Genomic DNA, 45074 nt, shown 5'->3' with positions numbered 1-45074 from the left:
ATTTTTAATAACTCTAGAAAAACATTCATCAAAGTAATGTTTACAAGGAAACAGTTCTGTGTTATCATATTATTGTTTCCTGGGAAAATAAAATTTTATGGAGGTTTAATATGAAAATTGATTTAAGTTTTAAAGTAAAAAAAGTGATGATAGATACTATATTATCTTCAGTAAAGCAAGCATACCCGGACTTGGAAAAAGCAGGGCATATAGGAACGCACTTCGACGTTATGAATAAAGAATTTCTTATAGAAAATATTTTGACTAAAGGAAAGATATTTGACATAAGTCATATAAAAGCTCCAGAAGTGAAATTAAAGGATTTGGATTTAAGCAATATACAGCAAAATGACTTTGTAATGTTTTACTCAGGCATACTGCAAAAATGTGGATATGGAACTAAAGAATACTTTTCAACTTATATAGAACTATCAAATGAACTGATTGATTATTTAATCAGCAAAAAAGTAAGTTTTATAGGAGTGGACATGGCTGGGTTAAAAAAACCTGAAAACCATCCTAGTACGGATCAATATTGTGCAGATAGAGGAATATTCATTATTGAAAATTTAAACAGTCTGGATTTACTGTTGAAAAAAGCTAGTAATAATTCTTTTACAGTATATACCTTTCCTTTAAATATGAGTGGATTTTCTGGACTTCCCTGCCGTGTAATTGCAGAAGTATAGAAGAAAATACAGTTCAAAGCAATCAGCTTTATTCTGGTCAAAAAAGTGTTACATTGAACCTGCCGAAAAACAGTAGATGTAACGCTTCTTTAATAAAGTAAGAGACAAGTAATAAACTCATCTCTTCATAAAATACTTATATCCTTTTTAAAATATTACTTACATCCTATATTAATTGAGGTTAAATACATGTCCTTACTTGACTGACTAATTAAGTCTATAATCCTCGTGCATAAAGGATACCTCTTTTTATTGCCTCTGCTAATCCCTTCGGATTTTCCCAGGCCATGGAATGTCCTGCTGATTTTACAATTTCAATATTTATCATGTGTCTCTCCAATTCTATTTGTTCATCATCGTGCAAAGATTTTTCACCAAAAATGAATGTCCTTTTACATGGCAGTGAATATAATATTTCACGCCATGACGGCTCTGCTCCATCAACCGCCGACTTTGAAATCCTGCTGATCGCCGTGGAAGAACAAACTGATAATGCTGATGCCCACATAGAATTCACACTAGAATTTTCATTGACAACTTCATCAAATATTCCATTTACAAAATCTTCTTCTTTATAGGTTCCAAATTCATAACTTGATGAGCCACGTCTGCTTTTATCCAAATTAGCTTCACTGAGAACAATTGTTTCCATATTCTCTTTACATCTATCAGCGAGTTCAAGTGCGACGGCACCACCTAAGCTATGTGCAAAAATAATAAACCCATGAAGCTTTAGGTCTTGTACAAAATTACATAAATATTTCGCATGTTCCTCTATAGTATATAAATAATTGTCTGGTTTATCACTAAACCCACTGCCAAGTAAATCTATCAATATTCGCCTGTGATTTATTAAACAAGTTTGTGATGCTACTTCAGGATAATCAAATGATCCAGCACAACCCAGACCATGAATAAATAATATTGGCGTATCTTCACCAGGTAAGTCATGATACCTAATCTTGTTGTTCATGTTATCTACTATGTATTCTTTCATAAAGATTCCTCCGTTAAATATCAATTATTTAAAATTTTTTAAACAAATTTGAAGTTTATAATTTTCATTTTTATAGTGGATTTTAAATCATTTACTACATGATAACATAATATTACAAAAACTACCATTATAACTGCTTATTAAAGCAATAAAAAATAGTAGCTTCTACAGTCAAGTGGTCGCTACTATTTTTATTTAATAAACCTAGTTATATCAGTTGTCTAAGCAAACAAATCGTACATTATTTTGAAGTATCTATTTTTAAACCTGCTTATATCAACAAAACTATGTCATTATGATGAGAATTCTCCATAACTGATATAAGGGAAATACACAAATTACCATCCTCGTGTGTATTCTTCAAAACAATCCAAACAAAGTTTTTTCCCATCGCTTATTCTAATTTTATGTTCCGGAGCACCTTCTCCACATTTTTCACAAATAATCGTGTTAAATAGTCTTGCAGCTTTTGGAGCTTGAAACCTGGGTTTTTTAATATCAAATATTTCTTCTGCTGGTGACTCCAGGATATACCTTTCCCTTTCCTCCCTGCTCATTTCAGCTTTAGTTTGTTTTAAAACCACTCTCATACTGTCTCCGTTTTCTCTGTTGAAAAATGAAAAAGCCATTTTCCCGGTATCTCTGTACACCAGGTTGCCCTTTCCAAGAGTACACCCTGTTATAACTTGTACTGCATCAACGCCGCAGGCATCATTTTCAGTAACACATACTATTTCTTCATCAGATGAAAATTTCAGATCCATTTTTTCCATTGCCGCCTCACAAGCTTTAAATCCTATGGCAAGCCCCGGACAATCATGTCCATGAAATTGTATACATTTATTCCATAATTCTTTATTCATTTATAATTCCTCCTCTCAATTTCTATTTTACAGTTAAATGTTTACTCAACGGCTTCACATGAATGTTGCTCCTGTATTCTGTTTCTGTCCAGTTTATATTCTCTGCAATAAAAGCTTCCAGATTCAATGTGACACCTTCAAGCATAAATTCTTTAAATTTCTCATATCCCGCCCTGTCTATCAGATGTCCTCCATGAATATAAACAGGTTTCCCGCCAAGTACCCATTCTGAAAATTTGGGCCAATTTGCCATTATTGCCAGTACACTTTCTTCAGTAAGCCAATTTGCAAACATCTTTCCCATCCTGGGATACTGTTTTCCCGTCCTTCCGCCGAGAATTATCTTATAAAAATCTTTGTCCGGCCTGCGCCATGCACCCGTTGGGCATGCAATAACACATTCACCGCATCCCACACAGCAGCATGTATCCTTGTCTATTTTACCTTTGTCGTTAAGTGACAGCACCCTGGTTGCCGCTTTCTCACACTTTCTCATACAGGCACCGCAGCCAATACAGCGTTCCATGTCATAGATCGGCTTGGTACATCCGATTATGCCAAAATCCTGAAAATGTGCTTTTCCACAGTCATTAGGACAACCTGATACCGAGATCTTGATATGATAAGGATTCGGATAAATTATCTTCTCCAGCTTCTGTGCCAGTCTCTGTGTGTTTACATTTGCCTTGATACAATGAGCCTCACCAATACAGGCCATTATATTTCTGGGAGCAATATAAGGGTAACCGCTGTCAGTTTTCATATCAACACCACACATTTCCCGTTCTATGCTATCCAAATAAGGCTGTATATATTCATTTACTGCAGGAATATCCTCTGCCTTTATTCCAGGAGCATTTAAGGTCTGCCTCACTCCCAGGTGAAAAGAACCATTTCCCCAGGTCCTGCATACATGTTGTATAACATCCAGCCACCTAGCATCTATCAAAGCACCTGGTACCCTCAGTTGAAGCATGAATTCCCCAGCTACTTTGGATTGCCTGAAACAGTTATTCCTTAATTTTTTTATATTACAATCTTCCACCATAACCTTTCCCTCCTAATCCACCAGTTTTTTACCTGTTGTATAATTGAAAATAGGACCATCCAAACACACATATACTTCATCAATTCTACAGTGTCCACATTTTCCAATGGCACAGGACATTTTTCTCTCAAAGGACATCCAGATCTTATCCTCTGGAATCCCATCTTCCAGCAGCCTTTTCCCGACAAACTTCATCATAACAGGAGGACCTACCACAAGGCATTCATAATTTCCAGAAAAGCGCTTAAAAGGTATTTTCTCAATAAAATCAGTTACCATTCCTCTGTTCCAATCCCTATATTCTTCATCGTCCAGAGTATAGACAGTATGAAAATTTTTTGCTTTTTTCCATCTTTCCAATTCATCTGCAAATAGAATGCTCTGTGAGTTTTTAAATCCAAGAATCAGATAAATTTCTCTTGCATAATCAGCATTATCATATAGTGCATTGATTATACTTTTAACTGGTGAAATTCCAGTTCCGCCGGCTATAATCACAATATTTCTGTCTTTAAGTCTGTCTGCAGGCCAGCCATTGCCGTAGCATCCCCTGAGGAAAACATAATCTCCCTCTTTCAAATTGAAAAGTTCATCAGTTACTTTTCCGACTTTCCTGATAGTAAAATCAGCATAACCATCTCCAAAACCGCTTATGGAGATGGGAGCTTCTCCAAATTTAGGAATTGAAACCTGCATAAACTGACCATGCCGGATGGGTATATGGTTTTCTACACGAAAAGTCCACTCCATTTTCGTCTGTGGCAGTATTTCCAATATCTTATGTGCCTCTGGCCTAACTGGATTATTTGGCATTATCAATTCCCTCCTCCTGTTTTATCTCTTCTATTGCCCTGGATAGCTTGTTTAATGTTGCCGGATAGCTTATGAGTTCCGGACATCTGGCTGAACATCTTCCACATCCCACACACATGGGTCCTGTATTAAATCTGGCATTGTAGCCGTATACCTTGTGCAGAATTTTATAGCGGTATTTTTCAGAAGTTCTGTTCCTAAAGGAATGTCCGCCGGCTACCCTGTCAAATTCATCCAGCATGCAGGAAGAGCAGGTTCTCCTTCTCTCCCCCACCTGTGCATTTTGCAAATAAACTATATCCGTGGTTTCAAAACATGTACAGGTACTACAGGCCATCGTACAGGAACCGCAGGCAATACACCTGTCATCGAATTCATCCCACATGGAATGTTTTTTTAATTTGTTTGCCATATCAATATTTTCAATTATGGGGTAATCGACCTTCAGCTCATTTTCCTCTGGAAACTTGATCTTGTAATCAGATAATTGGCAATTTTCGAAGTATACGTCAAAATCTTCATCAAGCACTTCCACATAGGCATTCCTGCCAAAGGACACTGCTATAGAGTGCAAGTCCGTTATATTTGCACCTACACTGCAGCAAAAACAACCCTCAAATTGCTCTGTACATTCCATAAGTGCAAATTTTATCCTACCTCTTTTTCTCTTATAAAAATAATCTTCTGTATCACCATTTTTTAAATAAATCTGGTCCTGAATTTTTATTGAATTTATGTCACACGCCCTGCCAAACACCAAAATATCTTTTTTTTCTTTCATTTTACTTTCCCTGTATTCGTCTTCAGTAAAATAAAACAAAGTCTGCGTGATGGGAGTAAGGACTTCCTTCATAGGATAAGTGGAACGTTCCTTGTATTCTATCTCTTCGTATTTATGCACTGGCTTGTATAAAATGGAATCCTGTTTTGCATACCTCCCTCCTCCCTGAATTCGCACCGGAGCATAGATAATATATTTCTGTTCCAATTCAGCAAATAATTTATCCATGTCTTCAGCTTTAAGCCGATAGGTTTTTGGAGTTCTCATCTCAATTACATCCTTTCCGAATTTTTCATTTTCAAAATTTTATTCTGTAACAAATCACTTGATTCATATTATAAAACAGGTATTGGCCAATTCCCTATATAAAATTATATTCCTTGATATTTCTTTTGTAAAATGCTAAACTTATTATAATTTCATAGCTTTTTATCTATGTATTTTTCTAGAAAAGGAGGTAGAATACATGACAATACGCGATCTGGAAATTTTTGTTGCTGTAGCAGAGAAAGGTAAAATAGGAACAGCTGCAAAAAAGCTCTACATATCTCAGCCCACCGTCAGCCATGCTATCTCTCAAATTGAAGAGGAATACCACGTAAAATTATTTGAAAGGCTTTCCAGAAAATTATACATTACAGAAGTGGGAAAAGAATTTTTAAACTATGCAAGGCATATTCTTGCGAATTTTCATGAAATGGAACATTACCTGCATCATGCCTCTAAACAGATATGTATTCACATAGGAGCTTCACTTACTGTAGGAAGTTTTTTTCTAGGTAATATCATCTCCAAATTTGAAGAAAAAAACCCCAGAATTCGAATTCGTGTATATGTAGACAACTCTAAAAACATCATACAAAAGATAATTGATGGAACTTTAGACATAGCTATAATAGAAGGATTTGTAAATTCAAAAGACATTATAGCCACTGAAGTCTATCAAGATGAAATGGTACTTATCTGCGGTAAAAATCATCCCTTTGCTTCAAAGAAATCCATTCATCTGTCCGATTTAAAGGATAAGGACTGTGTACTGCGTGAGGAGGGTTCCGGCACAAGGGATTTTCTTATCAATCTAACAGAGGGCAGAGGCATACCCATCGTAAAAAAGTGGATATGCCACAGTTCTGACTCCATAATCAACGTAGTGGCAGCCGGGCAGGGCATATCCATGCTGTCCAAAAGCCTGCTGATTCACCAGGATAATGTAGTACAGATTCCAATTGAAGATTTTTCACTTTACAGAAGCTTTAAAATAATTTATCACAAGGATAAGTACATTTCCTCTGCTCTTAAAAAATTAATTGCAGCAGTAATAAAGCTGTTTAATTCTGCTTATAAAACACAAATTTAATTATCAGTTACCTGTGACAATTTCAATACTGTTAAAATAAATATAATTATAATTTATCATCTTTTCTGCATAATTTACACCATTTTCTGCAGAGATTAGCTTTTTTATTACAAATAACTTTATCCGAACCGCAGGAAGGGCAGCTATATTTGTCTTCTTCTTTTTTTATTTCATATACATTACCACAATTAAAACATTTAAATTTGCAGAACACAGGTCTGTAGTTTCCCCCACTTATCCTTATTGAATTTCCCTGTGTCAGGGCAACAGCTGTTTTTTCCCTTGCACTATCTATTATATTTTGAAAAGTTTGCCTGGACACATGCATTCTTTCAGCACATTCTTCTTGATTTAATTTTTCAATATCTTTAAGCCTCATTGCTTCAAGTTCTTCAACTTTTATTATTGTATCTTTTATCTCACATTTTTTTCTGCCTACTGGTACAAAGTAAGTATACTCCGGCAGCTTCTCTACACTTCTATATTTAACTGGCCTTGGCATTTTTTCCTCCCTGCATTTGCTGCATATTCTGGTTAAAACAATATTTACATCTTTTATATCAATATATTCAAATACTCACTTCACAAATTAAATTTAACTACTCATTGCAATTTCCTTCATGCTGATGTTCCGTACATATACTTCCAGCAGACTTTAATTCCCCGTTTACATACTTCTGTACTGCATCATCAGATAAGCCCTGCACACCTGTAAAAATTTTTATTTCATTGTCCCTAAATAATTGAACTGCAGTTTCTCCCATTCCTCCTGATATTATTACGTTTACGCCCTTTTCTTTTAGAAACACCGGTAAAAATCCCGGTTTATGTCCTGGATTCTCAACAAAGTTCTTTTTTAAAGATTTGTCTTCTCCTATTTCATAAATCATAAATCCACTGCAATGTCCAAAATGTCCACTTACCTGTTTTCCTTCACTTGCTACTGCAATTTTCACTTTCATTCCTCCCTTCATTTCGTTTATAATAGTATCGATCTAGTCAATACATTTTTTTAAAATATCATAAGCATATTCTATTATTTCATCACAAGATACACCTTTTTTCTTCAATTCCAGGCACTGAAATGTCCCATATTTTTCTTTTATTCTGTTCATTACCTCTTTAGTAACCTTCTTTGTTTCATTTGATTCTTTGCTGGTTTCTCTGCCCTTTACCGATCCTAAAGCCATCAATGCTCCAGTAACAGCTCCACAGGTAGTTCCAACAGTCATTCCTGAGCCAAAAGGGCTAGCCATAGAAACCGGAATATTCAGTTCCTTTTCTTCATTTATGGCCTTTACAATAGATTCTGCACAATTATATCCCTCTTTATGAAATTCCGATACTCTTTTCATTTTCTACCTCCTCCATATGTTATAAATAATATTAAACCTTAAGATATTAAAAGTCACCTTTCAAAATATGAAATCATCCCCCATTCTTATATTGGCATTTGCCAATATCATATTACTCCTATTTATGGTTATTGTCAAATGCCAATTAAAAATGTTATAATAAATATCAGCAGAACCTATAAGATTCGAAGATGTAAAGGAGCACAGACCATAATGAATAATTTCGATAAAATGAATACTTTAGAATTTGAAAAAAACTTCAGGAACTTAAAGAATCTCTTGAAATTGTACTCATCAATTTAGAGAGCCATAAAAAATATCCTTACTCCTACAATGGCTAAAGCAGCTGCAAGGCTTCTTATTATTGTTACTCCATGAATTTTTTTTGAAAGTCCGGCACCTAACTGTGCTCCAAACAGTACACCTATTGATAAAGCAGCAGTTTGAATTACACTGGATTGGAGCACCCCATCCACTACATGAACTACAGTTCCCGATAGTGACATTGCTGCCAGAACAAAATGTGATGTGGCAGTTGCAATATGAACGGGATAATTTAGTATGTTGATAAATATTGGGACATGTATTATTCCGCCTCCTATTCCTAAAAAGCTGGATATAAAACCCACAAAAACACTTAAAATAATTCCTACAATAGGATTATATGAAAATGTATGTTTTACTCCTTCAATATCCACTATTGTTCTTGTAACATATCCCTTTTTAACTACTATATTTTTTTCTATTGTTTCCTTTTTCGTCCTTATTATTAAGAATACTGACACAATAACTAATATCATACCAAATATTCCATTAAAAAGCCGTCTTGGTACATATAATGTTATAATTGCTCCTAATATTGACCCTGGAAGCGTTGCAACTGCAAATACTATACCGGATTTATAATCTATACGCTTCATCCTGGAATAAGCAAAGGAACCAGATAATGCATTGAAAAATACAACTGCCAAAGAAATACTCGTTATAGTATCTGGACTTTTGTCAGGATATAATAACAACAATATAGGTACAAGTATAAAACCTCCGCCAGCACCAATTAAGGTTCCAAATGCTCCAACCAGAAATCCCAGAGGAATTAACCATAAAAATTGTATCAACTTAAAAACCTTCTTTTCATCCATAATTATTAAAACTTACAGGCTCATCTGTAAATTGGAAATGATATTCCATATGAATTCATAGTTTTACGTCCTTATCCTATAATTTTAGTATTTCTTGTATAACCATTACTGCTGCCCCTACAGCCATGGATTTATTTCCAAAATAACCTCCCCGGTTAAATTCAATTTTTATGTCCTTATCAATATGACATTTTTTCAATGCCACTTCTGTACAAATTCTATAAAACAGAGGTGAGTATTTGATAAGCGGACCACTTAAAATTATCAATTGGGAATTAAATAATTTTATATAATTAGCTAAACCAGTTCCAAAATAAATTGCAGCGTCTACTATTACGTTCACTGCAATTTTATTTTTATCTTCTGCCAAATTACATACATCAATATAACCTATAGCTTCTAAATCCTCGTTTAGGTGTATCCTTCTTCCCTTCTTTATTTCAGATATGAACTTTTGCCTTATTTTTTCTATTGATGCATAACTTTCTACACAGCCGTAGTTACCACACCAGCACGGTTCTCCATCTATATCCACAATCATATGGCCTAAAGCATCTTCTGAATTATTTATTGTACGTATAAGTACACCAGAGGATATCACACCTGTTCTTATACCTACACCACAGTTGATATACGAAATATTGCTTTTATGTTTTCCAAAGCCAAAATAATATTCACCAATTACAGCTGTATTGGCACCATTATCAACAAATATAGGCACATCAATTTTTTCTTTTAACATATTTTTATAAGAATCTCTATTTTCAACTGTATCAAATACACCAATTCCAATTCCGATAATCATATATTTATCAATCTTTAATTTGGAAATCAAATTTTCTATATAATCAGGAATAGTTTCAACTAGATCATTTACGTTATAAAAACCTTTAAAGGTTTTTTCATGTACTATTTGAATTTTTAAATTTGTTACAACAACCTGAACATATGTCCTTGATATGTCCAACCCTATAATATAGAAATCATTTGGATTTACATCATATAAAATAGGCCTTCTTCCACCATTGGATTCACCAGTTGCAGTTTCAACAATAATTTTTTCATCAAGCAAAGATTTAATGCTGCGATTTAGTGTACTTAATTTCATTTTGGTCATATCTAATAGTTTTCCTTTAGTAATAGGACCATTTTTCTGTATAATATCGAGTAAATGTTTCTCTCTTTTATCCAGTAAATATACCTTGTTTACAGTATTTATCATCATTTTTCTCCCTAATTGCGTGTTTGCTTATATAATATACTCTTTCGTCCATTTTGGCAATAAGTTAGCAGTAATATTTTTTATTAAATACTTAGAATTACTGCATCTTCAATTTTAAAAGACGTATGGAAAATACAACGGTTGAGTTTAGTTTTATACATATGAAAATTTGAAAATGAGCACATGTTCATTATATAAAAACTAAATCCATGCTCATTTTTTGAATTGGTTGTTGAAAGGAATTGCCGAATTCTCGGCGCATATCATATCTGATCTTTTTTGAATCTAACTTTTTGACCTGAACTATATATTTTTACATTTTCGGCACCTGAAGCAATCCTAAAAGCAAGCTGCCGATCTTTAATTATAAATCCAGACAGATCTTCAATTCCGTAGTTGAAGAGCACAGGTGCCAGTGGAGTCCCGGGACCCACCACGGTAACACATTCAGCATCCTTCGATAATTCCAGCATTCTAGGCAGTGTTTTTTCCAAAATGCACAAATTAGATAAATACACATAATCACACTATTGAGCATTCAACTTTTCCCACATTTCAATACTGTTATTCTTCTCAATGCTCATGTTAAATCTAAACCCAACAACAGATTTAGGCTCAAATGTTACGATTTCTGGTAATAAATTTGCATAATTGCATCCGGTTATTTTGTCAAGCTGCATAGGGTGATGTTTTCCTATTAATACATCAACACCATTTTTTCTATATTCTGTAGGTGTAATACCATATCTCTTCTTAAAAGCTCTTGTAAAACTTTCAGCAGATTCGAAATACAGTGAAACCGCAATATCTAAAATTCTCCTATTACTATATATAAGGTCATATGCTGCTTGAGTCAATCTCCGGCTTCTGATATAGCTGCCAATAGTTTCTCCCATCACAGCTTGAAAATAACGGTGAAAATGATAATACGAATAGGAAACTGCATCGGCAACTGATTCTACAGTCAAAGGCTCATACAAATTCGTTTCAATGAATATAACTGCTCTACCAATGATTTGCTTATCTTTCAATACAGCCTCCCCCTTTTTAATAGGTAATATTGTAAAAATCTTTTCCCGCCTTTTCATAAGGAAGATTTACCATAATTTCTTGCTCTTGTAATTTTTGTACCATAAAAGTTTTCCAATCGTTGGCTTGCGGCGAACCAAAAGTCATTTCTATTTTTTTCTCGGCTGTATCAAACAACATAGAACGCAAAGTTCCAAAAAACTCGGTATAATAGTGACAGCACAATCCCTGCGGATAAGTTTCCGACAATATATCCTTTAAGTCTTGTGCTGATATTTTTCCCTTTTCAGAAAACATTTTTTCTATTTCAGCGATTTTTCTATTTGGAAACATATTATCCTCCTAATATTTATGATATAAATTATGACCTGCTGTCCCATCCCTCAATTGCTTAAATCTCTCTGTTTAGTTGTTCCACAAATTACTATTTCATAAATGCCAGGCCATAAATTAGAAATTTACCAACTTAAAAAGTCAAACGCATATCATACCAAACTGCTCCGCCATGTGTTGATTCTGAAATCCCTTCATTTTTAAAATCAAATTTTGCATAGTAGTGCAGCAGTTTTTCTTTGCAGGTAAGCACTAATCCCTTACGTCCCTGCGCCCTGGCATCAACAATAACCCTGTTGATTATTTTTTCTGCACAACCTTGTCTGCGATACTCAGGGATGGTGTTTACACCAAAAATCATCTGCCACTGACCATTTTCATCATGGAAACTGGCATCTTCAAACATCTCATCACATAATTTTGATTCATTTGTCACCATTCCATTTACAAAGCCAACTAGTCTTCCATCATCCTCCAAAAGCCAAAAATGATTAGGATACACAATCAGTCTCTTTTTAAAATCGCTTTCTGAAGCAGCTTCCGCTGCCGGAAAGCATATTGACTCAACAGCAGTAATGGCTTGTAGATCTTCAATGGTTGCAAGTCTTATATTCATATTTATTAACCCCTTTTATTTATTACAATTACTATTTGTCTACATATTGTTCAAACATTTTTTACTATACATTTAAGTACTATAGGTAGATTATATCATTTTATACAATATCCTGTACCTTTGAATAGCTTTTTTACACAATTAGAAATTGCTTAGGATTTTTCAAAATATACCATATAAAATCGGATGAGTATTTTTATCTAATCTAGACAGGGTAGTTTTAATTTAAAAATTGTCTAACTAAAGTTATTAAATTTTCTAAATAATATATTACTTATCAATAACGATAGACTATATGCTAAAAAAGTGTCAATGTATTAATAATTTTTCTTCATGTAAGGATATTTTCTTGTTGTTTTTTATTTTACATTAACCATATTTATGCTATAATAACTTTAAATAATCGTTTTGGAGTGAATTAAATATGAATAATAAAGAGATACTTGAATTGTATATTCCGCTCGTTGATTTTTTGGGAAAGATATGTGGAATAAATTATGAAATAATTCTCCACGATACAGCTAATACAGACTCTTCTATAGTGGCTATAGCTAATGGAAACATCAGCGGAAGAAAAATTGGTGGCCCAATGTCTGATATAGCTTTAAAATATATTAAAGAAGGAACTTATAAAAACAAAGATTTTGTAGTTAATGAAGGCCGAACGAAAGACGGAAAAACCCTTATATCCTCAACAATGTTCATAAAAAATGAAAACAATAAACTTGTGGCACTTCTTTGCGTAAACAACAACATCACCGAATTGGTTTCAATCAATAAATATCTGACAAATTTAATTGCCGGTTATGGGATAAACACACAGAATGACAATGAGAAAGAAGTTTACGAAAATTTATATTCATCTTTGGATGACGTTATGGATTCCATGATAAAAGATACTTTATCCAACATCGATATACCACCGGAAAGAATGACTCCTGAAGAAAAAATCGAACTGGTTCATAAATTAAACGGGCAAGGATTTTTTTTATTAAAGGGTGCAGTCTCAAGAATTGCAAAGTACCTCAAGACTTCTGATACAACTATTTACAGATATTTGAATAAGAAGGACTAAAAAAATAAGTTTTCAAGAGAATGAGTATAGATCTGTGTAAAACCAAATCTATGCCCATTATTTTTGTATAATGAAATGGTAGATTTGAAACAATATTTTTAAATAAATTTAGGAAGAGTTTCAATTGAAATAATTGTAACAAAAAAGACCCTATAGAATAGAGTCAATAAGAAATTTGGGGTTATATCCCTTTTTCTAACTGCCCATTCCATAGGGTCCATTTTAGTCATAAATGCTTTTCTTTTTTATAATTATCCTATGTAGCAAATCGTATTATAATACCATAAATTACAGTTAGTATTCCTTGGAGTCAGCTTTATTTTCTCACACATACTCTTAACTTTATTGACAGTCTCTAGTGATTCTACTAATCCATTCTTTCGCAGCATCTGATAATACTTCTAAATAAACTTAGAAGAATGCTTTAATACTTGACAAAACCACTAGCAATCCAACAATAATAACAAAAAAATTACTAATATAATTTTTTCTGTATTTAGCTAGTGTAGGTACTTTATATATTGAATACATAGGCAATAAAAATAAAATTACTGCAATCAATGGTGCATTAACCATATCTATGAGATCAAGAATGCTTGGATTTAGATAAGAAACTATCCAGCATGTCAAAATCATAAATACAACAATAATGTTTTTCACTGTTTTATTATTTAAACTTTTTCCACAAGATTTAGCAGTCTGAACAATAATATCTTCTAAACCTTCATATGCTCCTATATAATGTCCAAGAAAAGATTTTGTAATGGCAACTAAAGCAATGATAGGCGCCCCATAAGCGAATATTGATATTTTATATTTATTGGCCAGATAAGAAAGAATTGGTAAGTTTTGTTTTTTAGCAAGTGCAAGATCACCAGAAGTCACACTTAAAACAGTGCTTAACACAAAAAACAGCACAACAGAAATTGTTACTATATAACATATCTTTTGAATTTGGGCACACTTGCGGTCTACATTTTCTATTCCATAAGTTTCACGTTGCTTAACAACAAAAGTAGATATCATAGGAGAATGGTTAAATGAAAATACAATGATTGGTAGAATGAACCAAGCTATTCCCAATATATTAGTAAAACTAGCTTTTCCATTTACTGATGCAAAATTACCGACTAAACTTAAATTTGATATATTCCATTGTGGAATCAAATACAGAGATAGAAAAATTAAAGCTGCTATAAATGGATATACAAGATAGCTCATTACTTTTACGGTAACATCTTGTCCAAAATTTACAATAAATATTAGACAGAGAACCAAAATAAGTGATAATATGCTTCTTGGCGGTGCTTGTATATGCATTTGATTCTCTATGAAACTCTCTGCTGTATTAGTTAACGAAACTGCATACATTATTAGTATTGAATAAATAGAAAAGAAATAGACAATATCAAAAATTTTACTTGCCGTATTTCCAAAATACTCCCTTACAGTAGCTGTAATTCCCTTGTCACCAGATTTAGAAAAATAAATCATCTTTGCCATTGCTCTGTGTGAAAAATACATTATAGGAAATGCTAACACCATAATTAAAAGTAAAGATGCTATTCCCCCTGCCCCTGCATTAATTGGTAAGAATAGTACACCTGCACCAATTGCCGTTCCAAAAAGGCTCATTGCCCAAGTTGTATCTTGATTATGCCATTTATTAGCTTCTTTATATTCTTTAATATCTTCTGTATCTTTTCTCAGTTCGTATGCTTCAACTTCATTTTTACTCATTTTTTAACATCTCCTTTATAATTGTTTTCCGAAGATTCTATTTCTAATAGCAATTCCTGTTGGTGTCGCCGCAACTCCTCCTAAGCCTGTTTCTCTTAATTCTCGAGGCATCTGCTTACCTACTCTATACATTGCTTCAATTACTTCATCTGAACTTATTAGGTTATTTACACCAGCTAATGCCAAATCTGCTGCCACTAATGCATTAGCTGTCCCAATGGCATTTCTTTTTACACATGGAATCTCTACCAAGCCTGCAACTGGATCACAAACTAACCCAAGCAAATTCTGTAGTGCAGTTGAAAAAGCATAATCACATTGCTCTGGTGTTCCACCTGCTGCTTCTACTGCCGCTGCCGCTGCCATTGCTGAAGCACTACCTACTTCAGCTTGACATCCACCTGAAGCTCCTGCAATACATGCATTATTCGCTACAATCATTCCAAATAATGCTGAAGTGAACAGAAAATGAATCTGTTCATCACGATTTAGCTGTAAAACTTTTTTAATAGTAAAAAGTACACCTGGTATTGTTCCACTTGCTCCAGCCGTTGGTGTTGCACAGATAACGCCCATAGCCGCATTCACTTCATTTGTACCTATTGCACTTTGAACGCCTCTCATCATCATATCGCCAGAAAGCGTTTTCCCGCTTTCACGATATTGTTTTATTTTAACGGCATCTCCTCCAGTTAACCCAGTCGGTGAAAATACACCATCTTTTTCAATACTTTTCTCTGCATCATTTGCCATTGTTTCCAAACTTTTTGACATTTTATCCCAGATTTCATTAAAAGTAGATTTTGTTATTTCCATTTCCTGTTTTATTGCTAATTCATAAATAGGTACTTGTTTTTCATTTGCTGTATCTACTATTTCTTTTATAGACTCATACATGTCTATCCCCCTCTTGATGTAATTAAATGATAATAATATTAGCTATATCATTTAATTTTTCTAATTCTTTTTTGGTATCATTACTTAGCCGTGAACCAAAATCTACTTGGTACAAATACTTTCCGTTTTTCTCCAAATTGATGACATTATTAATATGAATATTACATTTTTTAAATGTTCTGTTTAATTCAAACTCAAGATAATCTTTATTATCTTTATTGGACAACGTTATCATCATTGGCAATGAACCTTCAAGATTTAAACTAAACCCATCAATTTCAATATGTTTTACTTTAATTAATCCTCCACCAATTGAAATACATACTATTCGAACATATTGAGTATCATCCTCGAGATAAATATCAGCAGTATTGGGATGACCTACAGGACTATTACCTGATTCTTTTAAAAAAACAATATTAATGCCTTTAGATTCTGCCATTTTAATGGCATTTGGTACCCTGATATCATCAGCTTCAAACCCCAATACACCAGCAATAATAGCAAAATCGGTTCCATGCCCTTTATGAGTTTCTGCAAACGATTCGTAATATTTTACAACAACTCTTTTTGGAAGACCTTTAAATAATTTATTTGCAACCAATCCCATAGCTAAAGCACCAGCCGTATGTGAACTTGAGGGACCTATCATAATCGGTCCAATAATATCAAAACAGCTTTTGTAAATAACATCTTTTTTTTCTTTAATATCTAATGCATTCATGAACAATCCTCCTTTAAATTTAAATGATGCTGTTTGACTCAATAACCCTTCAATAAACTGCGTTTTCGTTTTCAATATGTTCAAAATAGAAAAAATAATTAATACGTCTTATTGTTTTAAAGAATTAAAGAACAAAATTTCAATTAATGATAGACTTTTATCGCAGAGATAAATTTTTATCATTGTGATAAAAATTTATCATCACAACAAAAGTTTATCACACAAAAAATGTGATGTCAACACAGTATAATAAGAAATTTATATAATAGAGTCTAATGAATAATCAATTAGGAGTTTGATAATTTAAGTTGTCAAATAATTACAAAACATAAAAACGCTATTCGATTAATATCAATCAAATAGCGTTCTAAATGTGCTTATAGATATGTTTATCGGATCCAAAAGTCTAACTATCTTTCCATTTCTCTATATTTTTCTACAGTAAAACAAAATTATATACCATTATAATTTCCATGAAGCAGCCTCCATCTGTATCCCGGTCATATGCCTGTATATTCCATTTCTTCCTGCCAACTCTCCTGGCGCACCCTGTTCAGCTACAATGCCATTTTCCAATACTACAATTTTGTCAACACCTGCTACCGCTCTCATTCTATGTGCAATGACAAGTACCGTTTTGTTTCTAATAAGCCTGGATAAGGATTCCTGTATCATAGTTTCATTTTCTACATCCAGTGAAGCTGTGGCTTCATCCAGCAGTATAATAGGTGCATCCTTCAAAAATGCCCTGGCAATGGATATCCTCTGCCGCTCGCCGCCGGAAAGTTCAGAACCATTCTCACCAATTACAGTATTCCACCCCTGCGGCAGTTTCTCCACAAACTCACTGCAATGAGCCAGCCTTGCGGCCTGTATGACTTCTTCATCCGAGGCATCTTTTCGGCCAATACGGATATTCTCCATAATAGAATTATTAAATAGTGTGACATCCTGAAAAACAACAGCATATAGAGACATGAGAGTTTCGGGATCGATTTTTGAAATGTCCATACCGCCCACAGTAATTTTTCCTCTGCTGACATCCCAGAATCGTAGAGCCAATCTTGATACAGTGGTTTTTCCACCTCCGGAGGGGCCAATCAGTGCAGTAACTTCCCCCTGTCTGGCAGTGAATGATACATCTTTCAATACAATTTCACTGCCATTATAGGCAAATGCAACATGATCAAATACGATATCACAACCTTTATTTGTAAGTTCTTTCGATCCCGTCTGTATTTCATGTCCAAGAATTTCATCCATACGCTGGCACTGGATATCGGCGGAAATAATTGCTGCCAGATTCTGCAGTGACATCTGCAGAGGATCATATAATCTTGATACCAAAAGCAAAAACATAAAGAAGGTCAAAACATCCAGGCTTCCATCTACAAGAAGTATTCCACCAACCAATGCAACTGTGGCAATTCCAAGTTTTAGAACCATCTGTGCAGCTACAACAAAAACAGCAGTTCCAAGTTCTGTAATAATTGCACGCTTCTCAACAGCTTTAATTTTTATATCGAGCTCATTCATATATGCCCTTTCCGCATTGTTTGCCTTAAGATCCCTCAAAGATTCCAGGCATTCCTGAATTCCATCTGCGCAATCCATCTTTACCTTCATCTGTTTTTTTCCCAAACTGTGCTGTACTCTTGATGAAAAAAGGACAATTATAAAGGAAACAGGAAGCACCCACAGTGCTGCAATGGCCATACGCCAGTCAAAGAAAAACAAGCTCAGTGCAATGATAAAAGTTGAAATAATGGAACCGGCAAGTTCCGGTATCCAGTGAGATGATGCTGTTTCCAATGTGGAACAATCTGCCATAATGGTACTTGTCAAATCCGATAAATCCTTCTTCCCGAAGAAAGAAAGTGGAAGCTTCCGCAATTTCTCAGCAAGTGATATTCTCCTGACACCACTCTCCAGATATGTTGCAAAAAATGTTGAATTATATTGAAAATACGTTGCTGCAAATATAAGTACAAGACACACTGCAATTCCAAATACATAAAGTGAAATATGACCATCACCAATATTTTTATCCATCAAATCATAAACCAGATAATAAAGAAGACCTACAGGCAGTATAAGTACAATATTTGATAATGTACATGCAGCAAATGCTTTTATCATATCTTCTGCGCCTTTTTCAGAAAGGGCATATTTATGCCGCAGTCTTTCAGCCAATGTCATTTTGCACACCAACCTTCCATTTTACAGCACTGTTATACTCCCTCCACATATTTGAGTATAATCCTTGCTGCCCTATTAATTCAGAATGACTTCCGGATTCACATATTTCCCCGTTTTTCATTACATAAATGCGATCCGCCCTCATTACGGTGGACAACCTATGTGCTATCATAATTACCGTTCTTCCCTTTGACAAAGCAGAAAAGGCAGCTTGAACCTTGGATTCATTGTCGGGATCGGCAAATGCTGTTGCCTCATCAAGTATAAGAATTGATGCATTTTTAAGCATTGCCCTTGCAATGGAAATACGCTGCTCTTCTCCACCTGAAAGATAATTTCCATTTGTTCCAATTATGGTGTCTATTCCATCTGAAAGTTTTCCTATAATATCGTCACACCTGGCATCCTTCAAGGCCTTAAGCACTTCCACTCGTGTTGCATCCGGCCTGGAAAGACGGACATTTTCAAAAATTGACATTTTTAAAAGTTTGCTGTTTTGAAAAACAAAAGAAACATTATCCATCAATTCTTCTTTGGATATATTTTTTACATTCACCCCGCCTATGGTAATCCTGCCACTGTCAACATCCCAGAAACGCGGTATTAAACTTGCCAGGGTTGTTTTTCCGCCGCCGGAGGGACCTACAAAAGCCACATGCTGCCCGGAGGCAATATGGAGCGAAACATGGTTCAGTGCATTTTCCTCTGCACCTTTATAACGAAATGATACGTCATGAAACGCAACCGAATTGTCCTGCGGATGTTCATGTTCTTCACTGTCATGCAATGGTTTCATCTTCATTATGCTGCCAATTCTCTCCATTGCATCCTGAACAATCATAATATTTTCACTGGAGTACATAATCTTGTTCAAAGTAACTGTTATAACAGGTGTGATGATTATATAGAACAGCAGATTCAACAGGAACTCTCCCGTGACCCCATCCGATGTAAAAAATAAGGCCGCCGATATCAGCACTGCAAAAACAGCATTAATAGCTGTGGTGTAAAACATCATGGGCAGACGCAAATCTTTTGTATAGGAAATTACCCATTTCTGATAATTATCAATTGATGCCTTAAATCGCTTAAAGGAAAAAACAGATTGTCCAAATGTTTTTAATACCGATATCCCCCTAACGTATTCAACCGCCTCATTTGACATTTGCTCCAAGGAATTCTGATATTCCTTCATTTTTTGCTTCATTCTGCTTCCAGTCATTACAGACATAATTCCAAAAGCAATTACAACTGGTATCAAGCTCAGAATACCAAGCCGCCAGTCAAATACTAAAAGCATTGCGAGAAGACCAACAGGTGCAGCCATGGCACCTGCACGATCAGGCAATTGGTGGGCCAGATAAGTTTCCGTAGCTGCACTGGACTCATTTACAATTCTCCTTATCTTTCCGCTTCCAATATCATCCATAAATCCTAAAGGTAGTGTACTGATATGGCGCATGGCCTTCGATCTTATATTTGCCTGAACCCGAAATGCGGCAATATGGGAGCATAGTAAAGCAGCTATATAAATAAGTATGGACAGAGCAGAAAAAATTACAGCCATCCAGCCGTACTGCACCAGGTTGTTGGAATAAGTAAAACCCGTAGCAGCTTTCAGAACCTCCCTGATAATCCTCCATATATATATAAATGGTATCAGCGCCACAAGTGCACTTGCTGCAGACAATACCCAGGAGGCCATTGTCAGGTATCTGAATTTCCCTGCATATTCAAATAGAGCTGACATAATAGATCTTTTCTCCATTTTAAATTCTCCTTTCCTGCAATTCTTGAAGTACATTCCCCGTTACACAATTTATTCTAATTTATTATGTCTTCACCTTCTACTCTATTCAGACCCCGATGCTCCATTTAGACATTTTTTCGATATATGCTGGGATTTATCCCAATCACCTCTTTAAATGCCTTTGAAAATTTGCTGGCATTGTTATATCCAAGGCATACTGCAATATCATTGATCTCCCTGCCGGTGTTTTTCAAAAGTTCCACTGCCTTCTGCATTTTATATGTCCTTATAAAAGAATATATACTGTCTCCATACATTTCTTTAAACACAAGTTTCATGGTGGTAAGTGGAATTTTGAATTGTGATGACAGTTCATCCAAAGTAACTTTTTCAGAAAGATCCACTGTTAAATATTTTTTTATCTTCTTCACTGTATCCACCTGCTTTTTCGGGTAGTACCGTTTGCTCTGCTTCAATTCTTCTTCTCCCAGACTGCTTAAGAAAAGGAGAATTTCTAAAACCTTCACTTTGTAATATCCTTTTCTTATCTTCTCAGACACTGAATACAATTCAGAAAAAATATGGTGTATACTTTGATTTTCTCTTATTATTAAAAAATTTTCATTATTTCCGAAAAATTTACTCTTCAATTTTGACAGATCAACTGAAACTTCATCTAAAATACAGGACAAACACTCGGGTACTTTATCAAAATCCAGAGCAACGGTAATTCCATGAAAGTGACTCAATGGAAAATAAGAGCTTTTATTTACACTGAATTTTCGATTTATTGCAAGACTGCCCCTGGAAAGATACAAATACTCTCCTTTTCTGCTTTCACACTCAATTATCCCTTCCCTGCAGTGATTGATTTCCAAAATATTTTTGGGAGGTTCTACATCAACGCTTACAAATTGTGCATGAACGTCATTATAAATCAGCTCAATACCGGGAAATACCGAATAACTCGTCATAACGGCACTGCCTGTAGGATTGTCAATTTTATAAATCGCACAGTCTTTATCTTTTTTAACTACACATACCTGACTTCCATATAATTGCTTGTCTCTATCTGTTACATACACAATACCACCTCACATATCAAGTGATTCTTAGGTTCAGATGGAGTTTGCTTATAAGGAATACTTTTCTCCACCTGAACCTTATTAACAGTATTCTTAGTGTCTTCAGCACTTAGAATACGTTATCCTTTAGGGGCAGAACTTATCCAATGGCTGCCAGTTCTAAATCTCCCAGTTTACAACTGATAGGTTAAGTACTGTTACGCCACTGGATTGGCTCTTCTAAGGTTCTTGAAAAAGGTTTTTCTCATAAGCAAATTACTGCGAACCTAAGAATCACCTTATCCAGGCGCATAGCAGTGCTTATCTCCCACTTTGAGAAAAGCAGATGTCCCAAATCTTTGATTTGATGACAGTCGCTTTCACAGAGTGCGCTGGAAGTATTAGCAATGATAGCGTTCGGATAAAATATATACATATATTGATAATAATTCTCATTATCAATCTATAGAAATAATAATACTCTTCATATCTCAAACAGTCAATAATAAAAAGCCCTCCATGATTTTTATTGAACATCCACCTTGGCTAAGCAGCCCTCTATACAACGTATATATAAGGATGTATACTAGAAGCATAATCAATTTATTAGAATTAGCTTGTGCTAATCCATATAAATTAAAATAGGAAAAGAGTTTGCAAATGAATAAAATATTAAAATTATGGAATTTGATAAAATCCAAGTTCCTATATTTACTGCTGATTTTATCTGTAATACCCAGGTTATTATACGCAAATAAATTATATCCCGCCGATATGATTTTTATAGTTTTAGTTATAGTACAGTTTATACTTACATATATGCAATTTAACACCATGAAATACAGCAAAAAGAAAGCATTGATTTTCCTTGCATTCTGCATGGCATTGAGTGTAATACTCCTGCTTTTAAATTCAAACAACAATTTCATATTATTTTATTATTTTTTCATACTGGATAATGTATTTGAATTTGACAGCCGTGAAACAAGAAGAGCACTCATTTTCTGTCATATGTCAGGATTTATGCTGTATTTGCTGGTGGATAACATTCTAATAAACAAAATCCCCTTCTACACAGATGTATCATCTTATGTATTTTGCAGTTTTGTATATATTATGGTTTTATTTGTATATATCTGCATTCATGAATACAGATATGAAATGAATAATCTAAAGATGCTGAATTGTTCTTTAATCGACTATTCATTTAAAGAAAGAGAACATCTTGTTTTAAACGAGAGAAATAGAATATCCCAGGAGCTGCATGATTCTCTCGGCCATTCACTCATGGCTCTCTCTATGAATGTAAAATACATCAAAGCAATAAAAGACAGGGAAAAAATAAATCATGAAATAAACGAATTAGAATCCCTAATAAGCAAAAGTATTCAAAGTTTACGGGAAACTGTATACAATCTCAGAAAACTTGATGAAAATTTCAGCCTTCATAATGAAATAACATCAATAATCTCCAAATTCAACAAATTGAATATTATAAAAATAACACTTAATTATGATAACAATATAGAAAAATCATCAATTGCAATAAAGAATATCTTGATTTCAACAATAAAAGAATCCATAACAAATAGTTTAAAGCATGGAAATTCAGCCAAAATATTTATTTCCATTAAATTGATAAGAAATACTATCAAGCTTATAATTAAAGATAATGGGGATGGCTGCAGCTGCATAATCAAATCGGAGGGGCTTGCCGGAATTGAAAACAGATTTAAAACTTTTAATGGAACCATAAATTTTATAACCTCCCCCAATAAAGGATTTACTATAACAGCTTCAATACCGGAGGTAATTATAGATGATAAAAGTAATGATAGCTGACGATCAGATTATAGTTCGAGAAGGGCTTAAAAAGATATTAAGCCTTGACTCCGAAATAGAAATAGTTTGCGAAGCTGAAAACGGCTGTGATGTACTAAAAAATTTAAGCAAATACATTGTAGATGTAATTTTAATGGATGTAAGGATGCCAAAAATGGACGGAATAAAAACATCCCGCATTGTAAAAGCAAGATATCCCAATATTAAAATAATAATTTTGACAACTTTTAACGAGGACGAGTACCTGTTCAATGGAATTAAAAATGGCATAAGCGGTTATATTTTAAAAGACAGTGAGATTGATTACATTATAAAAAGCATAAAAGAAGCTTACAATAACAAAATGATGTTTGATCCCAGTGTAACTCCCAAACTTATATCAGCCCTAACTCCCACAGATGCCAATGATACATCCTTTAAGGATAAAATTTTTGATCTATTGACTAAAAGAGAAATTGAAGTATTAAAACTTGTAATAAAAGGACAAAGCAACAGCCAAATTTCAAATGAGCTTTTTATTTCCGAAGGCACAGTAAAAAATTACATATCAAATATTCTAAGAAAATTAAATTTAAAGAGAAGAACTCAACTGTCAGCTCTTTTCATAAAAAAATGATAGATTATATATATGACTTTAGTCATTGTATATAGTCTATTTTTTTGCAAATTATTACTTAATTCACCTTCCAATTTTAAACACAGAAATTATAATGATAATTGTTATTAGAAATATATCAGGGAGGATTTTAATAGCATGAATTTATTTGGTTATAGATTTTTTTCAAGCACATTTGAACACAATATCTTCCAGGACATTTTCTGCATATGGTTGACTGCCGAATGTGTAATTTTTGTACTCACTTTCCATAAATCATTTTTCAGGAAAAGCAGCAAAAAATTTAAAGACAAAGGTTCTTTTTTTTCAATTGTAATTGGAATTTATGCCTGTATCTATTTTAGTTTTTTATTCAGGAACAAGTTAAATTTAATTTTACCGCACTCTTTTTTCTTTATTGGAATAATTTTTATGCTGACTGGAATTATTATAAGATGCTGGGCGGTTTTTGCACTGAGAAGGTTTTTCTCACTTTCTGTCATAATAGAATCCAAACAATCCATTGTAAAAAATGGTCCATATAAATTAATAAGACATCCAGCATATACAGGAACTATACTCACACTTGTGGGAATCTCAATTTCAATTAGATCCATAACATCTATATTAACTGCCCTAGTCATAATCTCAATTGTATATGGATATCGAATAAAAATTGAAGAGAAAACTCTTATAAATTCATTTGGCAATGAATATCTCGATTATATTAAAAGTACATGGAAAATAATACCATTCATATTTTAAAATAAGTAGCTTTATCCCGCATTTCGCCTTTGACATTCATAGTTTTTCCTATTAAGGCGGCAAATAAAAATAATTTATCTATTATCAATCTTTTCGGGATAAAGATCATGATAATAAAGCCTTTTGACAGCAACACGCTCCCATGGCGTACTTTTTTTACCATAGTTCGTATAAGGATCAATTGAAATTCCTCCCCTTGGAAAAAATTTTCCCTGTACTTCTATGTATTTTGGAGACATAAGCTTTATAAGATCCTTCATTATTATGTTTATGCAGTCCTCATGAAAATCTCCATGATTTCTAAAACTAAAAAGATAAAGTTTAAGTGACTTGCTTTCTACCATCAGCTTGTCCGGCACATAGGAAATATAAACAGATGCAAAATCCGGCTGGCCGGTTATGGGGCAAAGGCTTGTGAATTCAGGACAGTTGAACTTAACAAAATAATCGTTATCCCTGTGTTTATTAACAAACGTTTTAAGGATCGACGGATCATAATCAAACTTGTAGCTTACATTTTCTTTGCCCAGAACAGTAGAGCCTTTCAATTCATTCTCCCTATCATTCATATTATCAACTCCAATCAAAATTTTATTTTACTCTCTAGATGTTTAACAAGCAGTACTCCTGCAATAGCAGGTATAATCTGACCTATACACAAACTTACAGCAAGTATGGTATAGTTCACATTTAATATTTTTGACAGCCATATCGGCACAATAAGCCCAGGCCCGCAAACAAGCGGTATAATCATAAACCATCGATTAAAATGTACACGCTCTATCAAATAGGTAAACGTACTTGTTATAACACCTACTAAAAATCCCCCCAATATATCATAAATTCCCATTCCACCCATAATCGTATTGCTGATCATATTTCCAATTCCAAGAGGAACTATCAAGTAAGGAGCAAGTGCACTTAATGAATATAGTGCTGTAGCTATCCTTATCTGGTACTGACCAAATGCAAATCCCTGGGTAAAGTACATTAGTATAGCATATAATGCAATTACTATTCCCGATATTGCAATCTTTCTTGTACTAAAAACTTTTCTGTTTTCCATTTTTCCCCCAATCCAGAGGTAAATACAAAAATAAAAAGCACCTAGGTGCTTTTTTAAAAGGATTATTAAATAATCCATACCCCTAGTTTTGTTTAAAGACAGGATGGTTCCGAACTGTCTTTTTCAATTTTACTTTCATCATTATATATCATAAAATATCTGAAATCAAGAACTTTATAAATAGATTTTCTGCAGTTGTACTATAACAGGGCATTATGTATAATAATACAAAGCAGTTAAAAACATTCTTAATTTTACCCAGAACGCTGTAATTAAAAAAGCAGAAAATAAATATAGAAAATGGCATCAAATGTAAAATTTCATAGTATCATTTAAATTATTTTTGAAGGCAAAAATATACAGGAGCCAATCAAAAAAATGATTAGCTCCTTAACTTAGTTAAGAAACACAATTTAAGATATGATTAGAGCACATTATATCATGCCATATATATTGTACAATAGAAAACTTTTCGTAACAAGGAAAAGAGAGCCCCTAGCGGGTTAAGGGGCTCTCGTAGGTTAGGGTTACGTAATCGTTTAAATGTCAATCTTTTAGGAAAACCTTCACTGGTGGTACACCTATATTTTACCACTATAACAGAAAAAATCAACAGTTTGAAATGATATGAATATTTATATATTACGGGTATTCTATTCACTGATGAGTATATTTAAAGACATTGTGATTTATTTGTATTTATATATTCATGTGCCCATTCAGATAGATTTTCTAAAATTGGAATAAGAGTTTTTCCGATATAGGTAAGAGAATACTCTACTCTAGGTGGTATTTCATTGTATACAAATCTATTAACAAGTCCATTTTCTTCAAGTGACTTAAGCTGCTGTGCAAGCATTTTTTGTGTTATTTTAGGCATTTTCTTTTTTAATTCTCCAAACCTTAGAGTATTGCTGCTCAAATACCAAAGAATAATTGGCTTCCATTTTCCACCTATTATATTTAAAGTTAATTCCATGGAACATTGGTATTCTGTATTTTTATATTTTATCATTGGGAACACCTCCTTAAATAGTATACAAATGGTTACTATAGCACTTATAAGTGCGTACTTGTTATGTTCTACATTGATGTATATTATTATAATGTAAGTAACTTTCGTATACAAATTTTAAACAAAAATGAGGCGTAGATGGTGAAATTAATTAAGATAAACAAAGAGAAATGTACTAAATGTGGAATTTGTACAAAAGTGTGTCCAACAAAATTTTTACATATGGATGAAAATGGGCCAAGAGAGGTCGTTGAAAAAGTTTGTATCGGTTGTGGACAGTGTACTGCAGTATGCCCTAATAGTGCAATTGATAATATGAAGACTCCTTTAAAAGATCAAGCTAAATTAGAAAAATTTCCTGTAATAAATGAATTAGCAGCTGAAAAATTTCTTAGATCACGCAGATCAATTCGCTGTTATAAAGACATACCTGTAGAAAAAGAAAAGCTTATAAAATTAGTTAATATTGCAAGACTTGCCCCTACGGCAAGTAATAGCCAGGGAATTTCATATATTATTATTAAAAATAAAGAATTGCTTAGAAAATTAACAGACACTGTAATGGAGTGGATGGAAGAACAAGCAACTAAGTCATCAGGATACTGGAGTTTTTCTGCTCATGTTAAAGATTATAAGGAAAATAGGAACGATGTAATACTACGGGATGCACCCAGTTTAATTTTGGGAACTGCTTCTAAAGATTTAAAAAACGGCAGACAAAATACAATTTCACAGTTTACATATATGGAGCTTTTTGCAACCTCTTTAGGACTAGGAAGCTGCTGGGCCGGACTATTTGAGATGTGTGCTTTTGCGGAATATGCACCTCTATTAGATTTGATTAATATTCCTCAAGATACAATAATAACGGGTGCTGTCATGGTTGGATATCCAAAATATAAATTTCAGAGATTAGTTAATAGAAATCCACTAGAAGTTAATTTCATTGAATGATATTCTAAAGTTAAAAAATATTTAGACTTGAAAAAGCACTACCATCACTGTATCCTATTTTTTATAGTGACGATAGTGCTTATTTTCTTGGTACTTGAATAAATCTATGCTTGATTTTTAACCCAAAATTTTTATATTATAAATTATACAAACTTGAATTTGCTGACTTCAGGTTATGTTTATAATTTTTCCAGCATCTCATAACTCAATGTACGAAATACCTGACAATAATTTTGGAATCCATCCTGTCCGATGATATAAATATTGGGCATGTAGTCCAATCTTTTTTTTGAATACATAATACGTTCCAATCCATTATCTATAGCTGTATGATTACTTAAAGCCACATCTACTTTTCTACAAATTGCTTCACTTATAAAGTAATCCAATGACTTGAGATATTGTTTCACTTCGTTCTTTGTCCATGGTGGTGTCGTTCCTCCCCATAATGCTGCCATGTGAGTTTCTCCTTTTTCTTTTACAGGGAACATGTAGCTTAATCCTCCCGGAGTATGACCAGGAGTACCATAAACATATATCGTCTTATCACCTAATGTTATGGTATCACCATCCTGGATATAAACATTAATTTTGTAATCTTTCCACGTTTCCGGTCTATCAGGTTTTGTGGGATATTCATTCCAAAAAATATCATCTATTTTAGAAAGATAGGTATCAGCATGATATCTTTCAACAAACCATTTCCCGCATCCAGTATGATCAACATGTCCATGTGTCAAAACCAGTTTTTTTATTGCAGCGGGATTCCAGCCAACATCTTCAATGGAATCTATTATTGCCTCAAAAGCTTCTTTTACCGGCCAAATAGCATCTATTACTATCAGCCCATCACTTGTTTTCAATACAAAACAGTTTGTCTGCTTTTGTGCAACAATTAGCAAATCATCAAAAATCTTAGCATATATGAAAAATGACATATCTTCCATTTCCCTAATTGTTCCTTTTGTAAAAACTGGTTTATTTAATCTATTCATTTAATATACACTCCTCTGTACAGTAATAATTTTATAGTTGCACAGAGGATAAGCGATTTCTTGGATGCATTCGTAAAAATATCTTCACAACTTCACCTTCTCTACAAATTATTATATTTATCTGTATATTACTTTTAAATAATCTTTGTTTCGCATTTTGAGAAAATTCCATACTGATTCGCCAGTATATATCATAATTATTAAAAATATAAATTATACTCACTAGTTGGGATCTCATCTTCTAATCCTAAAACTCTGGGCCATAATCCTGTCTCAGCAATAATAAATCCCATAATCATTCCCATATGGCTATGTAAATGTCTATGTTGTGCAAGAATTAATGCAAACCTTGTCCATTCACAGTTTTCAGGCTTTGTAAGAAGTATATCATCTGTTATACTATTAAGATACTGATTTATTTTCTCTTCAATTAATTGAAAATAGTGTTTTAATTCATTTCTTGATAATACTTTATCTGTTTTAACATCCAAATTATTTAAGTCCTTAATATGAAATGACGGTTCCGAATATTTTCTTGGATTTATATACCACATATCCAAGGAATGTAATGTATGGTAAATATGTTTCCATAAAGGCATATCACAATAATTTTTATTCCAATATTCATCAGATACACAATCCATAACATTGTTTATACTCCATAAAGCGCGTTTTGTTTGGTCTTTAATTATCTCAGTATAATTCGTTTCATCCATTAGCCTATACACCCTCCTAAAGAATTATTATAATCTTTGCTCCACAATAATTTACTACTGTAAATTAATTTATAGATAGATTATATCATTTTTTAATAGCTCTTTTGCATATTCATATTTATACAGATATATCGTCAAGGAATGACAACATTAGGTACCCCTTTTAACACCTCGAATATCATCATTATCAACATACCAGCACTTTTTTAGATATGAAAAATGATATTTAATTATTTAATGTTAATATTCACAGACCTCCATCATCATAGTGTGCTCCAAATCATCTATTACATATATTTTTACATTCACTGGATTATATATCTTTAAGAATATTCTTTTCATATTCAGGCTATTCCTGAAAGTGAACTATCTCCTGATTCTAACATGAAAAATAAAGCATTCATTGACTCACCAACAAATGTTTTTCTTTTTTACAATATATATTTGAAGTAGCAGATAATACCAACTATAGAATTAAAACATCATACATGTTATAATTTATTGGTACAATCAAATAGGTTGCATGTGGGCTACTGGTATCACTCATCCCTTTTGAAGGGAGGTGATACAATGAGTAATGACATCTTAATGTTACTTTTTGAGGCAGGATTATTCCTCATTTCACTGTTAACATTTATAGTATTACTTATTAAAGAAATAAAAAAATAGTAGCCCCGTCCGCAAATGGAGACTACTATTTTATATAAACATTAAATAGTTATACCAGTTGCCTAAGCAACCAGATTGTACACTACAGGATGTTAGCAGCATCCTGTTTTTATTTTCTCTCTTTGTATTTATATTATAACACATTTTATGATTTAAAATCATATTTTCATAAAACTTTTATTAAGCATTATCTTTAGTATAGCTTCTTAATCCGCTCATATCAACACATTCCACAAAAAACCTCCGTCATTTGTGGTAAGGTTCTCCTCTCAGTATCTTAAAAGCTCTATAAATCTGCTCCAGAAGCATTATCCTGAAAAGCTGATGTGGAAAAGTCATTTTAGAAAAACACAATTTACAATTTGATTTCTGTAAAATTTCCTCAGAAATACCCAGAGAACCTCCAATCATAAAAATTATGCTGCTGTTTCCCTCTAGTGCAAGCTTCTGCACCTTATGGGCAAATTCCACCGAGGACATCATACTTCCCTTTAAGTCAAGAGCTATTACATAACTGCCTTCCTTTAAATATTTCAATATCTTTTTGCCTTCCTTTTCCCTTATCATGTCCTCTTCTTTTTCTGAAGCACTTTCCGGAGTTTTTTCATCCATGACTTCAATGATATTCAGTTTACAGTATCTAGAAAGTCTTTTTGAATACTCCGCTGCTGCATCTTTTAAATATTTTTCCTTCAATTTTCCCACAGAAATTATTGTAATATTCATATTCTCTCCATTATATTATTTTTTATCTAAGCTTTTTAATCTATTTAAAACATCTTTATATTCCACTTCAAGCATTTCCTTATCGCTGCCCGGCAGTGACATTCTTGATATAATTTCAGTAAGTTTCATCTGCAAAACTGATTTCTCCATTTTATGCTCTTCACTGCCCTTTTTCAACTTCTGATGTTCCTCAAATTCTTTCAAATTTCCATCAAATTCAGTTATCTTACCATCTTTCAATAATATCATTCTGTCCGCAGTGAAATTTATAAATTTACTGTCATGGGACACAAATACAACTGTTCCCTCATAAATCTTAAGGACATCTTCAAGAGCTTCAATGGACTGAAGATCAAGATAATTGGTAGGTTCGTCAAGAAGAAGTACATTTGCCCCGGAAACAAATAATTTTGCAAAAGAGGCTTTTATCCTTTCTCCTCCACTGAGCAGAGAGACTTTTTTATATACATCATTCCCTGTAAACAATAGTCTTGCCAGGATGGTTCTAACTGCCCCTTCATCCTGAACGGAAGTTTCCATTACATTTTCAATTATACTTTTATCACCCTCAAGATTTGCAAAATCCTGATAAAGATATCCTATTGTCGCTCTGGGCACCTTGTATATTAATCCGGATTTGCCGGCTATAATATTTAACAGTGAATCCATCAATTCTCTGTCATGGCTTATCAATATAAAAGTTTCTATTTTCTGAAGTTTACTTTTCAAAATGCAGATACTTCTATAATCCAAATTTGAGGTAGGTTCATCTGCAAGAAGCAGCTCCCCTTCCCTGCTAAGTGCCGCCGCAATGTTGAGTTTGGTTCGTTCGCCGCCGCTTACTTTTTCAGCATCAACTTTTTTCTCAACTTCAAATTCCTTCAATATCCTGCCATAAGCTGTTATATTTTCATTGGAAAATTGTTTTATATATGAAATGGAACAGTACCTTTTCACAATACCTTCATCTTCTTTCACTTCTCCTGCCAGTATATTTAAAAAAGTACTTTTGCCTGCACCATTTCTTCCTACAACTCCTATTTTATCTCCACTTTTTACAGTTAAACTCTTTAAAGAAAGAATTAGTCTGTCACCATAATATTTTTTGAAATCACAAGCCTCTAAAATAAGCATAAAAAAATCTCTCCTTTACACATAACATAAAGCCGGAAAGATAAATAAAAAAACAAGTACAAAACAATACACTGCAGCTGCAGCATCATGATATTGTTGTTTCATTTAAACTAATCCAGCAAAATAAAGGCCTCTGGCCTCTAAAATTAAAATTCATCTGATTCAAAAGCTGAATTAGTTGTTCTTCATTAATCACATACCTTGCCCTTTCATTATATTTATTTATATTTTATCAGATTTGATTTCAAACATCAAATTACCTATTTTGAAAATTCATCCATATATACTATAATATTAATAAGCTCAATTTGTATTGGAGGTTTATTTAAATGAAATTCGATGAATTTAAATACGAAAGACCAGACTATGAGAAAATCAAAGCATCAATTAGTTCTCTACTGCATGAACTTAAAATCTCTGACAGCTGTGAAAAACAGCTTGATTGTACAAATCACATAAACCAAATCAGGAATCACCTGCAGACCATGGGAACTCTTGCTGAAATAAGACACAGCATAAATACAGAGGATAAGTACTATGATAAAGAACAAAACTACTGGGATAAATACTCACCATTATATGATGAACTTGATTTTTCCTTCTATAAAGAGCTTGTTCATTCAAAATTCAGAAAAGAATTGGAAGAAAAGCTTGGAAAGCAATTTTTCACTCTGGCGGAATTTTCCCTGAAAGCTTTTTCACCAAAAGTTATAGAAGACCTGCAGATGGAAAATACCCTCTCTTCACAATATACAAAATTGCTGGCTTCCGCAAAGATTCCCTTTATGGGTGAGACCAGAAACCTTTCCGGATTGACACCTTTCATGCAGAGCAGAGACAGAGAGGTGAGAAAAAATGCTTCAGATGCCAAATATAAATTTTTTGCTGATCATGAAGACGAAATTGACAAGATATACGATGATCTGGTAAAAATCAGAGATAGCATTGCCAAAAAACTAGGTTTCAAAAATTTTGTGGAACTGGGTTATATAAGAATGAAAAGAAGTGACTACACTCCTGAAATGGTGGCAAACTTCAGAAAGCAGGTGGAAAAATATCTTGTACCCGCTGCTTCAAATCTCTATAAAAGACAGGAAAAAAGACTTGGCCTTGACAAGCTTGCTTATTATGATGAAAATTTTGAATTCACCACGGGAAATGCCAGACCTAAAGGAAGTTCGGAATGGATAGTTGAAAATGCCCGCAAAATGTACTCTGAATTATCCGAGGAAACCGGTGAATTTTTCAATTTCATGCTGGAAGAAGAGCTTTTGGATCTTGTAACCAAAGAAGGTAAGGCCGGCGGCGGATACTGCACCTATATACCTGATTACAAGGCACCTTTTATATTTTCAAATTTCAATGGCACTTCAGGAGATGTGGATGTTTTGACTCATGAGGCAGGGCATGCCTTTCAGACTTATATGTCACGATGGATTGACATTCCCGAATGTATTTTTCCAACCTACGAAAGCTGTGAAATACATTCAATGAGCATGGAGTTTTTTACCTGGCCCTGGATGAAACTGTTCTTTAAAGAAGATGCGGATAAATACAGATTCGCCCATCTCGAAAGTGCTGTAAAGTTTATTCCCTACGGTGTTACGGTGGACGAATTCCAGCACTACGTGTATGAGAACCCGGAGGCATCTCCCGAAGACAGAAAAAGAGCCTGGAGGAGCATAGAAAAGAAATATCTTCCCCATAAAAATTATACGGGATGTGATTTTCTTGAAAGAGGCGGCTGGTGGTTCCAGCAGTCCCATATATTCAATGTGCCTTTTTACTATATAGATTACACGCTGGCGCAGATATGTGCTCTTCAATTCTGGAAGAAAGCCATGGACAACAGAAAATACGCCTGGAATGATTATATAAATATATGCAAAGTCGGAGGCACAAAGTCCTTTTTGGAACTGGTAAAACTGGCTAACCTTAGATCTCCTTTCGAAGATGGATGCATAGATTCAATCATGAACTCCATAAATGGCTGGTTCAATTTAATAGATGACAAAAAACTGTGATTTTAAAATTTCACCAGAGTAAAATTTTACTCTGGTGTTTCTTCATTTTCAAAATATACTTACAGGTCCAATTTTTCAAAAGATCTGGCGGATTTCAGATACGAGAAGAATGTCATCAGCAGATATAAAATGATTCCCCCAATTAACACTGCAACCTTGTATGAAATGAAATCCGGATCTCTGGTATCAAGAACATTTTTCATAAAAGGTACAATATGCACACCTGATTCTGCAGCCAGCATAAATACGGCAATTGCAGCATTGGCATGGCCTTTTCAAGTCCGTGTTCTCCATATAAACTACCATTCCTTTCGCTGTGCTCAAGGCACAAAAATTAATGAGAGAGTGATTAAAATTATGGCTTATTGTAAATAATATAGACAAGTATACAGGTGTACTACAGAGCATGGCGGGGTGAGTGTGATTGCACTTTACTTAGACGGGAAAGAGGGAATAATTCCTTTTCTTTAGTCGATTACAGATGACCTGGATGGATTGAAATAATGGATAAAAGTATCATTAGGAAATCTGAATTCTAAGGAGTGCAGACAAAACCTTGGATTTGCAACTTAGCTGGTCCAAGAAAATGTCCGCACCCCCATCTCAAAATATTTATAATGTATTGCTTGAACCTAGAACACCGCCTATTTTTTTCTCGACCAGTTCCTTTATCAAATTTCTTCCTGCACCTAAATATTTCCTTGGATCTATTTCAGATGGTTTTTCTACTAGAACTTTTCTTATTCCTGCAGTCATTGCAAGCCTTAAATCTGTATCCATATTAATTTTGCATACAGCCATTGAAGACGCTTTTCTTAACATTTCTACTGGAATCCCCTTTGCACCAGCTATTTTTGCACCATACTTGTTACAAACTTCAATTGTATCTGGATCAACAGCTGAAGCCCCATGAAGGACTATTGGAAATCCCGGCAACTTTGATTGAATTTTCTCTAATATATCAAATTTTAGTTGTGGCTTAAAATTCACCGGGAACTTAAAAGCTCCATGTGATGTTCCTATAGCTATGGCCAGTGAATCAACGTCTGTACTATTAACAAAATCAACAGCCTGATCCGGATCAGTGTATATATTCATATTACTTTGAACATTATCCTCTACTCCAGCAAGCACTCCCAGTTCAGCTTCTACAACTACACCACAAGCATGAGCATACTTAACAACTTCTCTGGTCTTCCTTACATTTTCTTCATAATCATAGCGGGAACCATCAAACATTACAGATGTAAATCCGTTTTCTATACATATTTTTACTGTGTTTAAATCTGGCCCATGATCTAGGTGCAAAGCGATATCTATCCCCGTATCCGCTACAGCAGCATCCACCATTGCTTTCAAATACCTAGGACCTATATATTTCAATGCTCCCTTCGAGGCCTGGAGAATCACAGGTGATTTTTGAGCCCTGGCTCCCTCTACAATCCCCTGTATTATTTCCATATTGTTAACATTAAAAGCTCCTATAGCATACTTGCCTTTGTAAGCTTTTTCAAACATTTTCTTTGTAGTAACTAATGCCATATCAATACCACCTTCCTAATAATATAATTTTACAAGAGCTGATTTAAAAGATCATATTCTTTATCTTTAGCTGAATCTATACAATTTACTCTTTTAAAATCCACATCTATTATTTTATTGTTTCTGATTCCTACGGCTCTGCATGTTTCTCCCAGTCTCAGCAATTTTACAGCTCTAACACCCATTTTACTTGCTAAAATTCTATCAAAAACTGATGCTTTTCCGCCTCTCTGTACATATCCCAAAACTGTACTTCTTACAGCGATATTCAGCTTTTTCTGTATATATTTTTCAAGTTCTTCTATATTATACATTCTTTCGGTTATTATTATTATGTTATCAAGTTTACCTTTATTGATGTTATCTTCCAATTTTAAACATATAGTGTCAAAATTCAATTTTCTTTCAGGGGTAGATATTATCTCGCCGCCACCAGCTAAAGCAGAATACAACGCCAGATCCCCACAGTATCTTCCCATAACCTCTACAATAGTTGTTTTTTCATGAGAGGAATCCGTATCTTTTATTTTATCTATACAATCCATAACAGTATTTAAAGTCGTATCGAATCCTATGGAGTACTCAGTATAAGCTAAGTCATTGTCTATTGTCCCAGGAAGTCCTACAACATTGACTCCTAGCCTGCTGAGCTTTTCTGCTCCATTAAAGGAACCATCTCCCCCAATCACAACTAACCCTTCTATGCTAAGTCTCTTTATAGTTTCCAAAGCACTTCGCCTTCCCTGCTCCTCCATGAATTCAGAGCATCTGGCAGTTTTTAGTATTGTTCCCCCTTTTTCTGCGATTCTATCGACTTCATGACCTCCTAGAAGTATTACCTCACCATTTATCAATCCTTTATACCCATGCTTTATTCCTAAAACTTCTATTCCATAATGATTTGCTGATTTAACTACCGCTCTTATTGCAGCATTCATTCCCGGAGCATCTCCTCCACTTGTCAAAACACCTAATCTTTTCATTATCTCTCATATCACTCTCTTTTATCTAAATTTGACTTATTCAAATTTTCAATAATTTCTTCAGCTATTTCGATCCAACTGTCAAAATTTTATTTCGCTACTTGATATTTATATTAAAGTATTTCTTCTTTCCTTATCAAGGACCACAACTTTACCTGAGGCCTTAATTAGAAACCCAATAATAATGCCACCTAATGCTAACACAACTGCAAGGAATATCATACTTGCATTAAAGGAACCTGTCATATCTTTAATATATCCAACAATGTATGGTCCAAAAAATCCTCCAAGGTTACCTATGCTGTTTATAAGAGCTATGCCACCTGCTGCTGCACCAGTTAAGAATGAAGGTGGGATTGCCCAGAATGGTGAATATGAGCCAAATGCTCCGCATACAGAAATAGTTAATAATAAAAATGCTCCTATTACACTGAATTTGGCAACATAAATGCTTACTGCCATGGCTATTGCACTTATTACTAAACATCCCAAAACATGAAAACGTCTTTCATTTGTCTTGTCAGAATGATTGCCAACAAGATACATAACAATCATAGCACAAAGATACATGGCCCCTACAAGCCATCCTAAACCCATAGTACTGAGTTTAAATGATGCAGACATTCCTTTAGTAATAGTCGGAAGAAACATATTTATTCCGTAATAACCTGTCATCCAGCAAAAATAGCCCAGGGACATTACCAGAACATCCCTATCCTTTAAAGCATCTATGAATGTATAACGTTTTGCTTTCTCTTTCTGAAGTTTTTCTTTTGTTGTAACATCTATAAGCCAAGCTAATTCTTCTTTCGTCAGCCACTTTACATTTTCAATTTTGTCATCAAGGTAGAATAAGCACACTATACCTAAGATCAGGCATGGTACACCTTCCAATATGAACAGACTCTGCCATCCTGCTAGTCCAAATATATTTATACCCAACAATACAGTTGCTATTGGAGAACCTATCGCATTGGCCGTCGGTATTGCAAGCATGAATCCTGCTATAGCTTTTGCATGGTTCTTACTCTGATAGAAATTGCTTAAATACCATACCATGCATGGATAAAAACTAGCTTCCATCGCTCCTAAAAGGAACCTAACTATATAAAATTGCATTGGGGTTTTTATAAGAGACATAATCGCTGCAATAAATGCCCAGGAAATCATTATTCTTGCAATCCACTTTCTCGCTCCCCATTTAGTCATCATTGCGCTTCCTGGTACCTCAAATATAAAGTACCCTATAAAGAATATTCCAGCCCCAAAGCCATAAACAGCACTTGAAAAACCAAGATCTGCATTCATTGTCAATGCAGCAAATCCAATATTTACTCTATCCATTATTGATATTGCAAAGCATATGAACAGAAATGGAATTAGCCTTAATGTAACTTTTCTAACCGTTGAAGCCTCAATTTGTTTTACGTCCACAATAACACCTCCAAAAATTAATAACTCTGTAACTTTTTCTAGTTTTTCATCAAATGTCTTTATTTTCTGTTAATCCAATTGAATATATATTTTCTTCACTTCTACCCTAATACAATTTTATTTACTTCAAAATATAAGTTTAATGCGATTCTAATGTACTTAGCAAACGATTACCATTACACTAAAATAATAATTTTGAAAATTCATTTTATCATTTTAATATAAGAACATAAATTTGATAAAAAATTATTAAGAATATTACTTTTATAATATAGGATATCTTAGTATTCGACCAGATATCCTATGCTATAATTATCACAGAAACTTTATAGATTAATCCATGTGCTGTCCACCGTTGATGTCTATATCCTCACCTGTTATATATGAAGCTTCCTCTGAAGCAAGGAAAGCAACCGTCGATGCAATTTCCTGTGTTTCCCCTGGTCTTCCCATAGGTATATTCCCAATAATTGCATCGGCCTGTTCTTTTGGAAGCGATTTCCATATTTCTGTGTTAATAAGTCCTGGAGCAACACTGTTTACTGTTATTCCATCAGGTGATACCTCGCGGGCAAGGTTCTTTGAGAATCCTAATACTGCAGCTTTTGATGCTGAATAATGTGCACCGCCAAATATTCCACCGCCTCTCTTGCCTGATACTGAAGAAAGACTTATTATTCTGCCATATTTTTGTTTCTTCATGACTTTCATTACAGCTTGAGTACATAAAAATAACCCGAACACGTTTACGCCGAATATTCTTTTCATATCATCCAATGTCATATCCTCAACAGTAACTTTTTGTGAGATACCTGCATTGTTTACAAGGATATCTATTCTTCCATATTCTGCAATAACTTTCTCTACCATGGCTTCATTTGATTGCTTGCTTGTAACATCCAATGTTACGCCTAGAGCTTTTCCTCCAGCCTTTTTAACAGCCTTTACAGTATCCTCTATACCTGCAGTATTCAAATCTGCTATAACAACTGCAGCTCCCTGCTTTGCAAGTGTCAATGCGATAGTACGTCCTATCCCCTTTGGTGAACCAACTCCTGTTACTATTGCTACCCTCTCGTTTAATTCAAACATAATTTATCTCTCCTCATAATTTATTTAACATATTGCTATATTTTTATAATCTTTTGTTACTTTAACATTTTTCTAGCTGTTTTTATTATATTAGCTACGGTAATTCCGTTAATCTCCATAAGCTTTTCGTAAGGTGCAGATTGTCCAAACTGATCTTGGACCCCTATTCTGACTACCTTGCCTTTTCCTTCCTCTGCAACTACTTCACACACTGCACTTCCTAGGCCATTTATAACGTTATGGTCTTCAACAGTAATTATCTTTCCAATATTCAAGCATTCAACTACTGCCTCTCTATCTAAAGGCTTAATTGTATGCATATCTAATAGCTTTACAGAAATTTCTTCCTTTTCTAATTCTTTGGATGCTTCTAATGCTAGACACACAGTATCTCCATTAGCAATAATAGCTATATCTTTTCCCTCTTTTATCTTCTTTGCTTTGCCTATTGTAAACTCTTCATCTTCACCATATATCACTGGAATAGCATCTCTTGTAAAACGAAGATATACAGGTCCATAAATTTCTGCTGCTTGTTGTATTAGCTTTCTAGCAGAATAATAGTCAGCACCCATAACTACTGTCATGTTTGGAAAAGTTCTAAGGACTCCCATATCTTCTATACACTGGTGGCTGGCACCATCATTAGCAGGAGTAAGTCCACCGTGAGAACAAGCAATTTTCACATTTAGGTTTGGATAACAAACCTCTTGTCTTATCTGCTCACCCATTCTTAAAGAACCAAATATGGCATATGTACTTATAAATGGTATCTTTCCTGTTGTAGCAAGGCCTGCAGCAACTCCACAAGCATTTTGCTCAGCTATGCCAACATTTATATGTTGATTAGCTAACTGCTTTGAGAATTCTCCAGTCTTACATGATTTACCAATGTCTATATCAACAACATATATATTTTTATTCTTTTTTCCCAATGCTAATATTTCGTCTCCAAAAGCCTGTCTTGTTGCTTTTTTCATCATACTCATTACTTTAAACCTCCCTCTAATTCTTCCATAGCTTGTTTATATTCTTCATCATTAGGAGCAACTCCATGCCATGAAGCTACATTTTCCATAAACGATACTCCTTTGCCCTTCACAGTATTCATTACAATACATTTAGGTTTATCATTCTTTGCTTCCCTTATATGGCCCAAAGTTTCAACTATCTCCTCCATAGAATGTCCATTAATTCTTTTTGTTTCAAAACCAAATGCATTAAATTTCTTTTCTATATCTTGACTTGGCATAATATCTTTACAAGCACCATCACATTGAAGTCCATTATCATCAACAAATACAACCAAATTATCTAATTGATATTTAACTGCAGTTTCAACTGCCTCCCATATCTGTCCTTCTTGACTTTCTCCATCCCCCACTATAACAAAGACCCTGTAATCCTTTTTATCACGTTTGCCAGCAATGGCCATACCAACTCCTACGGAAAGACCTTGTCCCAAGGATCCTGTAGATATGTCTATTCCTGGACACTTATTCATGTTTGGATGTCCTTGAAGGATTGATCCATACTTTCTTAAGGTGTGTATAGTTTCATATGGGAAAAATCCCTGTAATGCTAATGCCGCATACTGAATTGGACAAACATGGCCTTTAGATAAAATAAATCTGTCACGATCATCCCAATTAGGATTTTTAGGATCAATATTCATTTCCTTAAAGTAAAGTGCCGCTACTATATCAGCTGAAGATAGGGAACCACCTGGGTGCCCAGATCCTGCTTCATAAATCATAGTAAGGGCTGTTTTCCTGAGCTCAATAGCTTTTTGTTTTAATTCCTCAACACTTATATCCTTCACATCAATCACCTCGTTAAATATTTATCCGCTTGTGTACTTGTCTACTAAGTTAACTTATAATTTTATTATACTCTGAATTCAATTTCTGTCAATAATAAATTTTTTAAAAATCAAAATGATACCGACTTTGAAATATGTTTCTTCTTCTTCGAAGCCAAAAAAATTTTTCTACCACGATAAGAACAAAACTTGGATAAATTATTATTATGAATTTCTTAGCCAATAAGCTTTCCTTTGGAGTTAAAAGAGAGGTTTCCCTAGAGAAAAATACTGAAGAAATTATATGGTATTTTCAAGAACATTATTAACAATTTTATACCCGCGGATATTTAAAATACAATCAGAAAAATAATTTATCAACCAAAAACGTCATCAAAAAGAAGGGGCTGTCGCATTAGCATAAAAAAATAAGCTAATGCGGCAGCGCTTTTTTAGTATCTTATAAGAAGTTTTATGATATTTTAAGTCCCAATAAGTTCAATAATTAGAAAATGGCATACTTTAATAAGCCTTCACTTTAAGGCTTTTTTTTAATTCAAAAAGTTTTTAAGATTTCAAAATTAGGCATTTTTTTAAGTAAGAAAAGATGAGTTTCAGTTCTATCTGACTGAATTTTATTATGCAGCTTATTTATATTATGTGCCATTGCCAATAGAATACTTTCAGACAAAACATTCCTTTTACCTTTGCTTAGAAATCTACGAAAACCCACATCTTGTTTTATCTCTCCAAAAGAACCTTCTGCTTGAATACTTCGATTCATTCTTAGTTCACAACCTTCTTCACTTATAATTCTTTCAAGGTTTTCTTTGTGAAGCATGTTGAACAGCTTTGAGGTTTCAAGATTTTTAGTTCTTTCTTCTAATGGGGTTTTGCTGTTGTGCCCTTTTATACATTTGCTTTTGTACTCACAGTTACTACAATCTTCACATGTATAAATTGTTTTTTCACTTACATAACCAGTTCTGCTCTTTCTTTTTATTATTCTATTTACAGTTAACTTCTTATTATTTTTACAAGTATAATAATCACCAAATTTGTTGTATTCCATATTTCCTATCCGGCTTATATCATTTTTATATTTTCTTGTTTTTGATATCTCATAATTTGATGGTTTAATATATGATAACTGCCCGTTCTCCTTAACATAAACATAGTTTTCTTCACTTTCATAACCTGCATCTGCAGTAATTTTAAAATACTTAAAATACAAGAAGTTCTCCATGCTTTTTATAAATGGAATCAGCATTGTTGTATCTGTAGGCTTAGCGCCTATAGTAAGCCATACTATATATTCAGAATTAACTCCATGTTGAACATTGTAAGCTGGCTTTAACTGATCATTTTTCATGGCATCTTCTTTCATCTTCATAAATGTTGCATCTTTGTCTGTCTTTGAATAGCTGTTGCGTTTACCACAGATATATAGTTTTTGTGTATATTCTTTTAACTTATTAAGATATTTCTCAAGCGTTTCAATAGAACGTTGAATTGATGTTTTTTTTACCACACCCATGTACAAATTCTATATTTTCCTCATGTTTCAAGGCATAAAGTTTCTTGCGCAGCTTCTTTACATGTTTTATTTTTACTCTATTTTCATATATAAGTTTTAGTCCATGCATTTCTTCACATTCAGCTACAAAATCAGCTAATTTAGAAAGTAGCCTTGCTAAATTTTTTGAAACTGACTTTTTCCAAACGAAAGTATATTTGTTTGCACAAGCCTCTATTTTTGTACCATCAATAAATATAGCATCGCCTGATATTTCTCCAATCTCATAAAGGAAATTTGACATTTCTGCCATGATTGTTTCTGAACATGGATCAAAATGAATACTGCGGAATCTAGCAAATGTAGAATGGTCTGGTACAGGTAAACCTTCTAAAAGATACATGAAGTTAACATCTCTATAACAGGATTGTTCCATTGCTCTCGATGAATATTTGTGATTCATATAAGAATAAAGTACAATTTTAAGCATCTGATGTGGTGTTGCCTGATTCTCCCTTATACGGGAGTAAATCGAATACAAATCTGTTAAATCCATCTCCTCAATAAATTGACTTAGCAAACGCACCGAATCATCATCTGGAATCATGTACTCAATATTTAGCGGAAGTTTTAATTGATAATTTCCACTAATTGAAGTATAATTTTTGTGTAGATTAATGTATTTTCTCATATGTTAATTTTGCCATAAATCTCTCACCCTTCCGAGTGAGAGATTTATTTTTTATATAATAAAAAACTGCCGCACTAATTTTTTAGTGCGACAGCCCCATATTATACCTTTTATTCTTTCCAATATCTGTCGTACAGTTTATACATGTGTTTGGTCATTTTTTCCATTGCCTCTTCACCATTGTGATTTTCAATGGATTTGACAATTGCCTTATGCTCATTTACATTGATATCTCTGTATTCCGGTTTAGTAAAAGTTCTATCACAAATGAAAGTCCACATTTCCTGCTCTTTCATAGCATTATTTATATCACTTATAAATTTCATAAACAAATCATTATGAGAAGCTTTTGCTATCTCATTGTGTAATTTTTGATCTGTTTCCGGGTTGTAAATACCCTTATTTGCCTCTTCTTCAAACTTTTTTTCAATCTTCCGCATGTTTTTAATTTCCTGATCTGTAGCTCTCTCAGCTGCAAATTTAGCAATTATAGGCTCGATATTCATCCTTGCTTCAACAATCTCTTCTGGAGTCACTGATTCCAGTACCGCGTTTGACTTATTATCACCGATAGTTGGTTGAGTACTCATGACAAAAACACCCTCTCCCTGACGAGAATAAATATATCCATTCAGTTCCAAAGCACTCAGAGCCTGCCTAACGGGTGCACGGCTTACATTAAACTGTATGCACAGCTCCCTTTCCGGTGGTAATTTGTCACCTATTTTAAATACCCCCAATTGGATTTGTGAAAGAATCTGATTGTAAATTTGTAAATACAATTTTTTGCTCGATACTGGATTAAAACTCATGTAATCACCTCATAGAAAAATTATAATTCGTGCTTATATTACAAATATAATTTTGTGTATTTTTTAACTTTATATAGTAGATCATTTAATACTTTTTACTTTTTCTTAATATAATATAAAGTATATTATATTTTTTGTAACTTGTCTACTTACTGAACAAATTACTTATGATAACGTGAGTTTGATGAATTAATGAATTAAATCATGTATTATCCTCTTGGATAATACATGATTACTAAAACTCCGATAAGCGCAATGGCTCCTCCAATTAAATCAAACTTATCAGGAACAACATTATCTATTTTCCATCCCCATAGGATTGAAAGAAGGATAAATATTCCACCATATGCTGCATATACCCGTCCAAAACTAGCGCCTGGTGGTTGCAATGTGGGTACTACTCCATAAATTATTAAGCTTACAGCTCCAGCTAAACCGTACCATATGCTTTTACCATCCCTGAGCCACAGCCATACGAAATATCCTCCTCCTATTTCAAATAACCCTGCTAATATAAAATAAAATATTGATTTAAGTATTTCCACCAATAACACCCTCTTAACTCTTAACTGCCAAACTCCATCTTGACCCCAAAATTGCCTGATTCATACCTCAGGAAAAACTATATTTTAATAATTATACTCTCAAAATTTCCCTGGTAATATAAAGAAAATATTTAATCTATTATTATATATAATTACCAATTTATATAATACATTATTGCTTATTCAAATGTCCAGTGATTTTGTTTATTAAGATCCTACTTCGCAATACATTGATCTACTATACCCATAAGTTTTTTATCTCATCTGCTATTATAATTCCCACAAAAATTCCTGCCAATATAAATATGAAGGTATACGGACTTTTAGCCGTAGGGATTCTAATAGCATCCTTTATTTCAGCACAAGTTACTACAAGATTGTATAATAAATAAAAAAAGTCATATATTTTTTGTTATTTGGTTTACTTTATAGTATATTTACATAATATTTATAATGTAAATAT

General features: G+C 33.7%; 45 protein-coding genes and 1 pseudogene. 10 read left to right on the top strand and 36 right to left on the bottom strand.

Features of this window, described 5'->3' with window-relative positions; translation table 11 throughout:
* The first annotated feature begins 110 nt into the window (after window positions 1-110).
* On the top strand, window positions 111-689 hold the full coding sequence (locus tag CLLU_RS09430; protein WP_106009493.1) for a cyclase family protein: 579 nt from the start codon (window positions 111-113) through the stop codon (window positions 687-689).
* A gap of 217 nt (window positions 690-906) precedes the next feature.
* Here the strand turns inward: CLLU_RS09430 and CLLU_RS09425 are convergent, their stop codons facing one another.
* The 5 genes from CLLU_RS09425 to asrA all read right to left on the bottom strand — a co-directional run bounded on the left by CLLU_RS09425 (window position 907) and on the right by asrA (window position 5458).
* Window positions 907-1686: an alpha/beta fold hydrolase gene (locus CLLU_RS09425; RefSeq protein WP_106009492.1), complete on the bottom strand. Its 780-nt coding sequence runs from the start codon at window positions 1684-1686 to the stop codon at window positions 907-909.
* Window positions 1687-2024: 338 nt separating this feature from the next.
* Complete coding sequence (locus CLLU_RS09420) at window positions 2025-2549, bottom strand: FmdE family protein (RefSeq protein WP_106009491.1); 525 nt, start codon at window positions 2547-2549, stop codon at window positions 2025-2027.
* A 22-nt stretch (window positions 2550-2571) separates the two neighbouring features.
* Window positions 2572-3597, bottom strand: coding sequence for a sulfite reductase subunit C (gene asrC, locus CLLU_RS09415; protein ID WP_106009490.1), 1026 nt, complete (start codon window positions 3595-3597; stop codon window positions 2572-2574).
* A gap of 12 nt (window positions 3598-3609) precedes the next feature.
* Window positions 3610-4410, bottom strand: coding sequence for an anaerobic sulfite reductase subunit AsrB (gene asrB, locus CLLU_RS09410; RefSeq protein ID WP_106009489.1), 801 nt, complete (start codon window positions 4408-4410; stop codon window positions 3610-3612).
* Window positions 4400-5458 (bottom strand): anaerobic sulfite reductase subunit AsrA, encoded by a 1059-nt coding sequence (gene asrA, locus CLLU_RS09405; RefSeq protein WP_106009488.1) that lies wholly within the window; start codon window positions 5456-5458, stop codon window positions 4400-4402. The genes asrB and asrA overlap by 11 nt, the downstream gene beginning before the upstream one ends.
* 199 nt (window positions 5459-5657) lie before the next feature.
* On the opposite strand from asrA, the gene CLLU_RS09400 reads away from it, so the two are divergent.
* Window positions 5658-6548, top strand: coding sequence for a LysR family transcriptional regulator (locus CLLU_RS09400; protein WP_106009487.1), 891 nt, complete (start codon window positions 5658-5660; stop codon window positions 6546-6548).
* Between the two features lie 46 nt (window positions 6549-6594).
* Here the strand turns inward: CLLU_RS09400 and CLLU_RS09395 are convergent, their stop codons facing one another.
* The 9 genes from CLLU_RS09395 to CLLU_RS09355 form a co-directional block, all read right to left on the bottom strand.
* A complete protein-coding gene (locus CLLU_RS09395; protein WP_106009486.1) occupies window positions 6595-7050 on the bottom strand; it encodes a DUF134 domain-containing protein in 456 nt (151 codons plus the stop codon).
* Between the two features lie 97 nt (window positions 7051-7147).
* Window positions 7148-7504, bottom strand: coding sequence for a NifB/NifX family molybdenum-iron cluster-binding protein (locus CLLU_RS09390; protein WP_106009485.1), 357 nt, complete (start codon window positions 7502-7504; stop codon window positions 7148-7150).
* Between the two features lie 39 nt (window positions 7505-7543).
* Entirely contained in the window at window positions 7544-7903 is a 360-nt protein-coding gene (locus CLLU_RS09385) for a C-GCAxxG-C-C family (seleno)protein (RefSeq protein ID WP_106009484.1), read from the bottom strand.
* Window positions 7904-8202: 299 nt separating this feature from the next.
* Complete coding sequence (locus tag CLLU_RS09380; protein ID WP_106009483.1) at window positions 8203-9021, bottom strand: sulfite exporter TauE/SafE family protein; 819 nt, start codon at window positions 9019-9021, stop codon at window positions 8203-8205.
* A 100-nt stretch (window positions 9022-9121) separates the two neighbouring features.
* On the bottom strand, window positions 9122-10267 hold the full coding sequence (locus tag CLLU_RS09375; RefSeq protein WP_242977538.1) for an ROK family transcriptional regulator: 1146 nt from the start codon (window positions 10265-10267) through the stop codon (window positions 9122-9124).
* 263 nt (window positions 10268-10530) lie between these two features.
* The gene (locus CLLU_RS09370; protein WP_106009481.1) at window positions 10531-10785 is read right to left on the bottom strand and encodes a Rossmann-like domain-containing protein; all 255 of its coding nucleotides are present in this window, start codon (window positions 10783-10785) and stop codon (window positions 10531-10533) included.
* A 9-nt stretch (window positions 10786-10794) separates the two neighbouring features.
* The gene (locus CLLU_RS09365; RefSeq protein WP_242977535.1) at window positions 10795-11298 is read right to left on the bottom strand and encodes a helix-turn-helix domain-containing protein; all 504 of its coding nucleotides are present in this window, start codon (window positions 11296-11298) and stop codon (window positions 10795-10797) included.
* Between the two features lie 16 nt (window positions 11299-11314).
* A complete protein-coding gene (locus tag CLLU_RS09360) occupies window positions 11315-11629 on the bottom strand; it encodes a carcinine hydrolase/isopenicillin-N N-acyltransferase family protein (RefSeq protein WP_242977534.1) in 315 nt (104 codons plus the stop codon).
* Window positions 11630-11762: 133 nt separating this feature from the next.
* Window positions 11763-12245 carry a GNAT family N-acetyltransferase gene (locus CLLU_RS09355; protein WP_106009480.1) on the bottom strand — a complete coding sequence of 161 codons (483 nt, stop codon included), beginning with the start codon at window positions 12243-12245 and terminating at the stop codon, window positions 11763-11765.
* A gap of 424 nt (window positions 12246-12669) precedes the next feature.
* Here CLLU_RS09355 and CLLU_RS09350 point away from each other — a divergent pair, with 424 nt between their 5' ends.
* The gene (locus CLLU_RS09350) at window positions 12670-13320 is read left to right on the top strand and encodes a helix-turn-helix transcriptional regulator (RefSeq protein ID WP_106009479.1); all 651 of its coding nucleotides are present in this window, start codon (window positions 12670-12672) and stop codon (window positions 13318-13320) included.
* 411 nt (window positions 13321-13731) lie between these two features.
* Here the strand turns inward: CLLU_RS09350 and CLLU_RS09345 are convergent, their stop codons facing one another.
* From CLLU_RS09345 to CLLU_RS09320, 6 genes are all read right to left on the bottom strand, one after another.
* On the bottom strand, window positions 13732-15060 hold the full coding sequence (locus CLLU_RS09345) for an aromatic amino acid transport family protein (protein ID WP_106009478.1): 1329 nt from the start codon (window positions 15058-15060) through the stop codon (window positions 13732-13734).
* 15 nt (window positions 15061-15075) lie between these two features.
* Window positions 15076-15957 (bottom strand): L-serine ammonia-lyase, iron-sulfur-dependent, subunit alpha, encoded by an 882-nt coding sequence (sdaAA, locus tag CLLU_RS09340; protein ID WP_106009477.1) that lies wholly within the window; start codon window positions 15955-15957, stop codon window positions 15076-15078.
* Between the two features lie 22 nt (window positions 15958-15979).
* On the bottom strand, window positions 15980-16681 hold the full coding sequence (locus CLLU_RS09335) for a serine dehydratase beta chain (RefSeq protein WP_106009476.1): 702 nt from the start codon (window positions 16679-16681) through the stop codon (window positions 15980-15982).
* Between the two features lie 462 nt (window positions 16682-17143).
* Entirely contained in the window at window positions 17144-18874 is a 1731-nt protein-coding gene (locus tag CLLU_RS09330; RefSeq protein WP_170065751.1) for an ABC transporter ATP-binding protein, read from the bottom strand.
* Window positions 18867-20648 (bottom strand): ABC transporter ATP-binding protein, encoded by a 1782-nt coding sequence (locus CLLU_RS09325; protein ID WP_106009475.1) that lies wholly within the window; start codon window positions 20646-20648, stop codon window positions 18867-18869. Before CLLU_RS09325 ends, CLLU_RS09330 begins: the two co-directional genes overlap by 8 nt.
* A gap of 107 nt (window positions 20649-20755) precedes the next feature.
* The gene (locus tag CLLU_RS09320) at window positions 20756-21715 is read right to left on the bottom strand and encodes a helix-turn-helix domain-containing protein (protein ID WP_106009474.1); all 960 of its coding nucleotides are present in this window, start codon (window positions 21713-21715) and stop codon (window positions 20756-20758) included.
* Between the two features lie 639 nt (window positions 21716-22354).
* Here CLLU_RS09320 and CLLU_RS09315 point away from each other — a divergent pair.
* The 3 genes from CLLU_RS09315 to CLLU_RS19525 all read left to right on the top strand — a co-directional run bounded on the left by CLLU_RS09315 (window position 22355) and on the right by CLLU_RS19525 (window position 24896).
* Complete coding sequence (locus CLLU_RS09315; RefSeq protein WP_106009473.1) at window positions 22355-23536, top strand: sensor histidine kinase; 1182 nt, start codon at window positions 22355-22357, stop codon at window positions 23534-23536.
* The gene (locus CLLU_RS09310) at window positions 23514-24152 is read left to right on the top strand and encodes a response regulator (RefSeq protein ID WP_106009472.1); all 639 of its coding nucleotides are present in this window, start codon (window positions 23514-23516) and stop codon (window positions 24150-24152) included. The genes CLLU_RS09315 and CLLU_RS09310 overlap by 23 nt, the downstream gene beginning before the upstream one ends.
* A gap of 138 nt (window positions 24153-24290) precedes the next feature.
* Window positions 24291-24896 (top strand): methyltransferase family protein, encoded by a 606-nt coding sequence (locus CLLU_RS19525; protein ID WP_106009471.1) that lies wholly within the window; start codon window positions 24291-24293, stop codon window positions 24894-24896.
* 74 nt (window positions 24897-24970) lie between these two features.
* Here CLLU_RS19525 and queF read toward each other — a convergent pair whose 3' ends face one another.
* From queF to CLLU_RS09290, 3 genes are all read right to left on the bottom strand, one after another.
* Window positions 24971-25465, bottom strand: coding sequence for a preQ(1) synthase (gene queF, locus CLLU_RS09300; protein ID WP_106009470.1), 495 nt, complete (start codon window positions 25463-25465; stop codon window positions 24971-24973).
* Between the two features lie 14 nt (window positions 25466-25479).
* Entirely contained in the window at window positions 25480-25962 is a 483-nt protein-coding gene (locus CLLU_RS09295) for a QueT transporter family protein (RefSeq protein ID WP_106009469.1), read from the bottom strand.
* 673 nt (window positions 25963-26635) lie between these two features.
* Entirely contained in the window at window positions 26636-26977 is a 342-nt protein-coding gene (locus tag CLLU_RS09290) for a winged helix-turn-helix transcriptional regulator (RefSeq protein ID WP_106009468.1), read from the bottom strand.
* A 141-nt stretch (window positions 26978-27118) separates the two neighbouring features.
* Between CLLU_RS09290 and CLLU_RS09285 the strand changes: the two genes are divergently transcribed.
* On the top strand, window positions 27119-27931 hold the full coding sequence (locus tag CLLU_RS09285; protein ID WP_106009495.1) for a nitroreductase family protein: 813 nt from the start codon (window positions 27119-27121) through the stop codon (window positions 27929-27931).
* Window positions 27932-28110: 179 nt separating this feature from the next.
* Here the strand turns inward: CLLU_RS09285 and CLLU_RS09280 are convergent, their stop codons facing one another.
* Window positions 28111-28926, bottom strand: a complete 816-nt coding sequence (locus CLLU_RS09280) for an MBL fold metallo-hydrolase (protein ID WP_106009467.1) — start codon at window positions 28924-28926, stop codon at window positions 28111-28113.
* Window positions 28927-29126: 200 nt separating this feature from the next.
* Window positions 29127-29642 carry a hypothetical protein gene (locus tag CLLU_RS09275; protein WP_106009466.1) on the bottom strand — a complete coding sequence of 172 codons (516 nt, stop codon included), beginning with the start codon at window positions 29640-29642 and terminating at the stop codon, window positions 29127-29129.
* Between the two features lie 570 nt (window positions 29643-30212).
* On the opposite strand from CLLU_RS09275, the gene CLLU_RS19605 reads away from it, so the two are divergent.
* A complete protein-coding gene (locus tag CLLU_RS19605; RefSeq protein ID WP_017752159.1) occupies window positions 30213-30311 on the top strand; it encodes a putative holin-like toxin in 99 nt (32 codons plus the stop codon).
* Window positions 30312-30557: 246 nt separating this feature from the next.
* On the opposite strand, the gene rlmH is transcribed toward CLLU_RS19605, so the two are convergent.
* Both rlmH and CLLU_RS09260 read right to left on the bottom strand, forming a co-directional pair.
* Window positions 30558-31037, bottom strand: coding sequence for a 23S rRNA (pseudouridine(1915)-N(3))-methyltransferase RlmH (gene rlmH / locus CLLU_RS09265; RefSeq protein ID WP_106009465.1), 480 nt, complete (start codon window positions 31035-31037; stop codon window positions 30558-30560).
* Window positions 31038-31052: 15 nt separating this feature from the next.
* A complete protein-coding gene (locus CLLU_RS09260) occupies window positions 31053-32171 on the bottom strand; it encodes an ATP-binding cassette domain-containing protein (RefSeq protein WP_106009464.1) in 1119 nt (372 codons plus the stop codon).
* A gap of 329 nt (window positions 32172-32500) precedes the next feature.
* Here CLLU_RS09260 and CLLU_RS09255 point away from each other — a divergent pair, with 329 nt between their 5' ends.
* Both CLLU_RS09255 and CLLU_RS09250 read left to right on the top strand, forming a co-directional pair.
* Window positions 32501-34195: a M3 family oligoendopeptidase gene (locus tag CLLU_RS09255; protein ID WP_106009463.1), complete on the top strand. Its 1695-nt coding sequence runs from the start codon at window positions 32501-32503 to the stop codon at window positions 34193-34195.
* Window positions 34196-34324: 129 nt separating this feature from the next.
* A complete protein-coding gene (locus CLLU_RS09250) occupies window positions 34325-34570 on the top strand; it encodes a hypothetical protein (protein WP_106009462.1) in 246 nt (81 codons plus the stop codon).
* A gap of 237 nt (window positions 34571-34807) precedes the next feature.
* Here the strand turns inward: CLLU_RS09250 and fba are convergent, their stop codons facing one another.
* The 9 genes and pseudogenes from fba to CLLU_RS09205 all read right to left on the bottom strand — a co-directional run bounded on the left by fba (window position 34808) and on the right by CLLU_RS09205 (window position 44611).
* Entirely contained in the window at window positions 34808-35737 is a 930-nt protein-coding gene (gene fba / locus CLLU_RS09245; protein WP_106009461.1) for a class II fructose-1,6-bisphosphate aldolase, read from the bottom strand.
* A gap of 29 nt (window positions 35738-35766) precedes the next feature.
* The gene (gene pfkA / locus CLLU_RS09240; RefSeq protein ID WP_106009460.1) at window positions 35767-36720 is read right to left on the bottom strand and encodes a 6-phosphofructokinase; all 954 of its coding nucleotides are present in this window, start codon (window positions 36718-36720) and stop codon (window positions 35767-35769) included.
* A gap of 108 nt (window positions 36721-36828) precedes the next feature.
* Window positions 36829-38154 (bottom strand): MFS transporter, encoded by a 1326-nt coding sequence (locus CLLU_RS09235; RefSeq protein WP_106009459.1) that lies wholly within the window; start codon window positions 38152-38154, stop codon window positions 36829-36831.
* Between the two features lie 333 nt (window positions 38155-38487).
* Window positions 38488-39246, bottom strand: coding sequence for an SDR family NAD(P)-dependent oxidoreductase (locus CLLU_RS09230; protein WP_106009458.1), 759 nt, complete (start codon window positions 39244-39246; stop codon window positions 38488-38490).
* Between the two features lie 56 nt (window positions 39247-39302).
* A complete protein-coding gene (locus tag CLLU_RS09225; RefSeq protein WP_106009457.1) occupies window positions 39303-40235 on the bottom strand; it encodes a transketolase family protein in 933 nt (310 codons plus the stop codon).
* On the bottom strand, window positions 40235-41068 hold the full coding sequence (locus tag CLLU_RS09220; RefSeq protein ID WP_106009456.1) for a transketolase: 834 nt from the start codon (window positions 41066-41068) through the stop codon (window positions 40235-40237). The genes CLLU_RS09225 and CLLU_RS09220 overlap by 1 nt, the downstream gene beginning before the upstream one ends.
* 535 nt (window positions 41069-41603) lie before the next feature.
* Window positions 41604-43254 (bottom strand): annotated as a pseudogene (locus CLLU_RS19520) (IS1182 family transposase).
* Between the two features lie 110 nt (window positions 43255-43364).
* Window positions 43365-44066 (bottom strand): FadR/GntR family transcriptional regulator, encoded by a 702-nt coding sequence (locus tag CLLU_RS09210; protein ID WP_106009455.1) that lies wholly within the window; start codon window positions 44064-44066, stop codon window positions 43365-43367.
* A 209-nt stretch (window positions 44067-44275) separates the two neighbouring features.
* Entirely contained in the window at window positions 44276-44611 is a 336-nt protein-coding gene (locus CLLU_RS09205) for a YnfA family protein (RefSeq protein ID WP_106009494.1), read from the bottom strand.
* Window positions 44612-45074 lie beyond the last annotated feature (463 nt).

The sequence above is a fragment of the Clostridium luticellarii genome (assembly GCF_002995845.1).
Classification (GTDB): Bacteria; Bacillota; Clostridia; order Clostridiales; family Clostridiaceae; genus Clostridium_B; species Clostridium_B luticellarii.
This window is presented reverse-complemented; position numbering and strand designations above follow the sequence as displayed.

Coding starts and splice junctions, on each gene's coding strand:
- CLLU_RS09430 (WP_106009493.1), top strand. CDS start 111: ATGAAAATTGATTTAAGTTTTAAAGTAAAAAAAGTGATGATAGATACT.
- CLLU_RS09425 (WP_106009492.1), bottom strand. CDS start 1,686: ATGAAAGAATACATAGTAGATAACATGAACAACAAGATTAGGTATCAT.
- CLLU_RS09420 (WP_106009491.1), bottom strand. CDS start 2,549: ATGAATAAAGAATTATGGAATAAATGTATACAATTTCATGGACATGAT.
- asrC (WP_106009490.1), bottom strand. CDS start 3,597: ATGGTGGAAGATTGTAATATAAAAAAATTAAGGAATAACTGTTTCAGG.
- asrB (WP_106009489.1), bottom strand. CDS start 4,410: ATGCCAAATAATCCAGTTAGGCCAGAGGCACATAAGATATTGGAAATA.
- asrA (WP_106009488.1), bottom strand. CDS start 5,458: ATGAGAACTCCAAAAACCTATCGGCTTAAAGCTGAAGACATGGATAAA.
- CLLU_RS09400 (WP_106009487.1), top strand. CDS start 5,658: ATGACAATACGCGATCTGGAAATTTTTGTTGCTGTAGCAGAGAAAGGT.
- CLLU_RS09395 (WP_106009486.1), bottom strand. CDS start 7,050: ATGCCAAGGCCAGTTAAATATAGAAGTGTAGAGAAGCTGCCGGAGTAT.
- CLLU_RS09385 (WP_106009484.1), bottom strand. CDS start 7,903: ATGAAAAGAGTATCGGAATTTCATAAAGAGGGATATAATTGTGCAGAA.
- CLLU_RS09375 (WP_242977538.1), bottom strand. CDS start 10,267: ATGATAAATACTGTAAACAAGGTATATTTACTGGATAAAAGAGAGAAA.
- CLLU_RS09360 (WP_242977534.1), bottom strand. CDS start 11,629: ATGTTTCCAAATAGAAAAATCGCTGAAATAGAAAAAATGTTTTCTGAA.
- CLLU_RS09355 (WP_106009480.1), bottom strand. CDS start 12,245: ATGAATATAAGACTTGCAACCATTGAAGATCTACAAGCCATTACTGCT.
- CLLU_RS09350 (WP_106009479.1), top strand. CDS start 12,670: ATGAATAATAAAGAGATACTTGAATTGTATATTCCGCTCGTTGATTTT.
- CLLU_RS09345 (WP_106009478.1), bottom strand. CDS start 15,060: ATGAGTAAAAATGAAGTTGAAGCATACGAACTGAGAAAAGATACAGAA.
- sdaAA (WP_106009477.1), bottom strand. CDS start 15,957: ATGTATGAGTCTATAAAAGAAATAGTAGATACAGCAAATGAAAAACAA.
- CLLU_RS09335 (WP_106009476.1), bottom strand. CDS start 16,681: ATGAATGCATTAGATATTAAAGAAAAAAAAGATGTTATTTACAAAAGC.
- CLLU_RS09325 (WP_106009475.1), bottom strand. CDS start 20,648: ATGGAGAAAAGATCTATTATGTCAGCTCTATTTGAATATGCAGGGAAA.
- CLLU_RS09315 (WP_106009473.1), top strand. CDS start 22,355: ATGAATAAAATATTAAAATTATGGAATTTGATAAAATCCAAGTTCCTA.
- CLLU_RS09310 (WP_106009472.1), top strand. CDS start 23,514: ATGATAAAAGTAATGATAGCTGACGATCAGATTATAGTTCGAGAAGGG.
- CLLU_RS19525 (WP_106009471.1), top strand. CDS start 24,291: ATGAATTTATTTGGTTATAGATTTTTTTCAAGCACATTTGAACACAAT.
- queF (WP_106009470.1), bottom strand. CDS start 25,465: ATGAATGATAGGGAGAATGAATTGAAAGGCTCTACTGTTCTGGGCAAA.
- CLLU_RS09295 (WP_106009469.1), bottom strand. CDS start 25,962: ATGGAAAACAGAAAAGTTTTTAGTACAAGAAAGATTGCAATATCGGGA.
- CLLU_RS09290 (WP_106009468.1), bottom strand. CDS start 26,977: ATGATAAAATATAAAAATACAGAATACCAATGTTCCATGGAATTAACT.
- CLLU_RS09280 (WP_106009467.1), bottom strand. CDS start 28,926: ATGAATAGATTAAATAAACCAGTTTTTACAAAAGGAACAATTAGGGAA.
- CLLU_RS09275 (WP_106009466.1), bottom strand. CDS start 29,642: ATGGATGAAACGAATTATACTGAGATAATTAAAGACCAAACAAAACGC.
- CLLU_RS19605 (WP_017752159.1), top strand. CDS start 30,213: ATGAGTAATGACATCTTAATGTTACTTTTTGAGGCAGGATTATTCCTC.
- rlmH (WP_106009465.1), bottom strand. CDS start 31,037: ATGAATATTACAATAATTTCTGTGGGAAAATTGAAGGAAAAATATTTA.
- CLLU_RS09260 (WP_106009464.1), bottom strand. CDS start 32,171: ATGCTTATTTTAGAGGCTTGTGATTTCAAAAAATATTATGGTGACAGA.
- CLLU_RS09255 (WP_106009463.1), top strand. CDS start 32,501: ATGAAATTCGATGAATTTAAATACGAAAGACCAGACTATGAGAAAATC.
- CLLU_RS09250 (WP_106009462.1), top strand. CDS start 34,325: ATGATTCCCCCAATTAACACTGCAACCTTGTATGAAATGAAATCCGGA.
- fba (WP_106009461.1), bottom strand. CDS start 35,737: ATGGCATTAGTTACTACAAAGAAAATGTTTGAAAAAGCTTACAAAGGC.
- pfkA (WP_106009460.1), bottom strand. CDS start 36,720: ATGAAAAGATTAGGTGTTTTGACAAGTGGAGGAGATGCTCCGGGAATG.
- CLLU_RS09230 (WP_106009458.1), bottom strand. CDS start 39,246: ATGTTTGAATTAAACGAGAGGGTAGCAATAGTAACAGGAGTTGGTTCA.
- CLLU_RS09225 (WP_106009457.1), bottom strand. CDS start 40,235: ATGAGTATGATGAAAAAAGCAACAAGACAGGCTTTTGGAGACGAAATA.
- CLLU_RS09210 (WP_106009455.1), bottom strand. CDS start 44,066: ATGAGTTTTAATCCAGTATCGAGCAAAAAATTGTATTTACAAATTTAC.